The organism is Qipengyuania vesicularis (assembly GCF_019711415.1).
GTDB classification, from domain to species: Bacteria; Pseudomonadota; Alphaproteobacteria; order Sphingomonadales; family Sphingomonadaceae; genus Qipengyuania; species Qipengyuania vesicularis.
Genome location: NZ_JAIGNJ010000001.1, coordinates 112,021 through 166,981 on the forward strand (window position 1 = coordinate 112,021; position 54,961 = coordinate 166,981).

Sequence of the window (54,961 nt, forward strand, 5' to 3'; positions counted from 1 at the left end):
GAGTTCACGCAGCTGCTGGTTGTCTTCCTCGCTGTCATGCACGAGGCGGGCGGGGCGGAAGTCCGGATTGTCCGAAGCGACCAGGCGTTCGACCGTATCCATCCGGTCATCGAGGCGCTTGGCGAGGTTGTAGAGCTCTTCGAGCAGCGCTTCGTCATCGGTGGTGATGGTCGCGCTCGTCTTCCACTTGGTGATATAGTGGAGGATGATCCACGGCAGGGCGATGAAGATCGCCACGATTGCAAAAATCTCGTCCACGGATCAGTCCTCCTTCTTGGCGCTGTCCTTGCCGAGCGCCTTTTTCATTTCTGCTAGTTCATCGTCGATCGCGTCGGCGCCTTCGAGCGCGGCGATCTCGTCAGCGAGGCTAGGCGAACCCTTGTCCTCGATGGCGAGCGCATCGGCGCGACCTTCGGCGTAGTCGACGCGGCGTTCGAGCTGGTCGAAGCGGCTGAGCGCATCGTCGACGCGATCCTCGGTCATCAGGCTGCGCAGCTTGACGCGGTTTTCCGCGCTCTCGAGACGCGCCGCGATGGCGGTCTGGCGGCTGCGGGCTTCGCGCAGGCGGTTCTGAAGCTTGTGAATGTCCTGCTCGTAGGCGCGCAGCGCATCGTCGAGCACGGCGATTTCCTGCTTGAGCTGATCGGCCATGTCGGCGGCCTTCTTCTTCTCGACGAGGGCTGCACGGGCAAGATCCTCGCGATCCTTGCTAAGCGCCAGCTGGGCCTTCTCGCCCCAATCGGCCTGTAGTTTGTCCAGCTTGACCGTATGGCGGTGCATCTCCTTCTGGTCGGCGATGGTGCGGGCGGCACTGGCGCGGACCTCGACGAGGGTTTCCTCCATCTCGAGGATGATCATGCGGATCATCTTCTGCGGGTCGTCCGCCTTGTCGAGCATGTCGTTGAAGTTGGCCGCGATGATATCGCGAGTACGGCTGAAGATTCCCATCAAAGGTGCTCCACTGGAGAAAAAGTCGGAAACCGGGTCACTGTTCTTGCCCTTGCTCTGTGTCGGAGTGGGCGAGCGGCGGAGCCGTTCTACCTCACTGTCGAGCCGCGACAAGGTGACGCGGTTGGGGCGGGCCGGAGCGTCCGATGCGCGGCTTGCGCGCGGGGGACTTTCGGGAACGAGACGCTCCGGCCCAAGGGGGTTCTTGTGCTTGCTCACGCGATCTCAACATGCTGGATCGATGCCATCATGGGCATCGGCGTGGTGACCGTGATCTGCGAGCTCAGCGCCACGAAAGTCACCATCATCGCGATGCTGGCGATAGCGGCCTTCCCGAGAGTGGTGCTGAAGAACTGGCGGTTGTACATTGTGTCCTCCCTGGACGTGAAATGCTGTTGTCCCATGTTCAGCAAAGGCCGTGCCAAACTCGGCAAACCGCGGAATTCCTTGCAAATTCACGTCATCGCCGAAGAACCTTATGGGAGGGATTGCCAACCCTTGGTGAAAATTCCTATATGTTGGTCATGGAGCGGGAAAATCAGTTTATCGGCCAGTCCGGTGCTTTCCTCGACGCGGTCGAGCGAACCAGTCGCGCGGCCCCGATGCGACGCCCTGTGCTGGTCATTGGCGAACGCGGGACCGGCAAGGAATTGATTGCCGAACGCCTTCACCGCCTTTCGACCCGCTGGGACGAACCGCTCGTCACCATGAACTGCGCCGCGCTGCCCGAGACGTTGATCGAGGCGGAGCTTTTCGGCCACGAGGCGGGGGCCTTCACCGGTGCTACCAAACAGCGCGCCGGAAGGTTCGAGGAAGCCGACAAGGGCACTCTATTTCTCGACGAACTGGGAACTCTGTCGATGGGCGCACAAGAGCGCCTGCTGCGTGCCGTCGAATATGGCGAGGTCACGCGCATCGGCTCATCGCGCCCGATCCGCGTCGATGTGCGCATCGTCGCCGCAACCAACGAGGACCTGCCCGCCAAGGCCGAGCGCGGGGAGTTCCGCGCCGACCTGCTCGACCGACTGAGCTTCGAGGTCATCACCTTGCCGCCCTTGCGCGTGCGGGAAGGCGACATCGGCGTGCTGGCGGACTATTTCGGGCGCCGGATGGGAGCAGAGCTGGGCTGGGAAGCCTGGCCCGGTTTTGCGGAGCATGTTGCCGAGGAGCTGGAGAACCACCAGTGGCCGGGCAATGTCCGCGAGCTCCGAAACGTCGTGGAGCGCGCTGTGTATCGATGGGACGATTGGGGTAACCCGATCGGCCACGTCCAGTTCGATCCGTTCGAAAGCCCCTGGAAACCTGTGTCGCTTGCTGCTCCGAAGCAGAATACGGAAGCCGGTGTGCTGACAGCCGCGAGTCCTCAAGCGCCAGCAGCCGATATTGACGCGGTCGATGACTTGCGCAGTGCCGTCGATGCGCATGAGCGCACAATCCTCGAACACGCATTGGGCAAGCACCGCTGGAACCAGCGACAGACCGCCAAGGCGCTCGGGCTCAGCTACGACCAGCTACGCCACGCCATCAAAAAGCATGGCCTGATGGAAGAGAGCGACTAGCTTTCGTCTTCCTCGGTACGACACGTCAGTTCGTCCGCGCCTATATAGAGCACCACATTCTCGCCTACCGGTTCGATCCAGAGATCGTCCATGCCGTCGCGCACGGCAACCACGGGGCGCGAGCGCATGAAGGCTGACTGGATGAAGCCCTCGCCGCGCCGATGCTCCAGCGTGTCGCGCGGAGTATAGAGGTCGAGATTGCCGCTCCAGGCCGTCAGCACATATTCGTTAGGCCTGTCGCTCGGGGGCTTGGCGGTGAAGGTGCAGGCATCGCTGGCCTGCGGTTCGAGCGTGTTGATCCAGCTTCCTACGCCGGGATTGGGATCCTGGCGATCGGCGAAATCCGGCAGGCCTTCAGGCGGAGTCCAGACCGTATCGCGATCGCGTGGCTCTTCGCTCTCTGTCTCTTCGGGTGCCTGGGAACATGCACCGACAGCGAGTGCGGCCAGTATGACAAGGTTGGCTATTTTCATCTCGCATTCCCTTCCTTGAAGGGCTCTCCCGGTCGTTACGACGACGGGAACACCGGGGGAGCACGAACGCGGCTTCGCATGGCCGCAGGGACCCTATACCATAAGAAGTGCGGTAATAGCCAAATCGCGGTTGCAATCTTCGGGACTCCCTACTATCTGCGCACCAATCCCGACATTGTCGCGACACTGAAGGGGCTGGCGCCGCAAGGGGCCGGCCACAAAGGCTTACGAGCAACGCCAGTGTCGCAAACCATGTCTAGACCGGAGTATGAATGGCTGATCTTGCACGCTTGACCGAAGTGATCGAACCCGAAGCAAATGCGCTGGGTTTCGAGCTCGTGCGCGTGAAGATGGTGCCTTCCGAAGCCGGTGACGGGGGCGAAGCGCTCCAGATCATGGCCGAAGACCCGGCGACCGGGCAGCTGATCATCGACCAGTGCGCCGCCCTTTCGCGCCGTGTGTCCGACAGGATCGACGAGCTTGAAGAGCAGGGTGAGGTGCTGATCGAGGGTGCCTACCAACTCGAAGTCAGCTCACCCGGTATCGACCGCCCGCTTACCCGCGCCAAGGATTTTGCCAACTGGGCCGGCCACGAAGCGAAGGTTTCCATGGCCAAGGGCTTTGACGGTCAGCGCAACTACAAGGGCGAATTGAAGGGCCTCGACGGTGGCACGGTTGTCATCGAAGATGCCAAGGCGGGCGAAGTAAAGCTCCCCCGCGAACAGATCCATTCGGCAAAGCTCGTCTTGACCGACGCGCTCATTGCCGCCACCCAGCCGCTCGATACGAGCGGTGCCGACGACATCGAAGAAGAAAAGGCAGACGACTGATGGCCAGCGCCATTTCCGCCAACAAGGCTGAACTCCTCGCGATTGCAAACGCCGTCGCATCGGAAAAGATGATCGACAAGTCCATCGTGATCGAAGCGATGGAAGAGGCGATCCAGAAGTCCGCCCGCAACCGCTACGGCGCGGAGAACGACATCCGTGCAAAGCTCGACCCGCAGACCGGCGACCTTCGCCTGTGGCGCGTCGTCGAGGTTGTCGAAGAGGTCGAAGACTATTTCAAGCAGGTCGATCTCAAGCAGGCTCAGAAGCTGCAGGACGATGCCAAGGTCGGCGATTTCATCGTCGATCCGCTGCCCCCTGTCGACCTGGGTCGTATCGACGCGCAGTCGGCCAAGCAGGTCATCTTCCAGAAGGTCCGCGACGCCGAGCGTGAGCGTCAGTTCGAGGAATTCAAGGACCGCGCCGGCGAAGTCATCACCGGCGTGATCAAGTCGGTCGAATTCGGCCATGTGATCGTCAACCTCGGCCGCGCCGAAGGTGTTATCCGCCGCGACCAGCAGATCCCGCGTGAAGCCGCCCGTGTCGGCGAGCGTGTCCGCGCGCTCATCACCAAGGTCGAGCGCAACAACCGCGGCCCGCAGATCTTCCTCAGCCGCGCGCATCCCGATTTCATGCGCAAACTGTTCGCGCAGGAAGTGCCCGAAATCTACGACGGCATCATCGAAATCAAGGCTGCCGCCCGTGATCCGGGCAGCCGCGCCAAGATCGGCGTCATCAGCCACGACAGCAGCATCGACCCCGTCGGCGCCTGCGTCGGCATGAAGGGTAGCCGCGTCCAGGCCGTCGTGCAGGAACTGCAGGGCGAGAAGATCGACATCATCCCCTGGTCGGAAGATGGCGCGACCTTCATCGTGAACGCGCTCCAGCCCGCGACCGTCAGCCGCGTGGTCCTCGACGAAGAAGATGGCCGCATCGAAGTCGTCGTCCCCGACGACCAGTTGTCGCTTGCCATCGGGCGCCGCGGCCAGAACGTGCGTCTCGCCAGCCAGCTGACCGGCAACCAGATCGACATCATGACCGAGGAAGAAGCCTCGGAGAAGCGCCAGAAGGAATTCGCCGAGCGCTCGAAGATGTTCGAAGAGGAACTGGACGTCGACGAGACGCTTTCGCAGCTGCTTGTCGCCGAAGGCTTCGCCGAGCTCGAAGAAGTCGCTTACGTCGAGCTGGAAGAGCTCGCCAGCATCGAAGGCTTCGACGAGGAACTGGCCGAAGAACTCCAGAACCGTGCCAAGGAAGCGCTCGACCGCCAGGAAGCTGCGCACCGCGAGGCGCGCCGCGAACTCGGTGTCGAGGACGATCTGGCCGAACTGCCGCATATGACCGAAGCGATGCTCGTCACGCTCGGCAAGGCAGGGCTCAAGACGCTCGACGACGTGGCCGATCTCGCGACCGACGAACTCATCGCCAAGAAGCGCGAAGCACCGCGCCGCCGCAACAATGCGGACGGCCCGCCGATGCGCCGCGATCGTCCCATGCGCGAGCAGGACAAGGGCGGCGTGCTCGGCGAGTACGGCCTGACCGAAGAGCAGGGCAACGAGATCATCATGGCTGCCCGCGCGCACTGGTTCGAAGACGAAGAACCGGCAACTCAGGAGGCCGCCGATGCGGACTCCACCCAATGAGCGCCTGACGTCCGACATCGCTGAAGCGCCCAAGGCACGGAAAGCTTCCGAGCCCGAAAGGCGCTGCATCCTTTCGGGGGAGACGGACACGCGCGACGCGCTGGTTCGTCTCGCGGTCTCGCCGTCCGGCCTGGTCCTGCCCGATGCGCAGGAAAAGGCCCCGGGGCGCGGTGCGTGGGTCTGCTCCTCGCGCACGGCCGTCGAAGAGGCGATCGGCAATGGCAAGCTCAGGGCTGGCCTGTCCCGCGCCTTCAAGACTGGCGATCTAGAACTTCCCGGTGAGCTGCCGCAAAAGATCGAAGATGCGCTCAAGCGCGTCTTTCTCGACCGCCTGGGTCTCGAAATGCGCGTCGGAGGCCTTATCTTGGGCACGCAGCGCATTGCCGAGACCGCGCGTGCGGGCGGAGTGGCGTTGCTGCTCCACGCCCGCGACGCGAGCGAGGACGGGCGCAAGAAGCTCGACCAGGCCTGGCGCGTCGGGCGCGATGCGGAAGGATCAGGTGAGAGGGGGCTGACGCTACCACTGGACCGCGACGCTTTGTCTGTGGCATTGGGCCGCGACAATGTCGTCCATCTCGGTCTGACACATGATGCTTCTGCCGCTCGGGTGCGCAAGCCCTTGATGCGGCTCATGCATTACATGGGGCTAGACATCCCTGCCGAATTTGAGCGTGCGACCTCGCGCGCCGATGACGATACGAACGATTGAACGAAGAGAAACGAGCTAGAATGAGCGACGACGACAAGAAACCTGCCCGCAAACCGCTGACCCTCAAGGGTGCGCAGTCGGGCGAGGTCAAGCAGACCTTCAGCCACGGCCGGACCAACAAGGTCGAGGTCGAGGTGAAGCGCCGCCGTAAGCTCCTGAAGCCCGGCGAGACCCCGCCTCCTCCTCCGCCACCTGCTCCGGAGCCCACTCCGGAGCCCGCGCCTGCGCCTGCGGCGAAAAAGGCTGCGCCCAAGAAGGCTGCTCCGCCTGCGGAAACGCCGCAGGAACGTGTCGCCCGCCTGCAGCGCGAGGCCGAGGAAGAGCGCCTGAAACTCGCCGAAGAAGCGCGCAAGCGTGACGAGCAGAACGCCAAGAAGGCCGCTGAGGACGAGAAGAAGCGCGCCGAGGAAAACAAGAAGGCCGAAGCCGAAGCCGCCAAACAGGCCAAGGAAGACGCCAAGAAGGCAGCCGAAGCTCCGGCAGAAGAAGAGGCGCCTGCCGAAGATGGCACGCCGACTCCGGCTGCGCGCAAGTTCACGCCGGTCAAGCGTCCGGAAATCAAGAAGCCGGAACGCAAGAAGAAGGACGACAAGCCCGAACGCGGTGCTGAGAAGCCTGACAAGCGCCGCTCCGGAAAGCTCAGCGTCAAGAAGGCTCTCAACGAGGACGAGGGCCGCCGTGCGCGCAGCCTCGCCGCCCTCAAGCGTGCGCGCGAGAAGGAACGTCGCCTGCAGGGTGGCGGCTCCAGCAAGCCGCGCGAGAAGCAGATCCGCGATGTCGTGGTGCCCGAAGCGATCACCGTCGGCGAACTGGCCAAGCGCATGGGCGAGAAGGGTGCCGACCTCGTGAAGGAGCTCTTCAACCTCGACATGATGGTCACCGTCAACCAGACGATCGACCAGGATACGGCAGAGCTGCTCGTCGAACAGTTCGGTCACAATATCCAGAAGGTGTCGGAAGCCGACGTCGACATCGCAGTCGAAGAAGATGTCGATCCGGAAGAGACGCTGAAGCCGCGTCCGCCGGTCGTCACCATCATGGGCCATGTCGACCATGGCAAGACCAGCCTGCTCGACGCGCTTCGCGGCGCGAACGTGACCAAGGGTGAAGCCGGCGGCATCACGCAGCATATCGGCAGCTACCAGGTGAAGACGAAGAGTGGCGATACGATCACCTTCCTCGACACGCCGGGCCACGCCGCCTTTACGCAGATGCGCCAGCGCGGTGCCAACGTCACCGATATCGTGGTGCTGGTAGTCGCTGCCGATGATGGCATCATGCCGCAGACCATCGAGGCCATCAATCACACCAAGGCCGCGGGCGTTCCGATGATCGTTGCGATCAACAAGATGGACAAGCCCGAAGCCGATCCGAACAACGTGCGCAGCCGCCTGCTCGAACACGAAGTCATCGTGGAAGCGATGTCGGGTGATGTGCAGGACGTGGAAATTTCGGCCAAGGCCAAGACCGGTCTCGACGAGCTGCTCGAGAAGATCGCGCTTCAGGCCGAACTGCTCGAACTCAAGGCGAACCCCGACCGCATGGCCGAAGCAACCGTCATCGAGGCACAGCTCGACAAGGGCCGCGGCCCCGTCGCCACGGTGCTCGTCACGCGCGGCACGCTGGAGCGTGGCAACACCTTCGTCGTCGGTACCGAGAGCGGCCGTGTCCGTGCGATCGTCGACGACCAGGGCAAGCAGATCAAGAAGGCCGGTCCTTCGATGCCGGTCGAAGTCCTCGGCCTCGGCGGTGTGCCGAGCGCAGGCGACGTGCTCACCGTGGTCGAGAACGAGCAGCGCGCCCGTGAAGTCGCGGCCTATCGCCAGGAAAAGGCGACCGAAAAGCGTACCGCGCTCGCCCCGACCAGCTTCGATACGATGTTCAACAACCTCGCATCGAATGTGATCGAATTCCCTGTCTTGGTGAAAGCCGATGTCCAGGGTTCAGTCGAGGCGATCACCACCGCGTTGCACAACCTTTCGAACGACGAGATCAAGGTCCGCGTGCTGCATGCAGGCGTGGGCGCGATCACGGAAAGCGACGTGACGCTGGCTTCGGCCTCGAACGCGCCGATCATCGGCTTCAACGTTCGTCCGAACGCCAAGGCTCGTGAGCTGGTGAAGCGCGACGGCGTGGAAATGAAGTATTACGACGTCATCTACCACCTGACCGAGGAAATCGCGAAGGAGATGGCAGGCGAGCTGGGTCCAGAGCGGATCGAACATGTTGTCGGCCGTGCCGCGGTCAAGGAAGTGTTCCGTTCGGGCAAGAAGGACAAGGCCGCCGGCCTGCTGGTCGAGGAAGGCGTCATCCGCAAGGGGCTGCATGCACGCCTCACGCGCGAAGACGTCATAGTCTCGGCCACGACTATCGCCTCGCTGCGCCGCTTCAAGGACGATGTGGACGAAGTCCGCGCGGGTCTCGAATGCGGTGTGGTCCTTGCCGATACCAACGACATCCAGCCGGGCGACCAGCTAGAGGTGTTCGAGGTCGAGGAGCGTGAACGCACGCTGTGAACGAGGCCTCTAAAGCCAGACCGCATAATGAAGGCGCCGCCCATGCAGATTTGATGGGCGTCGTCTTCGACAGCTTCGATGCCGAGCGCGAGGAGATTACCTTGCGTTTCACCGCGCCCGACAGCTTCATCACGCCGCGCGGGACGGTCCAGGGCGGGCTTGTCGCAGGTTTCCTGGATGAAGTCATGGGCTGGGCGCATGTCTGGGCGACCGATCACGCAGAGGCACCACTCAATCTCGACATCACCATGACACTGATCCGTCCGGTGATGGCAGGGCCCCTTGTCGGCAAGGGGCGTGTCATCAAGCGTGGTCGCCGCGTGATCTATCTGGAGGGGGAGTTGTTCGACGATGCGGGCAATCTGCTCGCGCGCTCGACCAGTACGGCCATTCCGACACCGCGTCCGGGCAGCGAAAAATGACCATACGGCTCGCCCTGCTGGGCAGCATCAATATTGGCGGCAATCGGATCAAGATGGCTGATCTGCGCAAGCAGATGGCAGCACGCGGCTTCGGCGCGGTCGAGACCGTAGCGGCGAGCGGAAATGTAATCCTTTCGAGCGAGGAAAGTGAAACGGCGCTTTCTGAACGCCTCTCAGCGATGATCGAAGAAGAACTCGGTTTCGTTGGCTTTGTTGTCGTCCGCACGATTGACGAGGTGCGTTCGGCAATCGAGGATAACCCCTTCCACGGCGATGGCTCGGACAAGATGGTGCACACGATCTTCCTCCCGCATGCGCCTGTCGAGGGTGGTTTCGAAGCTCTGCTCGAAGCACATCGCGATCGAGGGGCCGAGAAACTCGCGCTGGGTGACCGCGTGCTCTATCTCGACTATGTGCATGGAGTTGGCATATCGGACCTGACTGGGCGCTTCATTGAAAAACGCCTTGGTTGCCGGGGCACGGCTCGCAACATGACCTCGCTCAAGCGCATTCTTGCAAAGATGGAAAACTACGCCTGATGGCCAAACACCAGCATTCCACACCCGAGCAACAATCGGTCCGCGTCCTCAAGGTGGGAGAGCGCGTTCGGCACATCCTGTCAGAACTGCTCGCGCGCGGCGAGGCGCATGACGACGTTCTGCGCGCACACCATATTGCGGTCACCGAAGTGCGCATGACGCCCGACCTCAGGAATGCGAAGGCCTATGTGAAGCCCCTGCTCGGCAAGGACGAGGGCGAGGTACTGAAGGCGCTGCGGACCAATACTGCTTTCTTCCAGAAGGAAGTGGCGCAGAGGCTGGGTCTGAAATTCGCGCCAAAACTGTCTTTCCAACCTGACGAAAGCTTCGACGAGGCAGACCGCATCGAACGATTGCTCTCGGATCCCAAGGTCGCACGCGATCTCGACGAGGAGTGATCGGCTTTCATCTGCGCAGGCCGTGGTAAGAAAAGTCACACCGCTTGCCCGACGATCACAGTCGTTCATGGATTGCTTCGAGACGCGATAGTCCATCCGATCTACGGCACCCCAATTCAAAAGGAGGCGCTAAGATGAATAAGATCTGGATGTGTTCAGGACTTGCTGCTGCAGTGTTGCTGGCGGGCTGCGGGCATATGTCGGCAAGCGCGGGCGAGTTCGATCTCGCCGCGGCATTATCGGAAGAGGGTTACGTTTCGATCCCGCTTGAGAAGCTCCCGACTGGACATGAGATCGTGCCGGTCGAGGTCAATGGAGTCTCCGGGACATTCCTGCTCGACTCAGGAGCCCAGGGAACCATCATCGATGAACAATGGGCGGCGCGGTATTATCTGACGCCCGAAGGCGTTGACGGACATGACAAGATCGCAGGTGCGACCGGTCACACAGCCATGCGACGGGCGGAGGTGCGCAGTCTCTCGATCTCCGGCAGCGAACTGCCGACAAACTTCGTGATGGTGGGCAATGTCGGTCCCGCCCTGGAAACTCTGGGCAGAATGTCCGGGCGCGAAATTCAAGGGATCGTTGGGCAGGACCTCTTGAGCCGCCATGATGGCGTCATCGACGTGGGCAACAGTACGCTCTATTTGCGCCTGGACTAAACCCGGGCCGATCATCACGATCGGCTCGATGCGATCAGCTTGCCGTCATTGGCTCGACCGCGGCAGGAAGCGAATAGCCCACTGGCGCATCCGGCCCGAGCGGGATACCGAGGTAGAACCACAGCACGATCAGCAGCGTACCGGAGACGAGCAGCCATACCGAATAGGGCAGCATCATCGCGGTCAGGCTGCCGAGGCCGAAGTCCTTTTGCCAGCGCTGGGCGAACACCAGGATCAGCGGGAAATAGACCATCAGCGGCGTGATGATATTGGTCGCGCTATCGCCGACGCGATAGGCGGCGGTCGCGCCTTCGGGGCTGATGCCGAGCAGCATGAGCATCGGCACGAGGATCGGGGCGAGCAGCGCCCACTTGGCGCTCGCCGAGCCTACGAAGAGGTTCAGCAGGCCAGCGAACAACACCATCAGGCCAAGAACGATTGGTAGTGGCAGGCCGGTGCTCTCGATACCTGCTGCGCCATGGACGGCGGTGATAAGGCCGAGGTTCGACCAGCCAAACATCGCCACGAAATGCGCGGCAGCGAAGGCGAGGACGAGGTAATAGCCCATGTCCTTCATGCTCTCGGCCATCATGTTCACGAGGTCACGGTGATCCTTGATCGTTCCGGCGGCACGGCCATAGGCCCAGCCGGTCAGCAGGAAGAGCAGGAAGAACGCTGCGACCAGCGACTGGTAAAGCGGGCGCAGCTCGGTGTGGATCGAACAGTCACCCGCCGGAATGGCCTCGCAGGCCGCTTCGTCGATGAGCGGTGTGCCCGGTGCGAAGACCATCAAAGCCCACAGGCCGATTACGAGAAGTGCAGCAAGACCGGCTGCGCGCAGACCCTTGCTGGCTGTGGCGTCATCTTGTGCTTCGGGCGTATCGCCATCGGCAGCACCTGCCGTTGCGCCGCCTTTCCAAGGGCCGAGGCGGGGTTCGATCACCTTGTCGGTCACGTACCAGATGATCGGCAGGAACAGCACGGTCATGGCCGTGATGAAGTACCAGTTGCCCGCGATATTGGCGGTCCAGGTTGGGTCGAGCGCGCTGGCACCGACGGCTTCCTCGGTAATGCCGAAAAGCAGCGCATCGAGCTGGCCGGGCGAGATATTGGCCGAGAAACCACCCGACACACCTGCAAAGGCTGCCGCAATACCCGCAAGCGGGTGGCGACCTGCAGCGGCAAAGAGGATCCCTGCGAGCGGAATCAGCACGACGTAGCCCGCATCGGCCGCGTGGTTGCCGATCATGGCGACCAGCGCCACCACAGGGGTTAGCAGGGCCTTGGGTGCGGACTTCACAGCCTTGGACATGCCGGCAGCGAAGAAGCCAGAACGTTCGGCAACGCCCGCACCCAGCATCACGACCAGCACATAGCCGAGCGGATGGAAGTGAGTGAAAGTCTTGGGCATTTCGACCCAGAGCCGTTGGATATTCTCAGGTGACAGCAGGCTGACGGCCTCGATCACCAGCGCTCCGCCGGTCGCTTCGTCAACGGCGGTAGGATGCTGGGCAGAGAGCCCGGTCATGGCCGCGATGATTGACACGATTACCAGCGCGATGATGAGGTAGAAGAAAATGAATACGGGATCGGGAAGCTTGTTACCCGTTCGCTCGACCCATCCAAGAATTCCGGTCTGCGTACTTGCTGCCGTGTTCGCTTCAGCCATCACTCGTCCCTGTTGTTCATTTTCCGTAAGATCGGGTGTCATCCCCAATCCAGTCTGACGCCCTCCTTAACAGCCCGGGCGCAGCAGGCTAGGCCTTCGCGATGGCCAAGCTCTATTTCTATTTTGCGAGCATGAATGCGGGGAAGAGCTCGACGCTGCTGCAGACCGCTTTCAACTATGGCGAGCGTGGCATGACCGTTTCGCTCTGGACCGCCGCACTCGACGATCGGCCAGGCTTCGGAGCGATCTCCAGCAGGATCGGGCTGGCCAGCGACGCGCATCGCTACGAGCCCGATACCGATATCGAGGCGCGTGTTCTCGAAGAACACCATGAGAAGCCGCTTGCGTGCGTGCTCGTGGACGAAGCGCAGTTCCTGACCAAGGAGCAGGTTTGGCAGCTTGCCCGCCTGGCGGACAAGGCGGGCATCCCGGTACTTTGCTATGGCCTGAGAACGGACTTCCAGGGCGAGCTCTTCCCCGGCTCGGCTGCCCTACTTGGCATTGCCGATGCGCTGGTCGAGATGAAGGCGGTCTGCGATTGCGGGCGCAAGGCGACGATGAACCTGCGCGTCGATGAAAATGGCAAAGCGGTGGCCGAAGGCGCGCAGACAGAGATCGGCGGTAACGACCGTTATGTTGCCATGTGCCGCAAGCATTTTTGCGAGGCGTTGGACGGATAGAGGATGCGCATACCCTTTCGCCTACCTACATAGCGCGTCATGCTCGACACACTAACTCTCGCGCTGATCCTCATTCCGTGCCTGATCGTCGCTATCGTTTTTCACGAAGTGGCACATGGATGGACCGCATTGGCCCTTGGCGACACCACGGCAAGAGATCTTGGTCGCCTGACCTTCAACCCGATCAAGCACGTCGACCCGGTCGGCACGCTGCTGGTACCCGGGGCGCTGGCGCTCATGGGCGGCCCGGTGTTCGGATGGGCCAAACCCGTGCCTGTGAACCAGCACCGCCTCGATAATCCGCGTTATGGCATGATGGCGGTCGCGGCGGCGGGTCCAGGCATGAACATATTGCTCTCGCTGGTCGGAGCCGTGATTTTCGGACTGATGGCCGGACTTGCGACAAACTGGGGCGCGGGGATGCCGGACTGGCTTTCGACCGCCTTTCTCTACTTCATCCTGATCAACGCCTTCCTGGCGCTGTTCAACATGCTGCCGATCCCGCCCTTCGACGGATCGCATATCGTGGGTGGCTTGATGCCGAGGCGCTGGGCGAAACACTGGCAGAAGCTTCAGGCAATGGGGATGCTGTTGCTGTTCGTTCTGATCGCGGCGACCTGGGCCTTTCCCGACGCACAATGGATCCAGAACACGGTTTATCCGGCTGTCTCCTGGCTAACGGAAATATTCTACAGCCTGTCAGACACTATTGCGCGCCTGTTCGCATGAGCGAGGGCCCGAAACCCGCGCCGCACGGCTGGCTGCTGCTCGACAAGCCGCGGGGACTGGGCTCGACGCAGGCGGTCGGCATGGTCAAGCGCGTGCTGCGGCAGGGCGGCTATCAGAAGACCAAGGTCGGACATGGCGGCACGCTCGATCCGCTGGCCGAGGGCGTGCTTCCGATCGCGCTGGGTGAGGCGACCAAGCTGGCGGGCCGGATGCTCGATTCCGACAAGATCTACGAATTCACGATCCAGTTCGGCGAGGAAACCGACACGCTCGATACCGAGGGCGAGGTAATCCAGCGCACCGATCGCCGCCCGCCTATGGCGGCTATTGCTGCGGTGCTTGAGCATTTCACTGGCGACATCGAGCAGGCACCGCCAGCCTATTCGGCGATCAAGGTAGACGGGAAACGCGCCTATGATCGCGCGCGGGCGGGCGAAGAGGTGGAGATGAAGACGCGGGCGGTGACCATTCACTCACTTGGCTTTGCAGGGGAACGCGAGGACATGGAGTTGCGCTCCGCCTTCGCCACAACTGCCGGGCGGCCCGACCCTTACGATCCCCAAGCCCCGCTTGAGCTGGCCGAGGCCGTGACCCTTGTCGCCCATGTGTCCAAAGGCACATACATCCGCTCGCTTGCACGGGATGTCGCACGCGCGCTTGGAACGCTGGGGCATGTGACCTATCTCAGGCGCATCAAGGCCGGCCCCTTCCTCGAAACTCGGGCGATTTCGCTGGACAAGTGCGAGGAAATCGCTAAGGGCGCGGCCATTGAAAACCTTCTCCTGCCGCTAGAGGCCGGACTGGACGACATCCCGGTCCTCAACCTCGAACCCGACAGCGCGCAGGCGGTCCGCCAGGGCCGGGTGTTGTCGGACCTGCCCCAACCTGACGGGCTTCATCTGGCCAAGCTGGGAAACACCCCGGTGGCATTGATGGAACTCGAAGGTGGCTCGGCCAAGGTCGTGCGGGGTTTCAACCTACCGGATGTCGCGGAGTAAATACATGTCGGTCACCACCGAGCGTAAAGCTGAAATCATGAAGGACAACGCCCAGAGCAAGGGCGATACCGGTTCGCCGGAAGTCCAGGTTGCCATCCTCACCGAGCGTATTCGCAACCTCACCGACCACTTCAAGGCCAATCACAAGGACAACCACTCGCGTCGTGGTCTGCTCATGATGGTCAACAAGCGCCGTAACCTCCTCGCCTATCTCAAGAAGAAGGATGTGGAGCGCTACAACGCCCTGATCGCGAAGCTGGGTCTTCGTAAGTAAGAGTTTCTCGGAGGGGCGGCCAAGAGGTCGCCCCTCTTGCTATTTGGCCTCCTGCGCAATTCGGTGCGGGAGTATCAATGGGGCAGATGGAATGCCTCGAACCGGACCGGGACGGTACACCCGGCACTGTAGGCCCCGCACCGCAATGAGGCCGTGCGGGTCATCAAGGAAAATACATGTTCGACAAGAAAACCGTATCGATTGAATGGGGCGGAAAAACCCTCACTCTCGAAACCGGTCAGATCGCCCGTCAGGCTGACGGCGCCGTGCTGGCCACCTATGGCGAAACCGTGGTGCTGTGCGCCGTGACCGCCGCCAAGAGCGTCAAGGAAGGCCAGGACTTCTTCCCGCTCACCGTTCACTACCAGGAAAAATTCTCCGCCGCGGGCCGAATCCCGGGCGGCTTCTTCAAGCGCGAAGGCCGCGCCACGGAGAAGGAAACGCTGACTTCGCGCCTGATCGACCGCCCCGTGCGTCCGCTCTTCCCCGAAGGCTTCTACAACGAAATCAACGTCATCTGCCAGGTTCTCTCGTTTGATGGCGAGACCGAACCCGATATCGTTGCCATGATCGCCGCTTCGGCTGCACTCACCATTTCGGGTGTTCCCTTCATGGGCCCGATCGGCGCTGCACGCGTCGGCTTCCGCAATGGCGAATACGAACTCAACCCGAGCCTCGCGACCGCGCTCGACGAAGAAGGTCGTCTCGACCTCGTCGTCGCCGCGACGCAGGACGCGGTGATGATGGTCGAATCCGAAGCCAAGGAGCTGACCGAAGAGGAAATGCTCGGCGCCGTCATGTTCGCGCATGAGGAAAGCCGCAAGGTCATCGGTGCGATCATCGATCTGGCTGAACAGGCTGCCAAGGATCCGTGGGAAATCGACACTTCGGACGATACCTCGGCGATCAAGGAAAAGCTTCGCGGCATCATCGGCGACGATATCGCCGCTGCCTACAAGCTGACCGACAAGTCGGCCCGCTCGGACGCGCTCAACGCAGCACGTGCAAAGGGCAAGGAAGCCTTCGCTGACGAAGAAGCGCAGACGCAGCTCGTCGCCAACAAGGCGGTGAAGAAGCTCGAAGCGGAAATCGTTCGCGGCGCCATCATCAAGGACGGCACCCGCATCGACGGCCGCAAGCTCGACCAGGTCCGCCCGATCGAGGCGATGGTCGGCCTGCTTCCGCGTACGCACGGTTCGGCGCTGTTCACCCGCGGTGAAACGCAGGCGATCTGCACCACCACGCTGGGCACCAAGGATGCCGAGCAGATGATCGATGGTCTGGAGGGTCTCTCCTACAACCACTTCATGCTGCACTACAACTTCCCGCCGTATTCGGTCGGCGAAGTCGGCCGCTTCGGTTTCACCGGTCGCCGCGAAACGGGTCACGGCAAGCTCGCATGGCGCGCTCTGCACCCCGTTCTGCCCGACCACGAGGATTTCCCCTACACGATCCGCGTTCTGTCGGACATCACCGAGTCCAACGGCTCGAGCTCGATGGCGACCGTGTGCGGCGGCTGTCTGTCGATGATGGATGCAGGCGTTCCGATCGAGCGTCCGGTCTCCGGCATCGCCATGGGCCTTATCCTCGAAGGCGACGACTTCGCAGTCCTGTCGGACATCCTGGGTGACGAAGATCACCTCGGCGACATGGACTTCAAGGTCGCCGGTTCGGAAGCTGGTATCACCACCATGCAGATGGACATCAAGGTTGCCGGCATCACGCAGGAAATCATGGCCAAGGCGCTGGAACAGGCGAAAGCCGGTCGCCAGCACATCCTCGGCGAGATGGCCAAGGCGCTGTCGACGTCGCGTACGGGCGTCTCCAAGCACGCTCCGCGCATCGAGACCATGCAGATCGACAAGTCGAAGATCCGCGACGTCATCGGCACGGGCGGCAAGGTGATCCGCGAGATCGTCGCCGAAACCGGTGCGAAGGTCGACATTGACGACGAAGGCGTAATCAAGATCAGCTCGTCGAACGCCGATGAAATCGAAGCCGCGAAGAAGTGGATCGAAGGCATCGTCGAAGAGGCGGAAGTCGGCAAAATCTACACCGGCAAGGTCGTCAACATCGTCGACTTCGGCGCATTCGTGAACTTCATGGGCGGCAAGGACGGTCTCGTCCACGTCAGCGAAATGAAGAACGAGCGCGTCGAAAAGCCCACCGACGTCGTGTCGGAAGGCCAGGAAGTGAAGGTCAAGGTCCTCGAGATCGACCAGCGCGGCAAGGTCCGCCTGTCGATGCGCGTGGTCGACCAGGAAACCGGCGAAGAGCTGGAAGACACCCGTCCGCCGCGCGAACCGCGCGGTGACCGTGGCCCGCGTGGCGGCGGCGACCGTCGCGGTGGCCGTGGCGGCGACCGTGGAGGTCGTGGTCCGCGTCGTGACCGTGACGGCGGCGGCAAGAAGGACGGGGGCGGTGAAGCCCACGTTCCGGACTTCCTGAAGGACTAAGCTTCTTCAAAGCCAAATCAGGAAAGGGCCGCTCGACAGGGCGGCCCTTTTCGTATCTAGGACGCACCCATGCTCCCGCGCGAAGAACTAGCCACTGCCCAAATCCCCGGAGGCGACACGCTGACGCTGGTCAGCCACGGGCGCGATTTCATCATCATGCTTGGCCGCAACGAGCTGATGGGAACGCGCATGCAGTTCAGCGAGGAACAGCTTGCCGAACTTACATTGGCCGAATTGCGTACTTCTGCGCCGCGAGTGCTGATTGGCGGCTATGGCATGGGCTTCACGTTCAGAAAGGCGCTCGAAAAGGGCGGCGTGAAAGCCGAAATCGTTGTGGCCGAAGTCGTGCCCGAGATCCTCGAATGGGCTGAAGGGCCACTTGCGCACCTGACAGGCGACACACTCCAGGACCCGCGCGGGGAAGTGGTGCTGTGCGACGTGGCTGCGCTGATCGACGATGCCAATGACGGCACCTGTGACAAGTGGGACGCGATCCTGCTCGACGTCGACAATGGTCCCGATGGCATAGTGCGCGACGGCAACGAACGGCTCTATTCCAAGACCGGCCTCGGCAAGGCACGTGATGCATTGAGACCGGGTGGGGTGCTAGCGGTCTGGTCAGCGGCGCCCGATCATCGTTTCCGCATCCGGCTTAAAGAAGCCGGGTTCGACGTGGAAGAACGCACCGTGCGCGCTCGGCCCAACAACAAGGGGCCGCGCCACACCATCTGGTTTGCCCGCAAGCGCTAGGCCAGTTTTAGCGATCCCGCCGGGCGGAATTCGGTCAGCGACAGGCTTCGATTTCGGCCTGCTTCCTTCGCGGCGTAAAGCGCGCGGTCTGCGCGTTTCATGACCGATGCGAGCGAGTCGGTGGCTTCAAGAGCCGCCAGACCTGCGCTCGCGGTGATCGGATAAGGTAGCTCCGGTACGGCATCGCGCACCGCCTGCGTGATGCGGCGGCGCGCGTTCTCCGCCGCTTCCTGCCAGTTCTTGCTGTAGAGCAGCAGCACGAATTCCTCTCCGCCAAGCCGCGCTGCGAAGATGTGGTCGCCTTCCAAGCCGCGTGCAACCGCGCACAATACCTTGTCGCCCACGTCGTGCCCGAACTGGTCGTTGATCCGCTTGAAGTGATCGCAGTCTACGAGAGCCAGTCCGGTCGGCCTGCGCCGTACCGGGTCCGAAAAATGCTGTTCGAGTCCGCGCCGGTTGGCAATGTCCGTCAGCGAATCCGTAACCGTCATGAGCTTCGCCGCCTCGATATTCGCAAGTGCACGGTCGCGCTCGTGCTGGACCACGACGAAGCCATCGACGATGCCGGTGGCGGTTACGACGAAATCCACCGCGAGCCCGGCGAGCAGTATGTAAGGCCAGTAGGGCAGGTCCTGGGCCAAGATCAGCTCGTAGCTGAAGGCCACGAGGCCGATCGCGATCAGCGGCCCCCAGCCAAAGATTTGGAATCGAGCCGCGCGGCTACCAGCCTTGATCGCCTGATAGAGGCCGGCCGCGAGCAAGACCGTGCAAGTGAGGAGGGCAAGATCATGCAGCCGATTGAAGATCGCGGCATAATACCCGATCCAGCTGCCGATCGCCGCAAAGACACCCAGCGGTAGCATCGCGAAAAGCCAAGAGCGTGCCCGACCCATTCGTATCTTCGGCTCGATATAGTCGGCGAGGAAGGGGCCGGTGGCGCCTGCGCCCAAGGCGAGCGCTGCCTCTGCGAGAATCAGCATGTCGTCGCGCTCGGGAGTTCCGTCCGCCATCTCGAGCGGGAAAAGCGCAAAGACCATGGCGGTGAAGAAGATCGCTCGCGCGACCCCCCAGAGCAGGTATGACCGGCGCACGAGGGGATAGATTGCGATGGCGGTGACGCCAAACACGGCAGCTATGCCCGAGAAGGCGCCGAGCGCGACGCTGGACCAGTCAATCACTGCGAACCCTCCCTGCTGCCGCTACCCTAGCGAAATCATGCACGCTGCTTTTGAACGGGCAGGCTGTAGCCTTGGTGAATGCATTGGGTAACCGGGCAGGTAACCTTTGGAATTTGTCGGGGCGGAGACCCGAAATGGAAAGGGCCCGCGGATCCCGCGAGCCCTTTTTTCCCAAATCCTTCAGCGTCAGCGAACGCGCGGTCCGCCAAACGGGAGGGGCGGAGGGGGACGGCGCGCACCACGGGGCAGCTGTGCCTGATAGGCCCTTCCGCAATGCTCGACGCAATAGGGGAAGCCGGGGTTCACCGATTCGCCGCAGAAATGGAAATCGGGTTCGCCCGGGTGGCCCATCGGCCAGCGGCAGACCTTGTCGGACAGGTCGAGCAGGCTCGTCTTGTCGGCAATCTCGGGGCTCGGCTTGGCCGGAACGAGGCGGCGCGGTGGCGCGGGCGGGATCGGTGGCTGCTGGTCGCCAGGACCCTGGCGCAAAAAGCCGCCCGGGCCGACCGAGACGATCTTGGGTAGGTCCGGCGTGCGGTTCGGCAACGGCTGCGAGGGAATCGCCGAATCGGCTTTGGGAGCAGGCTTGGCCACGGGCTTCGCCGGTGCGGGAGCCGGTGCAGGGCGCGTAGCCGCCTTCTTCGCCGCTGGCTTCGCCGCGGGCTTGGGCTTGGGCGCGGACTTCTTCTTCTCGGCAGCCTTCACTGGCGAGGGGCGAGACTTGAGGCCAAGGCGATGCGCCTTGCCAATTACGGCATTGCGGCTCACTCCGCCCAATTCTTCTGCAATCTGGCTGGCAGTCGAGCCGCCTTCCCACATTTTCTTCAGCGTAGCGATCCGTTCGTCGGTCCAGGCCATGCGCGTCTCAATATCCTTCGTGTCTCCGCCGGCCATGCTTGCCAGCAGAAGTGCTTGGCCCTAGGCGCGACGCCATGGCCGATCAAGTCCAACCCGCTCCCGTGCCCATGCAGAGCAGCGAAGATGCCTCTTTCACCGAAAATACGGGTAAGGGGAGGGGCAGTTTCCCGGAGCGCGGACAGCCGGTGATCACCGGGATCAACCGCGTGGGATTATGGAGCCTCTATATTAAGGAGGTTCGCCGTTTTCTCAAGGTCCAGACGCAGACGATCTGGGCGCCCGCAGTCACGACTTTGCTCTTTCTGGTGATCTTCACCGTCGCGTTGGGTCGTGAGGGGCGCGAAGTGCTGGGCGTGAATTTCGCCACTTTCGTTGCGCCGGGCCTCATCGTGATGGGCATGATGCAGAATGCCTTCGCCAATTCGAGCTTCTCGCTGCTGTCCGGCAAGATCCAGGGGACCATTATCGACCTGCTCATGCCGCCGCTGTCGACCGGCGAGCTGATGACGGGAATCGTGGCCGCCGCAGTTACGCGCGCGATTGCGGTGGGTGGTGCGGTTGCGCTTGCTATGCTGTTTTACCCCGGGGTCGATCTCGCGATGGCGCATCCCTGGGCGGTCGTATGGTTCGGGCTGATGGGCGCGACGATGCTGGCGCTGATGGGATTGCTCGCCTCGATCTGGGCGGAGAAGTTCGATCACAATGCGGCTGTCTCCAACTTCGTGATCGCCCCGCTGAGCTTGCTTTCGGGCACGTTCTACGTGATCGACAATCTTGCGCCCGCCTTCCAGGCAATCAGCCGCGCCAATCCCTTTTTCTACGTAATCAGCGGCTTTCGCTTCGGCTTCCTCGGCGAAAGCGACATCGGCGATACGAACCAGGCGCTGGTCCAGAGCGCGATCGGCCTCGGCCTGTTCAACATCGTGTTCGCATTTATCGTCTATCGCATCCTCGCCTCCGGCTGGAAAATCCGCAGCTAGAAACGCTTTCCCGGCAAGAGCGCATGCGCTATTTTCCCGGTCATCCCGGATCGGGGCCGTAGCTCAGTTGGGAGAGCGCGTCGTTCGCAATGACGAGGTCAGCGGTTCGATCCCGCTCGGCTCCACCAGAACTGCTTAATTGTCGAGACGATCGACGATGGCTTCGCGCAGGTCTTCGACGCGGTCAGCGTTGTAGCCAAGGTCCGAAACCCCGACGCGGCTGACCGAGCGAATGTCGATCTGGCCATCCTCGACACGCGCCACGACATCATCCTTGAACCCGAAGGCGAAGGTCTCTGCTACTCCTTCTACGGTGTTCGAGCCTTCCACCCGGCGTACATCCTGCAGGCCGATTTCACCCATGGCGGCGACGATCGCGTCGAAAACCTGATCGTCGCTCGCATTGCCGATTATGATCGGCTGGAGGTCGGGATAGGCTTCCGAAATGATGTCGGCATGGTTCTTGGCCTTGAGTGCCTCGTCCTGCGAACCGGCCCACATGGGCAGCTGGCCCAGCGGCGTGCCGTAATCATTGATCGGATTGGCCTCGAGTTCGGTGCGCAGGGCCATGGTCTCGGCGGAATAGGTTGGCGGATTGCGCAGATCGGTGGCCACGTCATGGATCGGCGGGACCGCTTCGGCCTGCGCCCTCAGGGTCATCAGGCCGAGAAACAGAAAGATCGGGATAAGGAAGGCGATCACTGCCTTCCACCACGGCCCGCGCGGCGACTTGAAGAATGCAAACAGAAAGGCGACGATCGAAAACAGAACCGCGACCGCAATCAGGATGATCCCGGCATCGCGGATCATGAATCCCAGGCCGGTTTGCCACGGGATTATCCCGATTTTCGGCCCGAAAGCGGCCAGTCCGAACCACGCAAGGACGCCAAGCGACAGCCAAAGCGACCACTTGGGCAGGCTCTTGCGCCAGACACGCTTGGGTGTGTCGGTTGCTGCGGGAGTATTGTCAGCCGTGGCTGCGGGCTCGACAGGCGTCTCCGGCTGGTTGTCCACGTCGCTCATTCATCCTCTCCCTCTGTATGACGATACACCCTGATCGGGCACCCACAAGCCTTCAGGCGCGGCGCCGCTCTGCCAGAAGACGTCGATCGGGATGCCTCCCCGCGGATACCAATAGCCGCCTATCCGCAGCCATCGCGGCTTCATTTCGTCGAACAGGCGCTGGCCGATGCCGACGGTGACATCCTCGTGGAAGCCGCAGTGGTTGCGGAAACTGCCGAGGAAGAGCTTGAGGCTCTTCGATTCGACGATTGTCTCGCCGGGCGCATAGTCGATCACGAGATGCGCGAAATCGGGCTGGCCGGTAACCGGGCAAAGCGAGGTGAATTCGGGCGCGGCAAAGCGGACCATGTACAGCTGGCCCTTGCTCGGATTGGGCACATAGTCGAGTTCGGCCTCTTCCGGCGATGCGGGTAGCGGGCTGTTCTCGCCCAGGAATTTGGGGGTCACTGTGTCGCTCATGCCGCGCTCCTGCCGCGAATGGAGCGGCAGCGCAAGGCGGGGCTTGGATGCGCGCTCTTCAGTACCTATTCAGCGCGCCGATCCGATCAGGCCCCTTTTCGACCATGTTTAGCCAATTCCGCACCCCGCTTCTTGCGCTTGTTCTCGCCGCGCCCGCCTCGCTTGCGGCCCAGAGCGCGCAGGAATTCCAGCTTCCGCCCAATCCGACGCCCACCGCGAGCCCGAATGCGCAAGGTCCGGTCGATGTCGAAGGCAGCAATGTCCCCGCCGCGCCGCGCGTAATCGCTACGCCAACACCAACACCGACACCGACCGCCCAACCGAGTGTTCAGCCCTTGCCGACTTCAAGCCCGACTTCGGTTCCTGGCCCCACGGTTGCCGCGCCTTCGCTGCAGCCCAGGGTTGCGCCACGTCGGCAGCCAAGCCCGCTTCCTACTGCCGAACCGCGCCTTCCACTCGAAACGGGCGAAATAGCCCCGATCGTGCCTTCCCCCGCGCCCACGGAACAGCCGACAAGCCTGCCCGCTCCGACATCGAGCGTCGCTGCACAGGATGATGCGACAGGCATCGATGAAGGGATCGATTGGCTCTGGCCCGCTATCGGAGGCGGCCTGCTGGCCTTGTTAGGTCTGGGCTATCTCTTGTCGCAGCGCCGCCGGAACATGCCACCGCCCGAGATCGAGCGACCTGTCGTGTCCGGCGGACCAACGGCCATCGCTCCAGGCGCCCTCAAGATTCAGGCCGAAGCCATCAAGCTCACCCGGTCCCTGATGAATGCGACGCTCCATTATCGCGTCTCCCTGATGAACCGGTCGAGTTCGGCGATCTCGGACATCGCGGTCGGTGCGGACATTGTTTCGGCGCATGGCGGCGTGCCGGTGGATCAGCAGGTCGCCAGCGCAACGCAACCGCTCGAGCGGCGGCACAGCTTCGCCCGGATAGCCCCCGGCCAAAGCGTACGCTACGATGGGCAGCTCAGCATTCCGCTGGCACAGGTCCATGCGATCCGGCAGGGCAGCGCGGCACTTTTCGTCCCGCTGCTGCGCCTGCGCGTCGATGGCGCGAGCCTGGAGCCATTGGTAAAGACATTTGTCGTCGGCCTCGGCTCGCAGCCGGGAGGGCGTGTCACGCCTTTCCGCCTCGACGAAGGGCCGCGCAGCTACGAACCGATCGCAGCCCGCGCGCTAGACTGAATCGACAGCATGGCGGGGGCAAGCTAGCAAGCGGTTGATGGACAAACTCGTTTCGACCGATTGGCTTGCCGCAAGGCTCGGTGCAGATGATCTGGTGGTGCTCGACGCTTCGATGCACCTTCCCGATAGTGGGCGCGACGCGAAAGCGGAATTCGATGTGGGCCATATTCCCGGGGCGCGCTTCCTCGATCTGGAAAGCTTTATCGATGGCGCGTCGGACGTACCCAAGGCAATCCCGACAGCAGAGCAATTCGCCGAGCGTATGAGCGCCCTCGGGATTGCGTCGGGCAGCCGGATCATCCTTTACGACGATAGCGACATCCGCACCTCGGCGCGCGCCTGGTTCATCCTCGATCACTACGGCGAGGAGGATGTGGCCATTCTCGACGGAGGGCTGGGCAAATGGCGTGCGGAGGACCGTCGCCTGTCGCAACGCGAGGTGGTCCATGCACCTCGCCCGCGTGGCAGGTCCGAGCCAACGCGAGAGGTGCGCACCATGTCGGAAATGCGCGAGAACTGCTCCACTCGGCACGCTCAGGTTTTCGATGCCCGTGACGCGGCGCGCTTCGCTGGCGAGGAAGGCAGCGGTTCCGAAGGACATATCCCCGGCGCGCGCAATCTGCACTTTGCCCGGCTGCTGGAGGATAACGGGGAATACAAGACGCCCGACGCGATCCGCGCCGAGTTCGAGGCTGCAGGCGTGGACCTCGATCGTCCCATCATTACCAGCTGCAATAGCGGCATGACCGCCTCCGTGCTGCTGTTTGGGCTCGCTCTGATCGGCAAGAACGATGCCGCGCTTTACGATGGAAGCTGGCTCGAATGGGGTGCGGATTCGTCGACGCCCAAGGAACAGGGCGAGGCGCGCTGACCGTGGCGGGCGGTGGCAAGGATAAGCAAAGTCCGATGACGCGGCTCGTGACGTCCGGCCGCTCGGGCGATTTTGCGGAGCACGTGGTCAATCCCCCGGTTTGGCGGGCGAGTACGCACCTCTATCCCGATTGCGCGGCCCTTCGGGAAGGCGTCAAGTTGAACAAGGACGGGAATTTCTTTTACGGGCGGCGCGGCGCCCCGACCCAGTGGGCGCTCGCCGAAGCGCTGACAGAGCTGGAACCGGGAGCGGAGGGCACAGTCCTCTATCCCAGCGGTGTGGCAGCCATCGTCGGTGCCCTGCTGGCGGTCCTGCGCGCGGGCGATGTCCTGCTGGTGACCGATAACGCCTACGATCCCACCCGCAATGCGGCGATGGGCTTGCTCAAGCGCTTCGGGGTGGAGCATCGCTTCGTCGATCCGCTCGACCACGGAGCATTCGAAGAGGCATTCTGCGAGCGGACCAAGGCGGTCATGCTCGAGTGTCCGGGGAGCCTGACCATGGAAGTCTGCGATATCCCCGCTCTCGCCGGGATTGCGCGTGACAAGGGCGCAGTCAGCCTGATCGACAATACCTGGGCGACAGCGTTGGGCTTCGCTGCGATCAAGCACGGCTGCGACATTGTCATTACCGCGCTGACCAAGCATGTCGGCGGACATTCGGACCTGATGATGGGGGCCGCCAGTGCGGGCGAGCGGTGGTATCGGAGGCTGCGCCAGACCTCGCAGCAGCTTGGCCATGTCGTTTCGCCCGATGATGCTGCACTGGCCCTGCGCGGCCTCAGGACCATGGGCGTGCGCCTGAAGCAGGAAACTGAGAGTGCTCTCGCCATCGCGCATTGGCTCGAGGACAGGGACGAAGTCGCCCATGTCCTGTGTCCGATGCTGCCGGGATCGCCCGGTCACGATTTGTGGACGCGCGATTTCACAGGGGGTTGCGGACTTTTCAGCTTCGTTATGAGCGGCCGCGATGATGCAGCGCGCTGCCGCCTGATCGATGCGCTCGAACTCTTCGGAATTGGCTACAGTTGGGGCGGCTTTGAGAGCCTGGCATTGCCTTTCGATGTCGAACCGGTTCGTTCGAAAATGGCGTGGCCAAAAGCCGGCTGGGGGGTTGAGGATCGCTACGCCATTCGCCTATCCATAGGCCTTGAAGATTGCGGCGATCTCATCGCCGATCTCGATCAGGCCTTCGCGGCAATGAACCAGGGATAGACGTGCAAGGCGAAACCACACCCACCGATACGCCAAGCCCGGAGGCCTCTCCGGTCGAACAGGCGTGGAGCCTTGCCGAAGCTGCCCCCGAGGAAACGCAGGTCGCGGCCGCGGAAGGCATCAAGGAGGCGGTTAGCGGCAAGAACGAGACCGTCGGCTCGATGGTCGAGACACTTGATTCCATGGCGGTCGGAATGGGCGACATGCGGGTCTCCCTGTTCGACGTTCTCGTCGTGTCGGTCGTCGTTCTGGGTGTCCTTGCCTTCGCATGGTTCCTGAGCAAGCTGGCGCGCAGAATTGTTCGACGCTTCACCAAGCTCGACGAAACCCAGCAACTGCTGACCGAGAAGATCCTCACGATCATCATCTGGGCGGGAGCGTTCTTCCTCGGAATCGATCTGCTCGGGATCGACCTGACCGCCCTGGCCGTCTTCTCGGGCGCGTTCGGTCTCGCCATCGGTTTCGGTCTTCAGAAGACTTTCGGTAACCTCATCGCCGGGATCATCCTGCTGATGGACAAGTCCATCAAGCCGGGTGACGTGATCGCCGTGGCCGACCTCGCCGGTAACGAGACTTTCGGACAGATCCGCAAGATCGGCGTGCGCGCAGTCTCAGTCACCACGCGCGACCAGCGCGAGTATCTCATTCCGAACGAAAACCTGATGATCAATCAGGTCGAAAACTGGTCCTATTCGTCGAAAAACGTGCGCATGCAGGTGCCGGTCGGCGTCAGCTACGAAGCCGACATGAAGGTGGCCGAAGAGCTCATGCTCGAAGCCGCGCGAAGTTGCGACCGCATCCTCAAGGCCCCGCCGCCGACGGTCTGGATGAGCGAATATGGCGACAACTCGGTCAATTTCGTGATCCATTGCTGGATACAGGATCCCGAGGACGGCGTAGGCAATGTGCGCAGCGCAGTGCTGAAAAAGCTGTGGTGGCTGTTCAAGGAGAACGGCGTCGAGATTCCCTTCCCGCAACGCGACATCCATATTCGCTCGTCCGACCAGCTCGACCGCTGGTTCGAGGCCATGGCGACCGAGAAGGTTACAAAAGAATAGGTTCATGCGCCCACAGCGTGGATTTCAAAATTTGCGCTTCCTCGCCGCACACGCATTCTGATTGGTGAAACAGCCCGGGCGCGCGCATCTTTGCGTCCATGGCAAAGACTGGAACCATTTCCCTCGTCGGCGCGGGGCCGGGCGATCCCGACCTCCTCACCCTGCGCGCCCTGAAGCTGATCGAGGCCGCCCAGGTCATCGTGCATGACGGGCTGGTCGATCCGGCAATCCTCGATCTCGCCCATCCGCATGCGGAACTGATATCGGTCGCAAAGCAGCGCTCCAAGCACACACTGCCGCAGGAAGAAATCAATCGCCTGCTTATCGCTTATGCGCGCATGGGGCAGGATGTCGTGCGGCTGAAAGGCGGCGATCCCTTCATCTTCGGACGCGGCGGCGAAGAGGCCGAAGCGGCGCGCGCTGCTGGTGTGCGGGTCGAAATCGTGCCGGGCATCAGCGCTGCCAATGGCGCGGCGGCGGCCGCCCAGATCGCCCTGACCCATCGCGATGCCTCCTCGATCGTCAGCTTCGTTGCCGGTCAGTGCAAGGGGCTGAAGGACCAGGATTGGGCAGGCCTTGCGGGTCCGGGCCGGACGCTGGTGATCTACATGGGCGTCAAGACGGCACCGCAGATCGCAGAGAAGCTGATGGAAGACGGTCTTGCTCCTTCCATGCCGGTGGCAGTGATCGAAAACGGCGCGCGCGCCCAGATGCGCGTGTTGCGCGGTTCGCTGGCTGCTCTGCCCGAACTCGTTGAACAACATGACGTCGTGAGCCCGGCGCTGATCGTGATCGGCGAAGTGACCGCGCGCGAAGATGCTTTGGTCGACCTTGCCGCAGAGGTGGTCGCATGAGGATCCTCACCGGAAACGACCTCAAGACCGGTTTCGTTACTTGGTGGACCGGCGAAGGCTGGTCGCTCCATGTCGAAGACGCCATCGACGTTGCCGGCAGCGAGGAAGAGATCGCACGCCGCGAGGAGGCTGCGCGCCGGGTGAACGCACCCTACGCCATTGATGCCGAACTTCACGAAGGCGCCCCGCGACCCGCGCATATCAAGGACCGCGTGCGCGCGCTGGGGCCGACCGTGCGGCCCGACCTCACTCTCAAACCGGCCGATCCCGATATCGGCAACTGGGTGATCTGATGTATCTCTATGACCAATACGACCAGCAGATGGTCGATGCGCGCGTCGCCGAGTTCCGCGACCAGGCGAAACGCCGTCTCGATGGCAAGCTGACCGAGGACCAGTTCAAGCCGCTGCGGCTGATGAACGGCCTCTACCTGCAGCTGCACGCCTACATGCTGCGCGTCGCCATTCCCTATGGCACGCTGAATAGCCGCCAGATGCATGCGCTGGCCGATATCGCGGACAAGTATGACCGCGGATACGGTCACTTCACGACGCGCCAGAACATCCAGTACAATTGGATCAAGCTGGAAGAGGCCGCGGACATCCTCGCCGATCTCGCCAAGGTCGAGATGCACGCCATCCAGACCAGCGGCAATTGCATCCGCAATATCAGTTCGGACCATTTCGCGGGCGCTGCGAAGGACGAACTCGTCGACCCGCGTCCCTATGCCGAGCTGCTGCGCCAGTGGTCGAGTTTCCATCCGGAATTCAGCTACTTGCCGCGCAAGTTCAAGATCGCCGTAATCGCGAGCGACACCGACCGCGCGGCCATGCGCCTCCATGATATCGGCATCCAGATCGTCGAGCAGGATGGCGAACTGGGCGCGGCATTCTATGTCGGCGGCGGCATGGGGCGCACCCCGATGATCGCGCCCTGCATCAAGGATTTCGTCCCGCTCGACCGGCTGGTGACCTATGCGGAGGCCTGCCTCCGCGTCTACAATCGCTACGGGCGGCGCGACAACAAGTACAAGGCGCGAATCAAGATCCTCGTCCACGAAATGGGCTCCGAGGAATACACCAAGGCAGTCGACGAAGAATTCGCGCGCATGCTCGATGAAGGCATCGAACCGCCCTTCGCCGAACTCGAACGCATCCGCACCTTCTTCCAGGACCCGGCCTTCGAGGCGGGGGCAAGCGAGGAGATCGACCGCTCCGATCCCGACTTCGCCCTCTGGGTTGATCGCAACACGGTTGCGCACAAGGCCCCAGGCTATGTTTCGGCGGTCATCAGCCTGAAGCCGGTCGGCGGTATCCCCGGCGATGCTACTTCCGAGCAGATGCGGCTGATGGCCGATCTCGCCAAGCAGTTCAGCTTCGACGAGTGCCGCGTGATGCACACGCAGAACATCGTCCTGCCGCATGTCCGCAAGGCGGATCTGCATGCGCTCTGGACTGCGCTCGACGGGGCAGGGCTGGGTAGTCCGAACCTCGACACGGTGGAAGACATCATCGCCTGCCCGGGTCTCGACTATTGCAGCCTTGCCAATGCCCGCTCGATCCCGGTGGCACAGAAGATTTCCGAGCGTTTCGCCGCGAACGGCAAGACCGCCGAACTCGGCCAGCTCAAGCTAAAGATCTCGGGTTGCATCAACGCTTGCGGCCATCACCATGCCGGCCACATCGGCATCCTTGGCGTCGATAAGAAGGGCGTGGAGAATTACCAGCTCCTGCTCGGTGGCAGCGAGGCGGAGGACGTCTCCCTCGCCAAGATCACTGGCCCCGGTTTCGACGAGGCCGGCATCGTCGATGCGGTCGAAACCGCAGCCGATGTCTATCTGCGCGAACGCCAGGATGGCGAACGCTTCCTCGACACCTATCGCCGTATTGGCATGACCCCCTTCAAGGAGGCCCTTTATGGCTGACCTGTCTTCCGAAAACGACACGCTTATCCGCTACCGCGAGGATGATCCGGTCGATCATGCCGCAGTAACAGTCGACAGTTTCCTCGACCAGTCGTCCGCGAGCGCGGTTCGCGTCGAACCGGGCGACGATGCGCGTGAGTTGATCCCGCACCTCGAACGCCTCGCTCTCGTCGAAGTCAACTTCCCCGCCTTCGGCGACGGGCGCGGCTATTCTTCGGCACGCCTCCTCCGCGAAGCTGGCTACAAAGGAGAACTGCGCGCAGTGGGCGACGTGCTCGTCGACCAGGTCGCCTATATGCGGCGTTGCGGTTTCGATGCCTTCGATCCCGATGCGCCGCTCAGCGAAAGCGACCTGGAAACGGCTCTGTCTCGCTGGCCGGAGGTCTACCAGTCCGCTGCCGACGCCCGCACGCCGATCTGGAGCAAGAGGCACGCGTGAACGAGACGCGCGCCATCGACCGCCTCGATACGGGGCCGCGCTTTACGGAGCATGATGCCATCCGGCTTAACCGCATGTTCCGTGGCAGCGATACCGAGGAATGGCTGGCTGCCGTCCTCGAGGGCAATCTGGCGGGCGATGTCGCGATCGTCTCAAGCTTCGGGGCCGAAAGCGCGGCGCTGCTGCACCTAGTTTCGCAGATCGATCCCTCGGTCCCGGTGTTGTTCCTCGAGACCGGGAAGCATTTCCCTGAAACGCTGGCCTATCGGGACCAGGTGGCAGAACGGCTGGGACTCAATCTCGTCAATCTCTATCCCGATCTCGACGAGTTGCAGAAGCGCGACGAAACCGGCCTGCGCTGGTCCTACGATCCGGACGGCTGCTGCGACTTGCGCAAGGTCCGTCCGCTCGAGCGCGCCCTCGCTCGTTACGATGCCAGCTTCACTGGCCGCAAAGCGTTCCAGTCGTCGACGCGTGCCAATCTTCCGCGCTTCGAACTGGATACATCCGATGCTCAGGGGCGCCTCAAGATCAACCCGCTGATCGACTGGGATGCGGAGCGCATTGCCGCCTATTTCGAGGAACACGACCTACCGCGGCACCCGCTTGTCGATCGCGGCTTCGCCTCGATCGGCTGCTCGCCCTGCACTCGCGCCGTCGCCCCGGGCGAAGACCCCCGCGCAGGCCGCTGGGCCGGCTGGGACAAGGTGGAATGCGGCATCCACAAGCCGGGCGAGGAGCCGTTCCTCTAGGTCAGTCCTCGGTTTCGACTCGTTCGATGACGGAGATTTCGCCTTCGGGCGTCGTCGCTGTCCACACTCCGCCCTCGTCGATCTTCTCCGGATAGCAAATTTCGCTCGCTCCTTCGGTGTCGGCGGTGGCGCAATAGGCGTCGGCCTTCTGTACCCAGGTGCCGTTTTCAATCGTGCCGTCGGCGTATGTTGACGTGTAGGTGCCGTCGGGACGAACCTCGTCGATCATGGTCGAGCCGTCAGCCAGCGTGACGTTGAACGTGCCGTAGGCGGGACCGCCATCGGGTGCGCCAAATTCTTCGGGAGGCTCGGCCGTTTCCGCAACGGGCTCGGCGTCTTCGGATTGCGAGCAGCCGAGAAGGGCCAGCGCGCAAGCTAGGGTCAGAATATTCTTCATGAATTCCTCCAATCGCGACCCAAAGCGATCTGGCGGACCTTTCCGCTGACGATGCACGATCCCGGTCGTGAAGTTAGATCAAAGGGTCAAGAAGGCAATCGTGCCGGCCTAACGCGCTGTACTATCTTCGCTTTCTGCGTGAGGCGCGGCCAGCTTGTCGAGATTGGCGTCGCGCACCGCCCGGGCTTCCTCATCATAGAGGAAGGGCAGGAAGGCATAGCGTTTGCCTTTGGTGACCGGTGTCGCCTCGTGCAGCAGCGAGCAGGAGAACACCACCGCTCCACCGGTCGGCGCGCGGTAGGTGCGGTTGCCGAATTCGGGAAAGCGAAGGTCGCCGCCCTCGTAATCCTCGGCATTGAGGTTGATCGTCACTGCGAACCGGCGATGGGCCGTACCGAAGGTCGTGTTGTCGCGATGCGGGCGGAAGTGACCCTTCCCCGCCTCATAGCAGGCGACAATATGCCTCTCGATCCGGGTCGCCTTGAAGTGGAACGCGCGCTCGATGGCTGGCGCGATCCTGCGTGCGATCCGCTGCGAGAGCGCCTGGATGAGCTTGGGATCGGTGATCGTCGTGTCGCGACGCTGCTTGAAATTGTCGTCGAGGATGTGGGTGGTCTTGCCGTTCACATCGCGCATGAAGCCTGAAGCCGTACCGCCATCGTTTTCATACAATGAAATCAGGTGCTTGCAAAGTTCCTCGTCGAATACTCCCGGCACAGTCAGGACAGGGGCCCACGCGTCCGTTTCTTGGCCTATGCGGCGCTGCAGTTCTGCAATGGCCTCTTCGCCCTGTGCCACCGGATAGCGCGCTGCGATCCGCAATTCCTTGTCCAGCAGCAGCCAGAAAGGCTCGTAGCGCTGGTCCTCATGCGCTGCACCGTACAGGCGGCTGACGGCGCGGTCGTAGTCGAGGAAATGGCGGATCCCGGGCAGGTCCTGCGCGATCCGGCCCTGTGCCACATCATTCGGGTCGACCGTAACGCCGAAAAAGATCGCCTTGTCGTCGTCGAACAGCCTGCGATGCTTCTGCATCACCTCAAGTGCCGCCTTGGCCGCGGGCTGACTGGCCGTGCCGAAGAACAGCATCATCACATGGCGCCCGCCGACCGAGTGAAAGGCGTAGCGATCCGACCCGGACAGGGCCTTGGCATGGAACCAGGGTGCATAGTCGCCAGGCTGGGGCGGGGCAGTCATTGTCATCGGGGAAATTCTATCGCGGCCATGTGGCGCGGGCAATCGCGTTCACAGCCAGCCTTCGCTTTCGTACCAGCGTGCCGTCATCGTAAGGCCGATCGGGCCGCCGATGCGGGGCGTCCAGATATCGGCGGGAACTGCGCGTTCGGGGCGGCAGACCCAGTCGGGATGGGTCATGTAGCCGACCCGGTCGCTGGTGAGCTTGGCCTCGTCGCCGCGGATCAACCGGTCGCCGCGTGCTGCGAGGTTGAGGATGCCCTTGGGCAGGTGCGGGGCGAGAACCTTGCGGCCCACGGCCTCCCCGATCAGCTTCGCGAGTTCGCCGTGTTCGTAACCACCCTGCTTGCCGTCATCGGGTTCGAGCGTCGCACCCGTCGCAAGGCCGGGCGCGGCGAGGGCGAGCAGGCATTCGGCGAGATCGTCGACATGGATGATGGAGGTATGGCCCTTGGGCGGGACCGGGACCACGCCGTATTTCGCGGCGCGGAAGAGGTCGAACATGTCCTTGTCCCGCGGTCCGTAGACGGCAGGCGGGCGCACGATGGTGAAGTCGAGCCCGCTCGTCTCGACGAAGGCCTCCGCGTTGGCTTTCGAGGCGCCGTAGAGCGAGAGCGACGGCTCGCGCGCTGAGAGCGAGGAGGTGAAGACGAAGCGATCGATCCCGGCAGACTTGGCCGCGTGGATCAACCGCCGCGTGCCGTTGACGTTGACTTCCTCGAACTGGCTCACGTCTGGCGTGTTTGTCAGGCCCGCCACATGGACGACGCTATCGACCCCTTCGCACAGCGCCTTGAGCGAGGCGGTGTCGGACAGGCTGCCATCGACCCATTCGACACCGCCGCGTGTTTCCCCGGGCTTACGGGTCAGCGCACGTACTGCGATGCCTTGGCGCGAAGCCGCATCCAGCACTGCTTGCCCGACAAAGCCGGTTGCCCCGGTGAGGGCGATCTTCATGAGCGCACCATATGGTCGCGGTGCACGACTGCGGCGCGTGGGGCATAGCCCAGCTTCTGTTCCTGCTGCTCTTCGCGCAGACCAAGGATCGCGCGGCATTCCTCTGCAGTGTATTCGACCAGGCCCTGGCCCAACCGCTCACCCTTCGCGCCGTGGATCGCCACGAGGTCTCCGCGGCGGAATTCGCCTTCGACTTCGGTAAGTCCGGCGGCGAGCAGGCTCGCCCCGTTTTCAAGTGCGCGCGTGCAGCCCTCATCCACGGTCAGCACGCCCGCAGGTGCGAGGCGGCCCGACAACCAGGCCTTGCGCGCGCTCTCATCGCCCTGGGGCAGGAACAGAGTCCCCCGACCCGCGTCGAGGGCCCGCCCAATAGGAGCCTCGTAAGTGCCATTGATGATGGCGAGGGCTATGCCAGCCCGCTCCGCAATGCGGGCCGCCTGGAGTTTTGCCAGCATACCGCCCGAGCCAAGACCGGAGGTAGAGTCGCCCGTTGCCATGGCAATAACCTGCGGGGTCACTCCCTCGACGGTGTCGACCAGCTGCGCGCCTTCTTCCTTCGGATTGCGATCGTAGAGGCCATCCACGTCGGAAAGGAGGAGCACGGCTTCGGCTTGCGCAGCCTGGGCCACGCGCGCTGCGAGGCGGTCGTTGTCGCCGAACCGGATTTCCTCGGTAGCGACACTGTCATTCTCGTTCACTACCGGCACGGCATTCGCCTCGATTAGTCGCTCGAGCGTTGCAGAGGCGTTGAGATAACGGCGACGGTCCTCGAGGTCGTCCAGCGTAACGAGCATTTGCGCAGCGATGATGTCATGTGCGCCGAGCACTTCGGACCAAAGCCGTGCCAGTTCCACCTGACCGACGGAGGCTGCCGCTTGCGCATCGGCAAGGCTGTCGCGTCCGCCCTTGGGGAGGTGGAGCTTCGCGGCGCCAAGCGCGATGGCGCCCGAAGATACGACGATGATTTGCGTTCCGCCCTTGCGCAGTCCTGCCAGCTCACCCGCCAATGTGGCCAGCCAGCCAGCGCGCGGCGAGCCTTGCTCGATCAGCAGCGCCGAGCCGACCTTCACCACCAGGCGCTTGGCCCCTGCCAGTCCGGATAGCCTAGTCACGGTCATGGTGTCAGATGGGCGACCAATCGGGCGCTTCGTCCTCGTCCTCGACCTCCTCGGCCTGGGTTTCGGTCGTCGTTCGGTCGGGCAAATAGCTGAGCACGCCGTCGAGCAGTTCCTCGATACCTTCCCCGGTCGCGCCACTGATAGCGAAGACCTTTTCCGCACCCGCGGCGAGCAGTTCGTCTGCAAAAGCTTCGCCCAGTTCCTCGTCGGCGAGATCAAGCTTGTTCAGCGCGACCAGCTGCGGCTTGTCAGCGAGACCAGCGCCATACGCCTCGAGCTCGGCATTGACCGTGCGGTAGGCATCGGCCGGGTCCTGCCCGGCGATGTCGATGAGGTGGATAAGCACGCGGCAGCGCTCGATATGGCCGAGGAAGCGATCGCCGATGCCCGCGCCTTCAGCGGCACCTTCGATCAGGCCGGGAATGTCTGCCAACACGAACTCGCGGCCCTTGTGGCGCACCACGCCAAGCTTCGGCACGAGCGTGGTAAAGGCATAGGCGCCAACCTTGGCTTTGGCGTTCGTGACCTGGTTGATGAATGTGCTCTTGCCCGCATTGGGCAGACCGAGAAGGCCTACATCGGCGAGCAGCTTCAGACGCAGCCAGACCCACATTTCCTCGCCCGGTTCGCCCGGCTGGTGCTGGCGCGGCGCGCGGTTGGTGGAGCTCTTGTAGCTGGCGTTGCCTCGCCCGCCCATTCCGCCTTCGAGGAAGACGACTTCCTGTCCGATTTCGGTGAAGTCGGCGAGAACTTCCTCCTTGTCTTCGGACAGGACCTGCGTGCCCACCGGCACATCGATAATCAGGTCGGGGGCACCTGCGCCGGTGCGGTCCTTGCCCATGCCGTGCTGGCCGCGCTGGGCCTTGAAGTGCTGCGCGTAACGAAAATCGATCAGGGTGTTGAGACCCTGCACTGCTCGGAAGACAATATCGCCGCCCTTGCCGCCGTTGCCGCCGTCAGGTCCGCCGTATTCGATATACTTCTCGCGCCGGAAGCTGACGGCCCCTGGGCCGCCTGCGCCGGATTTCAGATAGATCTTGGCCTGGTCGAGGAAATGCATGGGCCAGCGCCCTAATCGCTTTTGCAGCGATTGGCGAGCGTCTGGCGTAAGCTGTGCGTATTGGCCGTCCTAGAGGACGAAATCTGCCGCGGTCAGGTCGACAGGCTGGTCGCTCTGGATCTGGATGATGAAATCGGCAACGCCGTCACCGTCAGTATCGCCCTCGACGAACGCATTGCCGTTGAACACGAAGGAGCGGAGCTCGCCTGCAGTGCTCGTGAAGTCGGCCGTTCCGAGGAAGGTAAACGCGTCATCCGCACCGCCTGCAATCGCATCGATGGCAGAGAGGTCGATGAGATCGCCTTCTGCCTGGTTGAAATCGGTAATGACGTCGGCATTGCCCATCCAGCGGCCCGTATGTCCGGTCTCGAACAGGAATGTGTCGGCGCCGGTGCCGCCCGTAAGCGTATCCATGCTCCAGCTGCCGATCAGCACGTCGTTGCCATCGCCGCCGACAAGCACGTCGTTCTGACCGCCGCCGTGCAGCAGGTCGTTGCCGATCCCGCCGTCGAGAAAGTCCTCGCCGCTCGAACCGACCAGCTGGTCGTCGCCTGCTTCGCCGAAGAGCTGGTCAGCGCCTGCCTGGCCGTTGAGCAGGTCGTTTTCGGTCCCACCCCAGGCGAAATCGTCGCCATTGCCCAGGTAGGCGCGGTCGGTGCCACCGCCGCCATAGACGGTGTCGCTACCGTCGCCGGCCTTGAACAGGTCGCCACCGTTATCGCCGGTCAGGATATCGTCGCCCGCACCCCCGTTGAGCTGGTCCCAGCCCGGGCCGCCAATCATGATATCGTTGCCGTCCTGGCCGAACAGCAAGTCCGAACCGCCGCCACCGCCACCGTCGATCAGGTCGTCTCCGAGGCCGCCGTAGATCAGGTTGACGTAGATGTCGCCGGTCAGCGTATCGGCGAAAGCCGACCCGATCAGGTTTTCAAGGTTGGAAAGCGTGTCGATGCCTGCGCCGACCGTGTCCTGCGCAGTGGTGATCGACATGTCCACGACCACACCGGCTGTAGCGGAAGCATAGCTGAGCAGGTCCGTGCCGTTGCCGCCGTCGACAATATCGTCGCCGTCGCCCCCGATGATCGTGTCCCAGCCATGTCCGGCATTGATGGTATCATTACCGGCGCCGCCTTCGATCAGGTCATTGCCCGCAGCACCGTCGATCGTGTCATTGCCATCCAATCCGAGGATCGAGTTGGCAACGTCGTTGCCGGTGATCGCGTCACTGCCAGATCCGGCCACCACGTTCTCGATCACGGTCCCGGCAGCGATCGAAACGTTGCCGATCAGGCCGCCGATATTCATGAAAGTGTTCTCGACCAGCGTGATGAGCTGGTCCTGACCATGACCCGAATAGTCGAGCGTGTCGATCCCGTCGTTGTCGACGATGGTATAGCCTACGCCGCTCATGACATTGGCATCGTAGAGATCGCCCGCCGTCGCGTTGAAGCCATAGGTGTCGTTGCCGAGCCGCGTCGATGTGCTGAGGCCATAAAGAGCCTGGATCGCAGCGATATCGGCGAGAAGCGGCGTCACCGCATCGAATTGCAAGAAGCCGAGACCGGCGAGGTAGAGGTTCGACGAATTGTCGAAGCCAGACATCACTGTGTAGGCATTGCTGTCGTTGAGGAAGACGACGTCATTCGCGTCGAACACGGGCGTTTCGCCATTGGCATAACGACCAGCATTACCGAGACCGAGTGCGTGGCCGATCTCGTGCATGATGAGCTGGCAGGCGCGCGCGGCGCCGACGCCAGTAACATCGCTGCCAAGAGTGATGACTGCGCCATCGATCGCGCCATTGGTGACGGAAAGAGCCGTGCCCGTCGATCCGCCGGTTGCAAAGCTGATTGCGCCGCCGGCCTGCTCGACGAAGGCAATGCCCGAAACATCGGTCCATGCCTGTAGCGAATTGCGCACGAGGTCGGCGGTCGCGGCGTCCAGGCCGGACAAGTCAACGGTGAGCGAGTTGGTCGCGTCGAGCGCCCATACGGCGACAGTGCCGCCCATCTCGGCGTGCCATGTCGAGGCGATATAGTTCGCCATGTCGTCGGCGCTGGCGGATTCGGGTGCGTAGGTCAGCGCAGCGCTGAGCGTATAGGCGCCCGCCTGCGACTCGTCGAAGCCACCCACGTCGATGTAGTAGGTGCCGCTGACCGGAGCCGCGAATTCCACGTAGCTGAAGAAGCCGTCGCCGAAATCGTCATTGGTCATGACGACATTGCCGTCCTGGTCGTAGACCGTGATGACGGTGTCCAGCGCAGTTCCGTCGGTGCCGGCATCGGTCCATACGGCAATCGCCTGGCCTGCCTGTACGTCGACCTGATACCAGTCGTGATCGCCGGTGAAGTCGAGCATCTCGGCAATCGTATCGCCTGCGGCAATGGTTGCCGCCGTATCGACGGAAGCGGGGATTGTGTCGCCCATGTCGACCGTGTCGAAGCTGACTTCGTAGGTTCCGGTGACACCTTCAAAGCCCTGCACGGCGATGTAGAAAACGCCGTCTGTGTCGGGGGTGTAGAGCAAGGAGGAGAACAGTGTCCCGCTGGCATCGTCATTGCCGGTGATCAGCGTGCCGTTGGCATCATAGAGTGCCAGGACGGTATCGGTGATCGCGCCTGTTGCGCCGGGAGCAGTGTCGAACTGGTAGGTCGTCCCGGCAGTCAGGTCGACGCGGATCCAATCGCTGTCGAGCGCGCTCGTGATTTCGCTGGCGAGCGTGTCGCCAGCGATCAGCGTCGCAGTGGTCGTGGTGTCGCCGGCAATGTCGACAGGGCGGTTGCCGCCGCCATTGCCGTTCCCGCCGCCGGTCGTGCCGCCGCCGTTACCGTTTCCGTTGCCACCGCCATTGCCGCCACCACCAGCATTGCCGTTGGTGCCGCCATTGCCATTCGTACCGCCATTGCCGTTGATCGCGCCATTGCCGTTGCCGCCAGCATTGCCATTGCCGCCGCCGTTCCCGCCGCCGTTACCATTGCCGCCGCCGTTGCCGTTACCATTGCCGCCGCCCGACGCATCGCCGGACACCAGAGTGCCCGGGTCGAATACCTTCTGCTGCTTAGCCAATGCCATTGCGCAATCCGTCCTTCATTGCCGTTGCCGGCGGTGATCTCCTGACCGGTCGGATCGCGCATTCCAGGTAGAATCACCTATGGCGCGCGAAACCAATGGTCCTCGTCACCATCCGTAATGCCGCCAAATTCTTAACGAGGTGCTACGGAAATGCCCGTTTTGGGCGAAAAATGCCCCTTTTTTCACGGATTTACGTCGAACTATGGTTAACGTGACCTTGCCTTCGCTGCGGATATGAGGATCGAGGCCCGAGGCGGTGCCCGGGTGAGGGGACCGAATCGCACGAGCACACGCGCCTTTCACCTTTGCGTAACGCTCAGTCCCGGCGGTTCTAGGCTGGAATTCTTGACACAACCCCTATTTGTTCTCCACATGTTCGCACTCAAGTATGAAGAGGATGAGTCGATGCATTCCGATTTTACCTACCAACCGGTCTATGATGGGGCGGGATGCCAGCTGGCTGTCACCATCCTTGGCGATCGTGCCGCGGAGCGTGACGAGATGCAGGACGATGCCTTGGCCGCAGGTTTCCGGGTTCTCGAATGCTGTAGCCTCGAAGAGTTTGCGAGCGGATCTAGCGAGGCGCTGGGCGATCTCGTGCTGGTCGATTGCATAGTGACGGATGCGGCGACTACCGCGATCCTTTCCCGGCTGGACATGCGCGCGGGTAAGTCCGGTGCGCAGATGGTCGTGTCGACCTCCATGGCGGCTCTCGACACCGTCTTCGGTTGCTTTGCGATGTCGGGTGCGCAGATCCTGGTCGATGCGCGCAGGGCCGACCGTGTGATCGCGATGGGGCAGGTGCTGGCGCATGTACCTAACCTTCGCCTGCGCGAGCTCGCCGAAGAGGACCGGCTGATGCTTCTGCGCCTTACCGAACAGGTGGGCGAGATCGCGCAACGGCTGGAAGGCCTCTCACCCGGCCAGCGCGAAGGAGGAGGGGCTTTCCGCCTCGAAGCACCGACGCAGCAATGGCGCGGCAGCGACGAAGGGTATGTGGTCAAACGCGGCGAAGCTGCACCGCGCTTGCCATCAGGGGCTGCGATCCGGGACATGATCCGCCAGCGCCAGACGCGTGCGGAGTTTTTCGATGCCCAGCTGTTCTCCGATCCCGCGTGGGACATATTGCTCGATCTTGCGGCGTCACGGGCAGAGAGGCGGCAGGTGTGCGTAACCTCCCTCTGCATAGCTGCGGCAGTTCCGGCGACCACGGCGCTGCGCTGGATTTCGCAAATGGTCGAGGCAAACCTTCTCGTACGCATTCCCGATCCGCACGATCGGCGCCGGGCACATATTGCGCTGGCCGATGCTACGGCCGACCTGATGGCCCGTTATTTCCAGGCCATTGGCGTGGTCGAGCAGAGCGCTGCGATCCCGGCCTAGTCCGCGTTTCTCAGGATCAGGGTCAGGCCTTCACCCGGCTTCCCTTCGGGGAGTTCGGCACGCGCGGCGTCCGCTCGCGCCCTCACGAGTATCGCTTCGGACACCTCCGGATCGTGCAGCACGGTGTCGGCCATGCCGAGAAGCCGCGCCTGCCCGAGCGTAAGATCATCGGGCTCGTCGCTGCGCAGGACGATCTCCACGGTCTGATCCGATACCTGTCCGGCATCCCCATCGAGCCAGCTTTCCACCTTGTCGCTCGATCCCGCGTCCAGCACGTCGAGGGGGCCGCCTTGTCCTAGCGCCTCGTCGATCGCGCGCCGCCGCTGGTCCATTTCCGGGAATTTCTCACGCATGCGTTCGCGAAGGCCTGCCAGCTTGCGGGCAAGCTCGCCCAGCGATTGCGGAATCAGCGCCTCGAGCCGCAGCCGCAAATGCTTGGCGAGGCCCGCCGATGCGCCACCCGTGCTGACTGCCACCAGTACGGGATCGCGGTCCAGGACGCTGGGCAGGGTGAAGTCGCACAGGTCGGGCCTGTCGGCCACATTGACCAGCAGGCCGGCGCGTTTGAGGCGCAGCGCAGCCTGTTCAGCGGCGCGTTCGTCTTCCAGCGCCACGAAGCCAAGCCGGGCATGGTGGATTTCTGTCTCGGCGCAGGGAATGCCTCCCGCGCGCTCGATGAGCCGCTTCTTCGCGTCGGCCATCGCGCCATCCCCGACCACGACCACGCGGGTCTGCGCGATGCGGTGGAAGAGCGGTAGCGAGTGCATCAGCCTTCAAGCCAGTCGGGCACGCGTTCGGCATCCATGATCGCACCGGCCGCGATCCTGTCTGCCACCACCGCATGCTTGTCGCCGTCGACCAGCACTTCGGCCACGAAGCCGCGCGAGTTGTAGCTCGACGCCATGGTCGCACCGTAGGCCCCTGCCGTGCGGAAAATGGCGAGATCGCCCGCCACCAGCACGTCGCATTCGCGGTCCATGGCGAAGGTATCTCCGGTCTCGCATATCGGCCCGACGATATGGGAGATGGCCTTTTCACCGGTTGGCTCGACCGCGTCGAAATCATGCCATGCTCCGTACATCGCGGGCCGAGCGAGGTCGTTCATCGCGGCATCGACGACAACGAAAGGCCGCTCGATCCCCCGTTTGACGCGAATGACACGGGTCAACAGCACGCCCGCATTGCCTGCGATGACGCGGCCCGGTTCGAACATCAGCTGCACGTCCCAATCCCGGGTGACCCGCGCCACCATCTCACCATATTCTGCGGGTGCGGGCAGCTGCTCGCCTGCCTTGTAGGGCACACCAAGGCCACCACCGAGATCGGCATGGGTGACCTGGCAGCCCGACGCGCGCAGGCTGTCGATCAGCGATCCGACCTTCTCGAAAGCCGCTTCCAGCGGTGTGAGATCGGCCAGTTGGCTGCCGATATGGACCGCGATGCCGCGCATATCGACCCCGTCCTCCTCGGCCAGCGCGGCGTAGATTTCCTGCGCCCGGTCGAACGGCACGCCGAACTTGTTCTCCCGCTTGCCGGTGGAAATCTTCTCATGCGTGCGCGCATCGACATCCGGATTGACCCGCAATGCGCATGCCGCACGCTTGCCGAAGCGTCGGGCGATGGCGGCGAGTTCGTAGCCTTCTTCCTCGCTCTCGATATTGAATTGCCCGATGCCGGATTCGAGCCCCTGCTGAAGCTCGGCGTGCGTTTTCCCGACACCGGAGAAGACGATATCCTCCGGTTTCATCCCGGCAGCGAGCGCGCGGGTGAGTTCGCCTCCCGAGACGACATCGGCGCCATAGCCCTCGTTCGCCAGCACGCGCAGCACCGCAAGGTTGGGATTGGCCTTCACCGCAAAGGCGATATGCGGGTCTTTCAGTCCCGAGAGCGCATTGCGGAACACGCGGGCGTGGCGCACCAGCGTGGCACGCGAATAGACATAGACGGGCGTGCCGTATTCTTCGGCAATCGCCGGGAGAGGGACATCTTCGGCATGGAGGATGCCGTCACGAAGCTGGAAGTGATCCATGTCCGTGCCTCTGCCCAATCGGGCGCCGCGTGTCTAACAAGCAGTCCTTTGCCCGCTGCAACTCACTCGGGTGGCAGGTCGAAGGGATCGTCTTCGCGCTCTTCGCTTCGGGTACGCAGCTCGACCGAGCGATCGGGCGCCGCCTGCGAATCGAGCGCCAGCAATTCCCGCGCGTCCGGCTGCACCTCGGCGCCGTAGGGGCGGGGTGGCAGTTCTTGTCCGGCCAGCGGTTCAAGGTCCGCCTTTTGCCCGCAAGCGGCTAGCGCGGTGCAGACAAGCAAGAGAGCGGGAATGCGCATCAATCCTCCATGCCCAGCCGGTTGCGGGCTTCGCGAACCTGTTCCCTAACACGGATCGGCGCGGTCCCGCCATAGGACGTGCGGGCGGCAACCGAAGCCTCCACCGAAAGCACATCGAACACGCGCTCGTCGATCCGGCTGTCGATGGACCGCAACTGCTCCAGCGTCAGTCCATCGAGCGCGACGCCCTTCTCATCGGCCAGCTTCACGGCCGCCCCGGTGATGTGGTGCGCCTCGCGGAAGGGGATGTCGGCCTGCCGGACGAGCCAGTCGGCAAGGTCGGTGGCGGTCGCGTGCCCAGCCTCGGCCGCCTTGCGCATGCGTGTAGTATCGAATGCGCTTTGCGCGACCATTCCCTCCATCGCGGCAAGGCACAGGTCGAGCAGTCCCGCGGCTTCGAACACCGGGGGTTTGTCGTCCTGCATGTCCTTGGAATAGGCGAGTGGAAGGCCCTTCATGCTGACAGACAGGGCTGTCATACAGCCGATGATGCGGCCCGCATGCCCACGGACCAGTTCGGCCGCATCCGGGTTCTTCTTCTGCGGCATGATCGAGCTGCCGGTCGACAGCGCGTCGGGCAGCTTGATGAAGCCGAAAGGCTGGCTGGCCCAGAGGATCATTTCCTCGGCAAGCCGCGAAAGGTGGATTGCGCAAGTGCTGGCCGCCTGAAGGTAGTCGAGCGCGAAGTCGCGATCGGACACGGCATCGAGGCTGTTACGTGTCGGCCTTTCGAAGCCGAGCGCTTCGGCTGTCATGTCGCGATCGATATCGAAGCCAGTCCCGGCAAGCGCAGCACTGCCGAGCGGGCACTCGTTCAGCCTGCGGCTTGCCGCTGCGAAGCGGTCACGATCGCGTTCGAACATTTCGAAATAGGCGAGCAGATGATGGCCCAATGTGACCGGCTGTGCAGTCTGCAAGTGTGTGAAACCAGGCATGACGCTTTCGGCATGTTCTTCCGCCCGCGTCACCAGTGCTTGCATCAGCAGGCCAAGGCCATGCTCGGCGCGCGCGATGGCCTCGCGCACCCACATGCGAAAATCGGTCGCCACTTGGTCGTTGCGGCTACGCGCGGTGTGGAGACGACCGGCGGCCGGGCCGACAATCTCGGTGAGGCGCGATTCCACGGTCATGTGGATGTCCTCGAGGTCCCAGTCCTCGGGCACACCGTCGCGTTCGTATTCTGCAGCGATCTTTTGCAGGCCCTCGTCGATCGCCTGCGCGTCGGCCTCGCTGACGATGCCCTGCTTTGCCAGCATCGCGACATGGGCGCGGCTGCCCGCGATGTCTTGCCGCCACAGCGCCTTGTCGAACGGGATAGAGGCGTTGATTTCGCGCATGATCGCGCTAGGTCCTTCGGCGAACCTGCCGCCCCACATACTGTTGGAGCCCGATGTGTCCCGCTTGTCGCTCACGCTGATCTGTGTCCTCGGCCTTGCTGTCGCTGCCTGCGATAGGAGCGCGCCCGATGAGGCGCAAGAAAGCGGTGCTTCAGCTACGCCAAGCGGCCAGATCGATCGGTCCATGGCGGGCGAACTCCTTCCCGCCACCAATGTCCGCAATCTCGAGGGACGCGAACTCAATCTCGGCGCGCTCCAGGGGGAGCCGGTGCTGCTCAATCTCTGGGCCACCTGGTGTGCTCCCTGCGTCAAGGAAATGCCTATGCTTGACGAGCTTGCAACGGATTATGCTGGGCGCCTGCGGGTGGTCACTGTCAGTCAGGACATGGGGGATACGGATCGAGTTGCGGAGTTCTTCGCTCAAGGGAACTACGAGAACCTGCCCACATGGATCGAGTCCGAGGCTGAGCTGGGTTTCGCCCTCGGCGGCGGGGTATTGCCGACCACGGTCCTCTATGATGCGCGAGGGCAGGAAATCTGGCGCGTCACGGGAGATTACGACTGGTCGAGCGAAGAGGCGCGCGCGGCAATTGACGAGGCGCTCGAGAGCGGGCCTGCTTGAAGCATTGCCTGCCCGGGCCGATATAGGGACCATGACTGATGCGCATATCGAACAGGCCACGGATCTTGTCGAAGCTGCACAGGCCGACAAGACCCTGAGGCCGACCATCGCTGCCTTCTTCGACGAGGCGACCAATACCGTAAGCTACGTTGTCAGCGACCCGGCGACGAGCCGTGCTGCAATTGTCGATTCCGTCCTCGACTATGATGCCGCATCGGGCCGGACCGACGAACGATCGGCGAACCTCATTCTCGATTATGTTCGCGAGAACGATCTGGCGGTCGACTGGCATATCGAAACGCATGCCCATGCCGACCATCTTTCTGCCGCCCCCTACCTGCAGGACAAGGTGGGCGGGAAGCTCGCCATCGGCAGCGGCATCATTCGGGTGCAGGAAGTCTTCGGGAAGATTTTCAACGCCGGATCGGAATTCGAGCGGGACGGCTCGCAATTCGACCGGCTCTTCGAGGACGGTGAGCGGTTCGAGATCGGTTCGCTCAAAGGCATGGCTCTCCATGTGCCGGGACATACGCCCGCCGACATGGCTTTCATCGTCGGCGACGCCGCTTTCATAGGCGACACGATGTTCATGCCAGACTTCGGGACGGCACGAGCCGATTTTCCCGGCGGCGATGCGCGGGCCCTGTTCCGGTCGATCCGCCGCCTCCTCACCCTGCCGCGCGATACGCGCCTGTTCCTGTGCCATGATTACAAGGCCCCCGGGCGAGAGGATTATGCGTGGGAGACGACCGTCGGCCTGCAGCGCGATCACAATGTCCATGTGAAGGACGGGACAAGCGAAGACGAATTCGTTGCCATGCGAGAGACGCGCGACGCACAGCTCGCCATGCCGCAGCTCATCATGCCGTCGGTGCAGGTGAACATCCGCGGTGGCCGCTTGCCGGAGCCTGAGGACAATGGCGTATCTTACATCAAAATCCCGGTGAACACCCTATGATTGCAGAGTATTTTCCCGATGCCATGCCGCTGCAGGGTCTGATCGGCGGTGCTCTTATCGGACTGGCGGCTGCCGTATTTCTGATAGGGAGCGGGCGGATTGCAGGCATCTCGGGCCTGTTCGCCCGGTCCACGCTGGCAGGCAGTTTCGACCTGTCTGCGCTTCTCTTCACTGTCTCGCTGGTCGGGGGCGCTGCATTGGTCAGTCTCTTCGGTGGCGGTGTTGCGCAAACCTTCCCCGATCACTGGGGCTATCTGGTGGCCGGTGGACTGGTGGTCGGATTCGGGACCCGGCTCGGCAGCGGCTGCACTTCGGGACATGGCGTGTGCGGCATGTCGCGGCTTTCGAAGCGATCGATCACCGCGACGGTGAGCTTCATGGCGGCAGGCATGGCGACAGTGCTCGCCATGCGCGCGCTCGGGCTGGAGTGGATGTGATGGGCAAATTCTACCCGATCCTGTCCGGCCTGCTGTTCGGCGCCGGTCTTGCCATCTCCGGCATGATGGACCCGCTACGTGTGCGCGGTTTCCTCGACATCTTCGGTGCCTGGGACCCGACGCTTGCATTCGTCATGGGTGGTGCGCTGCTGGTGATGGCGTTGGCCTGGCTAATCCAGCGACGCATGGAACGCTCGCTCGATGGCAGCACTTTCGACCTTCCCGGGACCAGACTCATTGATACGCGCCTGATTGCCGGCTCCGCGATGTTCGGGATCGGCTGGGGAATTGCCGGCCTGTGTCCGGGACCTGCCATCGCTTCCCTCGCCACCAGCTTCGTGCCTGCAATTGTGTTTGTGGCCGCAATGCTGGCAGGCATGGCGCTGTTCCGCGTCACCCTGGGCCGGAACTGATTTGATCGACGTTACCTACTGGATATCCGGCGCGCTTTCGGGCGGCCTCGTCGGCTTCGTGCTCGGCCTGATCGGTGGTGGCGGTTCCATCCTCGCTGTTCCGCTGATGGTATACGTCGTCGGCGTTTCGAGCCCGCATGTCGCCATCGGCACGAGCGCGTTGGCGGTTGCTGCCAATGCCTTTGCGGGCCTCGTCAATCACGCCCGGGCACAGACGGTGAAATGGAAATGCGGCCTCGTTTTCGCGGCGGCGGGCATGCTCGGCGCGCTGGGAGGCTCGACGCTGGGCAAGAGCTTCGATGGGCAGAAGCTGCTCTTCTTGTTTGCGCTCCTGATGATCGTGGTCGGCGCCCTCATGCTGCGCAAATCCGGAAGGCGGAGCAATGCGCACGTTGTCCTGGATCGCAAGAATGCACCCAAGCTTGGCATCTTCGGACTGGTAGCAGGCGCGGTCTCGGGCTTCTTCGGAATCGGCGGTGGCTTCCTGATCTTGCCCGGGCTGATCGCTGCAACGCGAATGCCGATGATCAATGCCGTGGGCACGAGCCTCGTCGCCGTGTCCGCTTTTGGGATCACGACTGCCGCGAATTACGCCTTGTCCGGCTATGTCGACTGGCTGCTGGCAGGCGTATTCGTTGCAGGCGGCGTGCTCGGCAGCCTTGTCGGCACGCAGCTGGCGAGAAAGCTCTCGAGCACCGGGGCGCTGACCAAGATCTTTGCCGGCGTGATCTTCGTAACCGCCGCCTACATGCTGTGGCAAAGCTGGCTGGCGATGTAGAGAAACCCGGAAAACTGGTGGGCGATGACGGGCTCGAACCGCCGACCCTCTCGGTGTAAACGAGATGCTCTACCAACTGAGCTAATCGCCCCAACCAACGTCGGGTGAAGCGCCACATAGCGTGCGTGACGCGAAAATCAATTGCCGCTATCGCTCCCGCCCATGACGAAGCTCACAGTCCTCGCCACGGGTGGCACCATCGCAGGGATAGCCGGCTCGGCAATCGCCAAGGATTATCGCGCGGGCGAGATCGGGATCGAGGACTATCTCGAGAAAGTGGGCGGCCTCGGATTGGAGGCTGAGCTTTCGGGCAAGCAGATCGCCAATATCGATTCGGCGGACATCGGTCATGAGGTCTGGAACGCGCTCCATCCCGCCATCATGGAAGCCATCGCCGATCCCGAATGTGGGGGCGTTGTCATCACGCATGGCACCGACACGCTGGAGGAAACGGCCTTCCTGCTCGACCTCACGCTTCCAGCGGAGAAGCCCGTGGTCATAGTTGGTGCGATGCGTCCTGCCGATGCAGTGGGCTACGACGGCCTCAGGAATTTCGCCAATGCCGTGCGGGTCGCGAGCGATGCCGAAGCGGCAGGTCGCGGCGTGCTGGTGGTGATGGGCGACCGTGTCTTCGCCGCGCGCGATGTGCGCAAGGTGCGCACCCGCGGGACAGAGGCCTTTCGCGGCTTCCCGCGTGAATCGATCGGCCTCGTCACGCCAGCCAGCCTCGAATGGTTCGGCGCGCCGTGGCGATCAGGCGGCAGCGCAAGCTTCGACTGGTGCGACAAGCTCCCAGAGGTCGTGATCGTCTATGCCTATGCCGGTTTCGATGCGGCGGGCGTCGAACGGCAGGTCGGCGAGAAGACGCGCGGCATCGTGGTAGCGGGCGTGGGCGAGGGCAACATGTCCGAAAGCGCGAGGGCGGCGCTGGTCGCGCAGGCGAAGCGAGGCATTCCTGTGGTGCGCGCAAGCAGGGCAGACGAGGGACTGGTCGACCGTGAGCCTGAAGATACGGATAACGGTTTTGTCGCCGCGCGTGCGCTCAATCCGCAGAAATCGCGCATCCTGTTGCAGTTGCTTCTGGCGGGCGGGATCACGGACCCCGCCGCCATTCAGAAGGCCTTCGACGGCCGTTAGGCTCAGCCGTGCGGCGTGACGAGATATTTCTCGCCCGTCTTCATCTGGCGATAATCGAGGATCGCATCCTTGGTCAGCATGCCTTCCAGGTCGACCTTGGTCTTGTAGCTGCTCGCGAATGTGGTGGTGAGGTTCTGCAACACGCGGGTGCGCATCCGCATTACCGTCTCCATTCCGGCAGTCTGCAGGAACGGGGTCAGCAGCCAGCCGGATAGCGTCCAGCCGAAGCCATAGGCGGGGGTAAGGATCGTCGGTCCGAAGTCGAGGCGACCGTAGATGAACATGCGCTTTGCCTGGTTCGAGCCATAGCGCGAATATTCGGTCATCTTCGACACCGCGACTTGCTCCATCGCCTTAAAGCAGCTGTCGACCATCTGGCCGCCGCCGATGGGATCGAAGCCGTAGAAGGCGTCGGTCTCGTCGATGGCGCTGCGCAGCTGGTCCATGAAGTCGTCATCGGATGAATTCACGACGTGCTTCGCACCCTGCGACTTCAGCAGCTCGGCCTGATCGTCTTTGCGTACGATATTGACCAGATCCATGCCGTCTTCGAGGCAGATGCGGTTGAGCATCTGGCCAAGGTTCGAGGCGCCGACCGTGTGGAGGATCGCCTTCTGGCCGTCCATCTTGGCATTCTCGACAAAGCCGAGCGCGGTCATCGGGTTGACGAAGCTCGATGCGCCCGCCTCGCTGCTGTGATCGCCCAGAGGCAGGCACATGGCGGCATCGGCAACGGCATACTGGCTGAAGGCATTGCCCGGCACGCAGGCGACGCGCTGGCCCATCAGGGCCTTGGCCATGTCGCTATCACCCGTGGCGATGACGGTTCCCGCGCCTTCGTTACCGGCAGGCAATTTCTGCCCGTGGCGCGATTTCTGGCCCGAATTGAAGGGTTCGGGCATCTTCGCCACGACCTTGCCCGGCGAGTATTCCGCGTTTTCGAAATCGGCCGCGCTGGTTAGGATCGCGAGGTCCGAAGGGTTGATCGGCGCCGCCTCCATCTTGACCAGCACCTGGTTGCCGGTCGGCTCGGGAAAGGTGACGTCCTCGACGCTGAGAGTGAGCGTGCCGTCGCTGGTAAGCGTGGTGAAAAGCTGCTTGCCGGTGGTCATCCTGTTCCCTTTCGTTGCGGTTCGAAACCTGTTTGTGGGCCTCGCTACGCCTCGAAATGGGAATTGGCTAGGGTGCCGTTACGTCAGGCCTCTTCGGGATAGGTGGCGGCGACGAAATAGAGCCCGTGCGGCGGGGCGTTGAGGCCGAGCGCCTGCCGGTCCCTTGCTTCGAGCGCCTCGGCCACCTGTTCCTCCCGCCAACGGCCCATGCCCACCAGCGCGAGACAGCCGACCATCGAGCGGACCTGGTGGTGGAGGAAGCTGCGCGCGGCGGCGTGGATGCGGACCTCGTCGCCTTCACGCTCGACATCGAGCCGGTCGAGCGTCTTCTCTGGGCTCTGCGCCTGGCACTGGACTGAACGGAAAGTGGTGAAGTCGTGCAAGCCGACCAGCGCCTTGGCTGCTCGGTCCATGGCCTCGTGGTCGAGTTCCTGGGGAACCTGCCAGAGACGATTGCGGTCGAGCGTCAGCGGCGCGCGGCGGTTGGCGATGCGGTAGACATAGCTTCTCCCGGTGCAGGAGAAGCGCGCATGCCAGCCGTCGGGCACGACCTTGCAATGCGTGACTGCGATCGGATCGGGGCGGAGTTGCGCATTCAGCGCCTCCATGAGGCGGAAGGACGCGATGTCCTTCTCGATATCCATATGGCTGCGCATGGCGAGGGCATGGACGCCAGTGTCGGTCCTGCCCGCGCTGTGAAGGCGCACTTCCTCGCCCGCAACGCGAAACGCGGCCTCCTCGAGCGATTGCTGCACGCTCGGTCCGTTGTCCTGCCGCTGCAGGCCGAAGAACGGTGTGCCGTCGAATTCTATGGTGAGCGCGAAGCGGGTCACGAAAAACGCGCGCCCTTCTCGACCGTGTTCCCGCGCAGAAACTCGCCTCGGTCCATTGCGGGCTTGCCGGCGCGCTGGAGGCGGACGGGACGAATGGCGCCCTCTCCGCATGCGATGGCGAGGTCGTCGTCCAGTACCGTGCCGGGTTCGCCCGAGCCCTCGGCCAGTTCGGCGCGCAGCAGTTTCACACGCACACCGTCCATCTCGAACCATGCGCCGGGGAAGGGCGAGAGACCGTGGATCTGCCGCACCACTTCTTCGGCGGGGCGTGACCAGCTGATCCGCGCCTCGGCCTTGTCGATTTTCTTCGCGTAGGTGGCCGCCTCGTGGTCCTGCTCGACCGGGTGAAGCGCGTCGAGATCGATCAGCGTGCCGACCATCAATTGCGCGCCCAGCTCGGCCAATTCCTCGGTCAGTTCGCCGGTGGTCTTGTCCTCGACCGGCGTGCGCACGGTGGCGAGCATGGGGCCGGTGTCGAGCCCTGCTTCCATCTGCATGATGGTGACGCCGGTCACCTCGTCTCCCGCCATGATCGAGCGATGGATCGGTGCCGCGCCGCGCCAGTCTGGCAGGAGCGAGGCATGGACGTTGAGGCAGCCGCGCTTCGGTGCATCAAGGATCGCCTGCGGCAGGATCAGTCCGTAGGCGGCGACCACACCGATATCGGCATCGAGCGCAGCGAACCTCTCCTGTTCCTCGGCAGATTTGAGCGAAGTCGGGTGGCGCACTTCGATGCCGAGCCTCGCGGCCAGCTGGTGCACGGGCGTCCTGGTCAATTCCTTGCCGCGACGCCCGCCGGGACGGGGCGGCTGGGTGTAAACGCACACCACTTCATGCGCGGCATCGACCAGCGCCTGAAGTGTGGGGACCGCGAAATCGGGCGTTCCCATGAACACAATTCGCACCTATCACCTCCGTTCGCCCTGAGCTTGTCGAAGGGCCGCACTTTTCTTCTGGTGCGGCGCTATAAGGAAGTACGGGGCTTCGACAAGCTCAGCCCGAACGGATTTCTAGCAAAGCGCGATGGCCTCACAGGAAATCGAAACTCTCGCATCGGCTCTTGCACGCCTCCCCGGCCTCGGCCCGCGCAGCGCGCGGCGTGCCGTCCTGTGGCTGGTGAAGCGCCGCGAGAGCGCTCTCCCCGCGCTGCTGGAAGCGCTGGCCACGGTGGGCGAGGCACTGGTCGAGTGCGAGACCTGCGGCAATGTCGACACGACCAACCCCTGCGGCATCTGCGCCGACCCACGTCGCGACGGCAAGGGGTTGTGCGTAGTGGAGGACGTGGCCGATCTCTGGGCGCTGGACCGCGCGAAGCTGTTCACCGGCAAGTACCATGTGCTCGGAGGCAAGCTCTCCGCGCTCGACGGCGTGCGGCCCGAGGATCTGAATATTGCTAACCTCCTTTCGCGGGTGGAGGAGGGCGGGGTGGATGAAGTCGTCCTCGCCATGAACGCCACGCTCGAAGGCCAGACAACCGCGCATTACCTGGCAGAGCGGCTGGAAGACTTCCCCGTGCGCATCACACAGCTGGCCCATGGCCTGCCCGTTGGTGGCGAGCTCGATTACCTCGACGAAGGCACTCTGGCGCAGGCCCTGCGGGCGCGCAGACCGCTGAGCTAATCGATCAGACTGACCGCCCTAAGTGGATTGAACTGGCCGCATTCCGCGCCTATCTGACCCTCCATGGCTATCCGTGAAATTCTCGAAGTGCCGGACCCCCGGCTCAAGGTCGTGTCCGAACCGGTTACCGAGTTCGACGATAAACTGCGTGAACTCGTCTCAGACATGTTCGAAACCATGTATGACGCGCCCGGCATCGGCCTAGCCGCGATCCAGGTCGGCGTGCCCAAGCGCGTGCTGGTGATCGACCTCCAGCCCGAGGACGAGGATGCCGAGGGCGAGGTCTGCAACCACGGCGGCCACGAGCACGTCCATTATCCGACGAAGAAGGAACCGCGGGTCTTCGTAAATCCCGAAATCCTCGATCCGGCGGAAGAACTGGCGACCTACCAGGAAGGCTGCCTCTCGGTCCCCGACATCTTCGCTGATGTCGACCGTCCGGCCACCTGCCGCGTGCGATACCAGGACCTCGAGGGCGAAACGCACGAGGAAGACCTCGACGGGCTGATGGCGACCTGCCTGCAGCACGAGATGGACCACCTCGAAGGCATCCTCTTCATCGACCACCTTTCGCGCCTGAAGCGCAACATGGCGCTGAAGAAGCTGAAGAAACTGCGCGAGGCGGCGTAAGCCTCCGAAACGGTTGAAATTGGTGAAAGCGCTCTAGCGTTCCCTCTCCGTTCCGCCTAATGTGGCGGGATGGATCCAATGCTTTTCATCCTCATCGCACTGTTTGTCGGCCTCCTTTTCGGGGGGCTGGCCGGATGGTTTCTTGGTTCGCGTCCTGCAGCCGACTGGCAGGCACGCCATGCCGAACGCGACGCAGAAGCGAAGGACCTTGCAGAGAAGCTGTCGCGCATGGCGCCCGAACTGGCGACCATGTCCGATCGCGCTGCGCGTGCGGACGAGCTTGCAGGGAAGCTCGATGCGGCTCGTGAAGAGAATACGGCCCTGAAAGCACAGGCCGCCGGATTCGAGGAGCAGAAGCGCCTGCTCGAGGAAAGCCGTGAGAAGTTGCTCAAGGAATTCGAGAACACGGGCGCGAAGGTGCTGGGCGCGGCTCAGGAGAAGTTCCTCGCCTCGGCCAGCGAAAGGTTCGGGCATTCCGAGAAGGCGAACGAGGAAAAGCTGAAAGCGCTGCTGTCGCCGGTGGGTGAGCGTCTGGCGAAGTACGAAAAGCAGGTCGCCGAACTGGAGGAAAAGCGCACCGACGCCTTCGGCCGCCTCCACCAGCAGATCACCGAAATGCAGCGCGGACAGGAGGAGGTCCGGCGCGAGGCGCAGCGGCTGGGCAACAGCCTCACCAACGCTCCCAAGGCTCGCGGGCGCTGGGGCGAACGGGCGCTGCAGAACGTGCTCGAACAATGCGGTCTGTCCGAGCATACCGACTTCAACCTCGAACATTCGATCGATACGGACGAGGGCCGGCTACGGCCCGATGCGATCGTCAACGTGCCGGGCCAGAAGAAGCTGGTGATCGATGCGAAGGTGTCGCTCAATGCCTACCAGGCCGCTTTCGAGGCCGATGGCGACGAAGAGCGGGCGCGGCATATGGACCTGCATGCCAAGTCGATGCGGGGTCACGTCCAGACGCTCGGCAGCAAGGGCTACCAGAGCCAGTTCGACGATGCGCCCGACTATGTGGTGATGTTCGTGCCGGGCGAGCATTTCGTCTCCGCCGCGCTCGAGCATGACCCCGAATTGTGGGATTTCGCCTTCCGTAACAAGGTTTTGCTGGCAACGCCCACCAACCTCGTCGCCATCGCGCGAACCGTGGCGCAGGTCTGGCGGCAGGACACGATTGCCCGCGAAGCCGTCGAGATCGGCAAGGCGGGGGCAGAGCTTTACGACCGCCTCGCCGTGGCGGCCGAACACATGAAACGCGTCGGTGGCGGGCTGGAGACGGCGGTCAACAATTACAACAAGTTCGTCGGCAGTTTTGAACGCAATGTCCTGTCCGCAGGACGCCGCCTGCACGACAAGGGCATCGAGATCGGCAAGCGCGAGATCGAGGAAATCCCCCTGGTCGAAGCCAGTCCGCGCTACAATGCGGAGGACGTCGAGCAGATCGAGGACGGGCGCGAAGCGGCAGAATAGGCTAGGGCGGTCGGCGAGCATCGAAAGGAGACCGCATGAAACGAGCTTCGATCCTTCTGGCAGGCATGCTTGCCGCCACGGTTGCAAACCCACTCGCGGCGCAGGAATTGCCCGTGATTGACGCGCTTCCGACAGTAGCGGGTACTCAGCATCTGGTTCACACCTCGCCGCGGCTCGACCGGCCGTTTCATATCTTCATCAAGCGCTCCGATGCCGCACCTGCCGACGCGGTGGATTTGCCGGTCATCTATGTCCTCGATGCCGAGCAGTCTTTCCCGCTGCTGGCCAGCTATAGCTGGTCCCTGACCTTCTCGGAGGAGATGCCGCCGAGCATCATTGTCGGGATCGGCTATGGATCGGTCGAGCGCGGGGTAAACATGCGCGGCACGGATTACACGGTTCCCAGTCCCACACGCGAGGATGCAGGCGGGGCGGCGGTCTTCGCCGAGGTCCTGCGTGATGAAATCATCCCGCTCGTCGAAGCCGAAATCGGCCATACGCCGTCCAAGAGGACGATCGTCGGGCAGTCGCTCGGCGGCCATTTCGTGCTTTACCAGGCACTCGCGCATCCCGGCCTTTTCGACCTGGGGATCGCGATCAATCCGGCCATCCACAACAGTCCCGACTGGTTTGCCGAGAAACTCGCGTCGTTCGAGAGCACTTCGGACCAGCGGCTCTATATTTCGCTTGCGGACAATGACGTTCCGCGGTTCGGCGATCCTGCCAAGGCGTGGGTGCGGCAGTTGGCCGGGCGCTCCTCGCTGCCTTGGTGCCTGCGGATCGACCACCTCGAGGGCCATGGGCACCTGACGAGCATGCCGCGCGCGTTTCGCAATGCCATGCGCTGGACCCATTCCGAGACCGCGGTTTGCGGCGGAATCGCCCCGGAACTGCTCGAATAGGGGCAATTTCGCTTTGCTCCCGGCCAGGCATCGCCGACATCGGCGGGCAACGATGCCGCATCTTAGGCAATTGCAAAGGATTTCGCGTTAGGGATTAACCATTGGAAGCTCCGGCCCTCGCGGTCGCATGCTTTCTGCAGCGCCAAATCCGGAG

58 protein-coding genes and 2 tRNA genes (1 of these 60 cut by a window edge) are annotated in these 54,961 nt (G+C 63.0%); 37 read left to right on the forward strand and 23 right to left on the reverse strand.

Annotation, left to right across the window (positions count from 1 at the left end; genetic code table 11):
• From pspB to K3146_RS00550, 3 genes are all read right to left on the reverse strand, one after another.
• Positions 1–258, reverse strand: partial view of an envelope stress response membrane protein PspB gene (pspB, locus tag K3146_RS00540; RefSeq protein ID WP_221544271.1) — the 5' portion only. It extends 39 nt beyond the left edge of the window; the window shows 258 of its 297 coding nt (coding positions 1–258); it begins with the start codon at positions 256–258; its stop codon lies beyond the left edge, outside the window.
• Positions 259–261: 3 nt separating this feature from the next.
• On the reverse strand, positions 262–1,062 hold the full coding sequence (gene pspA, locus K3146_RS00545; protein ID WP_221545173.1) for a phage shock protein PspA: 801 nt from the start codon (positions 1,060–1,062) through the stop codon (positions 262–264).
• A 101-nt stretch (positions 1,063–1,163) separates the two neighbouring features.
• Positions 1,164–1,316 (reverse strand): hypothetical protein, encoded by a 153-nt coding sequence (locus tag K3146_RS00550; protein WP_221544272.1) that lies wholly within the window; start codon positions 1,314–1,316, stop codon positions 1,164–1,166.
• Positions 1,317–1,472: 156 nt separating this feature from the next.
• On the opposite strand from K3146_RS00550, the gene pspF reads away from it, so the two are divergent.
• Positions 1,473–2,507 (forward strand): phage shock protein operon transcriptional activator, encoded by a 1,035-nt coding sequence (gene pspF / locus K3146_RS00555; protein ID WP_221544273.1) that lies wholly within the window; start codon positions 1,473–1,475, stop codon positions 2,505–2,507.
• On the opposite strand, the gene K3146_RS00560 is transcribed toward pspF, so the two are convergent.
• Positions 2,504–2,980 (reverse strand): hypothetical protein, encoded by a 477-nt coding sequence (locus tag K3146_RS00560; protein ID WP_221544274.1) that lies wholly within the window; start codon positions 2,978–2,980, stop codon positions 2,504–2,506. The genes pspF and K3146_RS00560 overlap by 4 nt on opposite strands.
• A gap of 272 nt (positions 2,981–3,252) precedes the next feature.
• Between K3146_RS00560 and rimP the strand changes: the two genes are divergently transcribed.
• The 8 genes from rimP (at position 3,253) to K3146_RS00600 (ending at position 10,696) form a co-directional block, all read left to right on the forward strand.
• Positions 3,253–3,810 (forward strand): ribosome maturation protein RimP, encoded by a 558-nt coding sequence (gene rimP, locus K3146_RS00565; protein ID WP_221544275.1) that lies wholly within the window; start codon positions 3,253–3,255, stop codon positions 3,808–3,810.
• Entirely contained in the window at positions 3,810–5,450 is a 1,641-nt protein-coding gene (gene nusA, locus K3146_RS00570; RefSeq protein WP_221544276.1) for a transcription termination factor NusA, read from the forward strand. The genes rimP and nusA overlap by 1 nt, the downstream gene beginning before the upstream one ends.
• On the forward strand, positions 5,431–6,159 hold the full coding sequence (locus K3146_RS00575) for a DUF448 domain-containing protein (protein WP_221544277.1): 729 nt from the start codon (positions 5,431–5,433) through the stop codon (positions 6,157–6,159). The genes nusA and K3146_RS00575 overlap by 20 nt, the downstream gene beginning before the upstream one ends.
• 20 nt (positions 6,160–6,179) lie before the next feature.
• On the forward strand, positions 6,180–8,675 hold the full coding sequence (gene infB, locus K3146_RS00580; RefSeq protein WP_221544278.1) for a translation initiation factor IF-2: 2,496 nt from the start codon (positions 6,180–6,182) through the stop codon (positions 8,673–8,675).
• Complete coding sequence (locus tag K3146_RS00585) at positions 8,672–9,097, forward strand: PaaI family thioesterase (RefSeq protein WP_345723430.1); 426 nt, start codon at positions 8,672–8,674, stop codon at positions 9,095–9,097. The genes infB and K3146_RS00585 overlap by 4 nt, the downstream gene beginning before the upstream one ends.
• The gene (locus K3146_RS00590) at positions 9,094–9,636 is read left to right on the forward strand and encodes a DUF1697 domain-containing protein (protein WP_221544279.1); all 543 of its coding nucleotides are present in this window, start codon (positions 9,094–9,096) and stop codon (positions 9,634–9,636) included. The genes K3146_RS00585 and K3146_RS00590 overlap by 4 nt, the downstream gene beginning before the upstream one ends.
• Positions 9,636–10,034 carry a 30S ribosome-binding factor RbfA gene (gene rbfA / locus K3146_RS00595; protein ID WP_221544280.1) on the forward strand — a complete coding sequence of 133 codons (399 nt, stop codon included), beginning with the start codon at positions 9,636–9,638 and terminating at the stop codon, positions 10,032–10,034. The genes K3146_RS00590 and rbfA overlap by 1 nt, the downstream gene beginning before the upstream one ends.
• 134 nt (positions 10,035–10,168) lie before the next feature.
• Positions 10,169–10,696: a retropepsin-like aspartic protease family protein gene (locus tag K3146_RS00600; RefSeq protein WP_221544281.1), complete on the forward strand. Its 528-nt coding sequence runs from the start codon at positions 10,169–10,171 to the stop codon at positions 10,694–10,696.
• 34 nt (positions 10,697–10,730) lie between these two features.
• Here K3146_RS00600 and K3146_RS00605 read toward each other — a convergent pair whose 3' ends face one another.
• Entirely contained in the window at positions 10,731–12,365 is a 1,635-nt protein-coding gene (locus K3146_RS00605) for an AbgT family transporter (RefSeq protein WP_221544282.1), read from the reverse strand.
• Positions 12,366–12,466: 101 nt separating this feature from the next.
• Between K3146_RS00605 and K3146_RS00610 the strand changes: the two genes are divergently transcribed.
• The 6 genes from K3146_RS00610 (at position 12,467) to K3146_RS00635 (ending at position 18,252) form a co-directional block, all read left to right on the forward strand.
• Positions 12,467–13,045 carry a thymidine kinase gene (locus tag K3146_RS00610; RefSeq protein ID WP_221544283.1) on the forward strand — a complete coding sequence of 193 codons (579 nt, stop codon included), beginning with the start codon at positions 12,467–12,469 and terminating at the stop codon, positions 13,043–13,045.
• A 39-nt stretch (positions 13,046–13,084) separates the two neighbouring features.
• Positions 13,085–13,774, forward strand: coding sequence for a site-2 protease family protein (locus tag K3146_RS00615; protein WP_221544284.1), 690 nt, complete (start codon positions 13,085–13,087; stop codon positions 13,772–13,774).
• Positions 13,771–14,772, forward strand: coding sequence for a tRNA pseudouridine(55) synthase TruB (truB, locus tag K3146_RS00620; protein ID WP_221544285.1), 1,002 nt, complete (start codon positions 13,771–13,773; stop codon positions 14,770–14,772). The genes K3146_RS00615 and truB overlap by 4 nt, the downstream gene beginning before the upstream one ends.
• A gap of 4 nt (positions 14,773–14,776) precedes the next feature.
• On the forward strand, positions 14,777–15,046 hold the full coding sequence (gene rpsO, locus K3146_RS00625; protein ID WP_221544286.1) for a 30S ribosomal protein S15: 270 nt from the start codon (positions 14,777–14,779) through the stop codon (positions 15,044–15,046).
• A 176-nt stretch (positions 15,047–15,222) separates the two neighbouring features.
• Entirely contained in the window at positions 15,223–17,502 is a 2,280-nt protein-coding gene (gene pnp / locus K3146_RS00630; protein WP_221544287.1) for a polyribonucleotide nucleotidyltransferase, read from the forward strand.
• A gap of 69 nt (positions 17,503–17,571) precedes the next feature.
• Entirely contained in the window at positions 17,572–18,252 is a 681-nt protein-coding gene (locus tag K3146_RS00635; RefSeq protein WP_221544288.1) for a spermidine synthase family protein, read from the forward strand.
• Here K3146_RS00635 and K3146_RS13595 read toward each other — a convergent pair.
• Positions 18,249–19,430 carry a GGDEF domain-containing protein gene (locus K3146_RS13595; protein ID WP_221544289.1) on the reverse strand — a complete coding sequence of 394 codons (1,182 nt, stop codon included), beginning with the start codon at positions 19,428–19,430 and terminating at the stop codon, positions 18,249–18,251. The genes K3146_RS00635 and K3146_RS13595 overlap by 4 nt on opposite strands.
• A gap of 186 nt (positions 19,431–19,616) precedes the next feature.
• Positions 19,617–20,288, reverse strand: coding sequence for a GcrA family cell cycle regulator (locus K3146_RS00645; RefSeq protein ID WP_221544290.1), 672 nt, complete (start codon positions 20,286–20,288; stop codon positions 19,617–19,619).
• Between the two features lie 74 nt (positions 20,289–20,362).
• Here K3146_RS00645 and K3146_RS00650 point away from each other — a divergent pair, with 74 nt between their 5' ends.
• Both K3146_RS00650 and K3146_RS00655 read left to right on the forward strand, forming a co-directional pair.
• On the forward strand, positions 20,363–21,268 hold the full coding sequence (locus K3146_RS00650) for an ABC transporter permease (RefSeq protein ID WP_425594587.1): 906 nt from the start codon (positions 20,363–20,365) through the stop codon (positions 21,266–21,268).
• Between the two features lie 52 nt (positions 21,269–21,320).
• Positions 21,321–21,396 (forward strand) — tRNA-Ala (locus K3146_RS00655).
• Between the two features lie 7 nt (positions 21,397–21,403).
• Here the strand turns inward: K3146_RS00655 and K3146_RS00660 are convergent.
• Both K3146_RS00660 and queF read right to left on the reverse strand, forming a co-directional pair.
• Positions 21,404–22,291: a DUF1499 domain-containing protein gene (locus tag K3146_RS00660; protein ID WP_221544291.1), complete on the reverse strand. Its 888-nt coding sequence runs from the start codon at positions 22,289–22,291 to the stop codon at positions 21,404–21,406.
• On the reverse strand, positions 22,292–22,750 hold the full coding sequence (gene queF / locus K3146_RS00665) for a preQ(1) synthase (protein WP_221544292.1): 459 nt from the start codon (positions 22,748–22,750) through the stop codon (positions 22,292–22,294). It abuts the gene before it with no gap.
• 104 nt (positions 22,751–22,854) lie between these two features.
• On the opposite strand from queF, the gene K3146_RS00670 reads away from it, so the two are divergent.
• The 9 genes from K3146_RS00670 (at position 22,855) to K3146_RS00710 (ending at position 31,055) form a co-directional block, all read left to right on the forward strand.
• Positions 22,855–23,943 (forward strand): hypothetical protein, encoded by a 1,089-nt coding sequence (locus K3146_RS00670; protein ID WP_221544293.1) that lies wholly within the window; start codon positions 22,855–22,857, stop codon positions 23,941–23,943.
• Between the two features lie 37 nt (positions 23,944–23,980).
• Positions 23,981–24,814, forward strand: coding sequence for a sulfurtransferase (locus K3146_RS00675; RefSeq protein WP_221544294.1), 834 nt, complete (start codon positions 23,981–23,983; stop codon positions 24,812–24,814).
• 35 nt (positions 24,815–24,849) lie between these two features.
• A complete protein-coding gene (gene metC, locus K3146_RS00680) occupies positions 24,850–26,028 on the forward strand; it encodes a cystathionine beta-lyase (protein WP_247710971.1) in 1,179 nt (392 codons plus the stop codon).
• A gap of 2 nt (positions 26,029–26,030) precedes the next feature.
• On the forward strand, positions 26,031–27,086 hold the full coding sequence (locus K3146_RS00685; RefSeq protein WP_221544296.1) for a mechanosensitive ion channel family protein: 1,056 nt from the start codon (positions 26,031–26,033) through the stop codon (positions 27,084–27,086).
• Between the two features lie 98 nt (positions 27,087–27,184).
• Positions 27,185–27,940 (forward strand): uroporphyrinogen-III C-methyltransferase, encoded by a 756-nt coding sequence (cobA, locus tag K3146_RS00690; protein WP_221544297.1) that lies wholly within the window; start codon positions 27,185–27,187, stop codon positions 27,938–27,940.
• A complete protein-coding gene (locus tag K3146_RS00695) occupies positions 27,937–28,233 on the forward strand; it encodes a DUF2849 domain-containing protein (RefSeq protein ID WP_221544298.1) in 297 nt (98 codons plus the stop codon). The genes cobA and K3146_RS00695 overlap by 4 nt, the downstream gene beginning before the upstream one ends.
• Complete coding sequence (locus tag K3146_RS00700) at positions 28,233–29,864, forward strand: nitrite/sulfite reductase (protein ID WP_221544299.1); 1,632 nt, start codon at positions 28,233–28,235, stop codon at positions 29,862–29,864. Before K3146_RS00695 ends, K3146_RS00700 begins: the two co-directional genes overlap by 1 nt.
• Positions 29,857–30,303, forward strand: coding sequence for a DUF934 domain-containing protein (locus tag K3146_RS00705; RefSeq protein WP_221544300.1), 447 nt, complete (start codon positions 29,857–29,859; stop codon positions 30,301–30,303). Before K3146_RS00700 ends, K3146_RS00705 begins: the two co-directional genes overlap by 8 nt.
• Positions 30,300–31,055, forward strand: a complete 756-nt coding sequence (locus tag K3146_RS00710; protein WP_221544301.1) for a phosphoadenylyl-sulfate reductase — start codon at positions 30,300–30,302, stop codon at positions 31,053–31,055. Before K3146_RS00705 ends, K3146_RS00710 begins: the two co-directional genes overlap by 4 nt.
• A 1-nt stretch (position 31,056) precedes the next feature.
• On the opposite strand, the gene K3146_RS00715 is transcribed toward K3146_RS00710, so the two are convergent.
• From K3146_RS00715 to K3146_RS00740, 6 genes are all read right to left on the reverse strand, one after another.
• A complete protein-coding gene (locus K3146_RS00715) occupies positions 31,057–31,452 on the reverse strand; it encodes a hypothetical protein (RefSeq protein WP_221544302.1) in 396 nt (131 codons plus the stop codon).
• A gap of 108 nt (positions 31,453–31,560) precedes the next feature.
• The gene (locus tag K3146_RS00720) at positions 31,561–32,652 is read right to left on the reverse strand and encodes a 2OG-Fe(II) oxygenase (RefSeq protein ID WP_221544303.1); all 1,092 of its coding nucleotides are present in this window, start codon (positions 32,650–32,652) and stop codon (positions 31,561–31,563) included.
• A gap of 42 nt (positions 32,653–32,694) precedes the next feature.
• A complete protein-coding gene (locus K3146_RS00725; protein WP_221544304.1) occupies positions 32,695–33,600 on the reverse strand; it encodes an NAD-dependent epimerase/dehydratase family protein in 906 nt (301 codons plus the stop codon).
• Positions 33,597–34,718: a glutamate 5-kinase gene (gene proB, locus K3146_RS00730; protein ID WP_221544305.1), complete on the reverse strand. Its 1,122-nt coding sequence runs from the start codon at positions 34,716–34,718 to the stop codon at positions 33,597–33,599. The genes K3146_RS00725 and proB overlap by 4 nt, the downstream gene beginning before the upstream one ends.
• A gap of 4 nt (positions 34,719–34,722) precedes the next feature.
• Entirely contained in the window at positions 34,723–35,778 is a 1,056-nt protein-coding gene (obgE, locus tag K3146_RS00735) for a GTPase ObgE (RefSeq protein ID WP_221544306.1), read from the reverse strand.
• 69 nt (positions 35,779–35,847) lie between these two features.
• Positions 35,848–38,850, reverse strand: coding sequence for a M10 family metallopeptidase C-terminal domain-containing protein (locus tag K3146_RS00740; RefSeq protein ID WP_221544307.1), 3,003 nt, complete (start codon positions 38,848–38,850; stop codon positions 35,848–35,850).
• 405 nt (positions 38,851–39,255) lie between these two features.
• On the opposite strand from K3146_RS00740, the gene K3146_RS00745 reads away from it, so the two are divergent.
• On the forward strand, positions 39,256–40,233 hold the full coding sequence (locus K3146_RS00745) for a MarR family winged helix-turn-helix transcriptional regulator (protein WP_221544308.1): 978 nt from the start codon (positions 39,256–39,258) through the stop codon (positions 40,231–40,233).
• Here the strand turns inward: K3146_RS00745 and K3146_RS00750 are convergent.
• The 4 genes from K3146_RS00750 to argH form a co-directional block, all read right to left on the reverse strand.
• Positions 40,230–41,000, reverse strand: coding sequence for a precorrin-2 dehydrogenase/sirohydrochlorin ferrochelatase family protein (locus tag K3146_RS00750; protein WP_221544309.1), 771 nt, complete (start codon positions 40,998–41,000; stop codon positions 40,230–40,232). The two genes, K3146_RS00745 and K3146_RS00750, sit on opposite strands and share 4 nt — an antisense overlap.
• The gene (gene lysA / locus K3146_RS00755) at positions 41,000–42,262 is read right to left on the reverse strand and encodes a diaminopimelate decarboxylase (RefSeq protein ID WP_221544310.1); all 1,263 of its coding nucleotides are present in this window, start codon (positions 42,260–42,262) and stop codon (positions 41,000–41,002) included. Before lysA ends, K3146_RS00750 begins: the two co-directional genes overlap by 1 nt.
• Positions 42,263–42,324: 62 nt before the next feature.
• Positions 42,325–42,561 carry an LPS translocon maturation chaperone LptM gene (gene lptM, locus K3146_RS00760; RefSeq protein ID WP_221544311.1) on the reverse strand — a complete coding sequence of 79 codons (237 nt, stop codon included), beginning with the start codon at positions 42,559–42,561 and terminating at the stop codon, positions 42,325–42,327.
• The gene (argH, locus tag K3146_RS00765) at positions 42,561–43,937 is read right to left on the reverse strand and encodes an argininosuccinate lyase (RefSeq protein WP_221544312.1); all 1,377 of its coding nucleotides are present in this window, start codon (positions 43,935–43,937) and stop codon (positions 42,561–42,563) included. The genes lptM and argH overlap by 1 nt, the downstream gene beginning before the upstream one ends.
• 16 nt (positions 43,938–43,953) lie before the next feature.
• Between argH and K3146_RS00770 the strand changes: the two genes are divergently transcribed.
• From K3146_RS00770 to K3146_RS00790, 5 genes are read left to right on the forward strand one after another with little or no spacing between them, the layout of a single operon-like run.
• On the forward strand, positions 43,954–44,520 hold the full coding sequence (locus tag K3146_RS00770) for a TlpA family protein disulfide reductase (protein WP_345723444.1): 567 nt from the start codon (positions 43,954–43,956) through the stop codon (positions 44,518–44,520).
• A gap of 31 nt (positions 44,521–44,551) precedes the next feature.
• Positions 44,552–45,478: an MBL fold metallo-hydrolase gene (locus K3146_RS00775; protein ID WP_221544314.1), complete on the forward strand. Its 927-nt coding sequence runs from the start codon at positions 44,552–44,554 to the stop codon at positions 45,476–45,478.
• Positions 45,475–45,915, forward strand: a complete 441-nt coding sequence (locus K3146_RS00780) for a YeeE/YedE family protein (RefSeq protein WP_221544315.1) — start codon at positions 45,475–45,477, stop codon at positions 45,913–45,915. The genes K3146_RS00775 and K3146_RS00780 overlap by 4 nt, the downstream gene beginning before the upstream one ends.
• A complete protein-coding gene (locus tag K3146_RS00785) occupies positions 45,915–46,328 on the forward strand; it encodes a DUF6691 family protein (RefSeq protein ID WP_221544316.1) in 414 nt (137 codons plus the stop codon). The genes K3146_RS00780 and K3146_RS00785 overlap by 1 nt, the downstream gene beginning before the upstream one ends.
• A 1-nt stretch (position 46,329) precedes the next feature.
• A complete protein-coding gene (locus K3146_RS00790; protein ID WP_247710972.1) occupies positions 46,330–47,106 on the forward strand; it encodes a sulfite exporter TauE/SafE family protein in 777 nt (258 codons plus the stop codon).
• A 15-nt stretch (positions 47,107–47,121) separates the two neighbouring features.
• Here K3146_RS00790 and K3146_RS00795 read toward each other — a convergent pair.
• A tRNA-Val gene (locus K3146_RS00795) sits at positions 47,122–47,197 on the reverse strand.
• 71 nt (positions 47,198–47,268) lie between these two features.
• Between K3146_RS00795 and K3146_RS00800 the strand changes: the two genes are divergently transcribed.
• Complete coding sequence (locus K3146_RS00800; RefSeq protein WP_221544317.1) at positions 47,269–48,243, forward strand: asparaginase; 975 nt, start codon at positions 47,269–47,271, stop codon at positions 48,241–48,243.
• A 2-nt stretch (positions 48,244–48,245) separates the two neighbouring features.
• On the opposite strand, the gene K3146_RS00805 is transcribed toward K3146_RS00800, so the two are convergent.
• From K3146_RS00805 to fmt, 3 genes are all read right to left on the reverse strand, one after another.
• Positions 48,246–49,355: a zinc-binding dehydrogenase gene (locus tag K3146_RS00805; protein WP_221544318.1), complete on the reverse strand. Its 1,110-nt coding sequence runs from the start codon at positions 49,353–49,355 to the stop codon at positions 48,246–48,248.
• 83 nt (positions 49,356–49,438) lie between these two features.
• On the reverse strand, positions 49,439–50,188 hold the full coding sequence (truA, locus tag K3146_RS00810; protein WP_221544319.1) for a tRNA pseudouridine(38-40) synthase TruA: 750 nt from the start codon (positions 50,186–50,188) through the stop codon (positions 49,439–49,441).
• Positions 50,185–51,093 (reverse strand): methionyl-tRNA formyltransferase, encoded by a 909-nt coding sequence (gene fmt, locus K3146_RS00815; protein ID WP_221544320.1) that lies wholly within the window; start codon positions 51,091–51,093, stop codon positions 50,185–50,187. Before fmt ends, truA begins: the two co-directional genes overlap by 4 nt.
• A gap of 118 nt (positions 51,094–51,211) precedes the next feature.
• On the opposite strand from fmt, the gene recR reads away from it, so the two are divergent.
• From recR to K3146_RS00835, 4 genes are all read left to right on the forward strand, one after another.
• Positions 51,212–51,808: a recombination mediator RecR gene (gene recR, locus K3146_RS00820; protein WP_221544321.1), complete on the forward strand. Its 597-nt coding sequence runs from the start codon at positions 51,212–51,214 to the stop codon at positions 51,806–51,808.
• A gap of 63 nt (positions 51,809–51,871) precedes the next feature.
• On the forward strand, positions 51,872–52,438 hold the full coding sequence (locus tag K3146_RS00825; RefSeq protein WP_221544322.1) for a peptide deformylase: 567 nt from the start codon (positions 51,872–51,874) through the stop codon (positions 52,436–52,438).
• Between the two features lie 69 nt (positions 52,439–52,507).
• Complete coding sequence (locus tag K3146_RS00830; protein WP_221544323.1) at positions 52,508–53,905, forward strand: DNA recombination protein RmuC; 1,398 nt, start codon at positions 52,508–52,510, stop codon at positions 53,903–53,905.
• Positions 53,906–53,940: 35 nt separating this feature from the next.
• The gene (locus K3146_RS00835) at positions 53,941–54,807 is read left to right on the forward strand and encodes an alpha/beta hydrolase (RefSeq protein WP_221544324.1); all 867 of its coding nucleotides are present in this window, start codon (positions 53,941–53,943) and stop codon (positions 54,805–54,807) included.
• Positions 54,808–54,961 lie beyond the last annotated feature (154 nt).

Bases quoted from the DNA above. Each gene is read 5' to 3' on its own strand.
- K3146_RS00550 (WP_221544272.1), bottom strand. From the start codon at position 1,316: ATGTACAACCGCCAGTTCTTCAGCACCACTCTCGGGAAGGCCGCTATC.
- pspF (WP_221544273.1), top strand. From the start codon at position 1,473: ATGGAGCGGGAAAATCAGTTTATCGGCCAGTCCGGTGCTTTCCTCGAC.
- K3146_RS00560 (WP_221544274.1), bottom strand. From the start codon at position 2,980: ATGAAAATAGCCAACCTTGTCATACTGGCCGCACTCGCTGTCGGTGCA.
- rimP (WP_221544275.1), top strand. From the start codon at position 3,253: ATGGCTGATCTTGCACGCTTGACCGAAGTGATCGAACCCGAAGCAAAT.
- nusA (WP_221544276.1), top strand. From the start codon at position 3,810: ATGGCCAGCGCCATTTCCGCCAACAAGGCTGAACTCCTCGCGATTGCA.
- K3146_RS00575 (WP_221544277.1), top strand. From the start codon at position 5,431: ATGCGGACTCCACCCAATGAGCGCCTGACGTCCGACATCGCTGAAGCG.
- infB (WP_221544278.1), top strand. From the start codon at position 6,180: ATGAGCGACGACGACAAGAAACCTGCCCGCAAACCGCTGACCCTCAAG.
- K3146_RS00590 (WP_221544279.1), top strand. From the start codon at position 9,094: ATGACCATACGGCTCGCCCTGCTGGGCAGCATCAATATTGGCGGCAAT.
- rbfA (WP_221544280.1), top strand. From the start codon at position 9,636: ATGGCCAAACACCAGCATTCCACACCCGAGCAACAATCGGTCCGCGTC.
- K3146_RS00600 (WP_221544281.1), top strand. From the start codon at position 10,169: ATGAATAAGATCTGGATGTGTTCAGGACTTGCTGCTGCAGTGTTGCTG.
- K3146_RS00605 (WP_221544282.1), bottom strand. From the start codon at position 12,365: ATGGCTGAAGCGAACACGGCAGCAAGTACGCAGACCGGAATTCTTGGA.
- K3146_RS00610 (WP_221544283.1), top strand. From the start codon at position 12,467: ATGGCCAAGCTCTATTTCTATTTTGCGAGCATGAATGCGGGGAAGAGC.
- K3146_RS00615 (WP_221544284.1), top strand. From the start codon at position 13,085: ATGCTCGACACACTAACTCTCGCGCTGATCCTCATTCCGTGCCTGATC.
- truB (WP_221544285.1), top strand. From the start codon at position 13,771: ATGAGCGAGGGCCCGAAACCCGCGCCGCACGGCTGGCTGCTGCTCGAC.
- rpsO (WP_221544286.1), top strand. From the start codon at position 14,777: ATGTCGGTCACCACCGAGCGTAAAGCTGAAATCATGAAGGACAACGCC.
- pnp (WP_221544287.1), top strand. From the start codon at position 15,223: ATGTTCGACAAGAAAACCGTATCGATTGAATGGGGCGGAAAAACCCTC.
- K3146_RS00635 (WP_221544288.1), top strand. From the start codon at position 17,572: ATGCTCCCGCGCGAAGAACTAGCCACTGCCCAAATCCCCGGAGGCGAC.
- K3146_RS00645 (WP_221544290.1), bottom strand. From the start codon at position 20,288: ATGGCCTGGACCGACGAACGGATCGCTACGCTGAAGAAAATGTGGGAA.
- K3146_RS00650 (WP_425594587.1), top strand. From the start codon at position 20,363: ATGGCCGATCAAGTCCAACCCGCTCCCGTGCCCATGCAGAGCAGCGAA.
- K3146_RS00660 (WP_221544291.1), bottom strand. From the start codon at position 22,291: ATGAGCGACGTGGACAACCAGCCGGAGACGCCTGTCGAGCCCGCAGCC.
- queF (WP_221544292.1), bottom strand. From the start codon at position 22,750: ATGAGCGACACAGTGACCCCCAAATTCCTGGGCGAGAACAGCCCGCTA.
- K3146_RS00670 (WP_221544293.1), top strand. From the start codon at position 22,855: ATGTTTAGCCAATTCCGCACCCCGCTTCTTGCGCTTGTTCTCGCCGCG.
- K3146_RS00675 (WP_221544294.1), top strand. From the start codon at position 23,981: ATGGACAAACTCGTTTCGACCGATTGGCTTGCCGCAAGGCTCGGTGCA.
- metC (WP_247710971.1), top strand. From the start codon at position 24,850: ATGACGCGGCTCGTGACGTCCGGCCGCTCGGGCGATTTTGCGGAGCAC.
- cobA (WP_221544297.1), top strand. From the start codon at position 27,185: ATGGCAAAGACTGGAACCATTTCCCTCGTCGGCGCGGGGCCGGGCGAT.
- K3146_RS00695 (WP_221544298.1), top strand. From the start codon at position 27,937: ATGAGGATCCTCACCGGAAACGACCTCAAGACCGGTTTCGTTACTTGG.
- K3146_RS00700 (WP_221544299.1), top strand. From the start codon at position 28,233: ATGTATCTCTATGACCAATACGACCAGCAGATGGTCGATGCGCGCGTC.
- K3146_RS00705 (WP_221544300.1), top strand. From the start codon at position 29,857: ATGGCTGACCTGTCTTCCGAAAACGACACGCTTATCCGCTACCGCGAG.
- K3146_RS00715 (WP_221544302.1), bottom strand. From the start codon at position 31,452: ATGAAGAATATTCTGACCCTAGCTTGCGCGCTGGCCCTTCTCGGCTGC.
- K3146_RS00720 (WP_221544303.1), bottom strand. From the start codon at position 32,652: ATGACAATGACTGCCCCGCCCCAGCCTGGCGACTATGCACCCTGGTTC.
- K3146_RS00725 (WP_221544304.1), bottom strand. From the start codon at position 33,600: ATGAAGATCGCCCTCACCGGGGCAACCGGCTTTGTCGGGCAAGCAGTG.
- proB (WP_221544305.1), bottom strand. From the start codon at position 34,718: ATGACCGTGACTAGGCTATCCGGACTGGCAGGGGCCAAGCGCCTGGTG.
- obgE (WP_221544306.1), bottom strand. From the start codon at position 35,778: ATGCATTTCCTCGACCAGGCCAAGATCTATCTGAAATCCGGCGCAGGC.
- K3146_RS00740 (WP_221544307.1), bottom strand. From the start codon at position 38,850: ATGGCATTGGCTAAGCAGCAGAAGGTATTCGACCCGGGCACTCTGGTG.
- K3146_RS00745 (WP_221544308.1), top strand. From the start codon at position 39,256: ATGCATTCCGATTTTACCTACCAACCGGTCTATGATGGGGCGGGATGC.
- K3146_RS00750 (WP_221544309.1), bottom strand. From the start codon at position 41,000: ATGCACTCGCTACCGCTCTTCCACCGCATCGCGCAGACCCGCGTGGTC.
- lysA (WP_221544310.1), bottom strand. From the start codon at position 42,262: ATGGATCACTTCCAGCTTCGTGACGGCATCCTCCATGCCGAAGATGTC.
- lptM (WP_221544311.1), bottom strand. From the start codon at position 42,561: ATGCGCATTCCCGCTCTCTTGCTTGTCTGCACCGCGCTAGCCGCTTGC.
- argH (WP_221544312.1), bottom strand. From the start codon at position 43,937: ATGTGGGGCGGCAGGTTCGCCGAAGGACCTAGCGCGATCATGCGCGAA.
- K3146_RS00775 (WP_221544314.1), top strand. From the start codon at position 44,552: ATGACTGATGCGCATATCGAACAGGCCACGGATCTTGTCGAAGCTGCA.
- K3146_RS00780 (WP_221544315.1), top strand. From the start codon at position 45,475: ATGATTGCAGAGTATTTTCCCGATGCCATGCCGCTGCAGGGTCTGATC.
- K3146_RS00785 (WP_221544316.1), top strand. From the start codon at position 45,915: ATGGGCAAATTCTACCCGATCCTGTCCGGCCTGCTGTTCGGCGCCGGT.
- K3146_RS00800 (WP_221544317.1), top strand. From the start codon at position 47,269: ATGACGAAGCTCACAGTCCTCGCCACGGGTGGCACCATCGCAGGGATA.
- K3146_RS00805 (WP_221544318.1), bottom strand. From the start codon at position 49,355: ATGACCACCGGCAAGCAGCTTTTCACCACGCTTACCAGCGACGGCACG.
- recR (WP_221544321.1), top strand. From the start codon at position 51,212: ATGGCCTCACAGGAAATCGAAACTCTCGCATCGGCTCTTGCACGCCTC.
- K3146_RS00825 (WP_221544322.1), top strand. From the start codon at position 51,872: ATGGCTATCCGTGAAATTCTCGAAGTGCCGGACCCCCGGCTCAAGGTC.
- K3146_RS00830 (WP_221544323.1), top strand. From the start codon at position 52,508: ATGGATCCAATGCTTTTCATCCTCATCGCACTGTTTGTCGGCCTCCTT.
- K3146_RS00835 (WP_221544324.1), top strand. From the start codon at position 53,941: ATGAAACGAGCTTCGATCCTTCTGGCAGGCATGCTTGCCGCCACGGTT.